This is a genomic window from Oceanisphaera sp. W20_SRM_FM3 (assembly GCF_052119705.1).
In the GTDB taxonomy this organism is placed as follows: domain Bacteria; phylum Pseudomonadota; class Gammaproteobacteria; order Enterobacterales; family Aeromonadaceae; genus Oceanimonas.
Window position 1 is genome coordinate 1 of record NZ_JBGQOP010000026.1, and the last position, 45,347, is coordinate 45,347.

General features: G+C 50.3%; 40 protein-coding genes. 16 read left to right on the forward strand and 24 right to left on the reverse strand.

The window, feature by feature from the left end:
• Nucleotides 1-223 precede the first annotated feature (223 nt).
• From nlpI to queA, 6 genes are all read right to left on the reverse strand, one after another.
• Nucleotides 224-1,099, reverse strand: a complete 876-nt coding sequence (gene nlpI / locus ACEN2G_RS12270) for a lipoprotein NlpI (protein WP_442021932.1) — start codon at nucleotides 1,097-1,099, stop codon at nucleotides 224-226.
• A 115-nt stretch (nucleotides 1,100-1,214) separates the two neighbouring features.
• Entirely contained in the window at nucleotides 1,215-2,159 is a 945-nt protein-coding gene (gene secF, locus ACEN2G_RS12275) for a protein translocase subunit SecF (protein WP_442021934.1), read from the reverse strand.
• Nucleotides 2,160-2,171: 12 nt separating this feature from the next.
• On the reverse strand, nucleotides 2,172-4,025 hold the full coding sequence (gene secD / locus ACEN2G_RS12280; protein WP_442021936.1) for a protein translocase subunit SecD: 1,854 nt from the start codon (nucleotides 4,023-4,025) through the stop codon (nucleotides 2,172-2,174).
• A 20-nt stretch (nucleotides 4,026-4,045) separates the two neighbouring features.
• Nucleotides 4,046-4,375 (reverse strand): preprotein translocase subunit YajC, encoded by a 330-nt coding sequence (gene yajC, locus ACEN2G_RS12285; protein WP_442021938.1) that lies wholly within the window; start codon nucleotides 4,373-4,375, stop codon nucleotides 4,046-4,048.
• A 129-nt stretch (nucleotides 4,376-4,504) separates the two neighbouring features.
• On the reverse strand, nucleotides 4,505-5,650 hold the full coding sequence (gene tgt / locus ACEN2G_RS12290; RefSeq protein ID WP_442021940.1) for a tRNA guanosine(34) transglycosylase Tgt: 1,146 nt from the start codon (nucleotides 5,648-5,650) through the stop codon (nucleotides 4,505-4,507).
• 116 nt (nucleotides 5,651-5,766) lie between these two features.
• Complete coding sequence (gene queA, locus ACEN2G_RS12295) at nucleotides 5,767-6,813, reverse strand: tRNA preQ1(34) S-adenosylmethionine ribosyltransferase-isomerase QueA (RefSeq protein WP_442021942.1); 1,047 nt, start codon at nucleotides 6,811-6,813, stop codon at nucleotides 5,767-5,769.
• Between the two features lie 263 nt (nucleotides 6,814-7,076).
• On the opposite strand from queA, the gene ACEN2G_RS12300 reads away from it, so the two are divergent.
• Together ACEN2G_RS12300 and ACEN2G_RS12305 are read left to right on the forward strand one after the other, a co-directional pair.
• On the forward strand, nucleotides 7,077-7,571 hold the full coding sequence (locus ACEN2G_RS12300) for a CBS domain-containing protein (RefSeq protein ID WP_442021944.1): 495 nt from the start codon (nucleotides 7,077-7,079) through the stop codon (nucleotides 7,569-7,571).
• Between the two features lie 7 nt (nucleotides 7,572-7,578).
• On the forward strand, nucleotides 7,579-8,163 hold the full coding sequence (locus ACEN2G_RS12305) for an ACP phosphodiesterase (RefSeq protein ID WP_442021946.1): 585 nt from the start codon (nucleotides 7,579-7,581) through the stop codon (nucleotides 8,161-8,163).
• Nucleotides 8,164-8,313: 150 nt separating this feature from the next.
• Here ACEN2G_RS12305 and ACEN2G_RS12310 read toward each other — a convergent pair whose 3' ends face one another.
• Complete coding sequence (locus ACEN2G_RS12310) at nucleotides 8,314-9,915, reverse strand: isocitrate lyase (protein ID WP_442021948.1); 1,602 nt, start codon at nucleotides 9,913-9,915, stop codon at nucleotides 8,314-8,316.
• Between the two features lie 800 nt (nucleotides 9,916-10,715).
• Here ACEN2G_RS12310 and ahpC point away from each other — a divergent pair.
• Both ahpC and ahpF read left to right on the forward strand, forming a co-directional pair.
• Nucleotides 10,716-11,282, forward strand: coding sequence for an alkyl hydroperoxide reductase subunit C (ahpC, locus tag ACEN2G_RS12315; RefSeq protein ID WP_442021950.1), 567 nt, complete (start codon nucleotides 10,716-10,718; stop codon nucleotides 11,280-11,282).
• 76 nt (nucleotides 11,283-11,358) lie between these two features.
• The gene (gene ahpF, locus ACEN2G_RS12320; protein ID WP_442021952.1) at nucleotides 11,359-12,909 is read left to right on the forward strand and encodes an alkyl hydroperoxide reductase subunit F; all 1,551 of its coding nucleotides are present in this window, start codon (nucleotides 11,359-11,361) and stop codon (nucleotides 12,907-12,909) included.
• A gap of 94 nt (nucleotides 12,910-13,003) precedes the next feature.
• Here ahpF and yejK read toward each other — a convergent pair whose 3' ends face one another.
• Complete coding sequence (gene yejK, locus ACEN2G_RS12325) at nucleotides 13,004-13,996, reverse strand: nucleoid-associated protein YejK (RefSeq protein ID WP_442021954.1); 993 nt, start codon at nucleotides 13,994-13,996, stop codon at nucleotides 13,004-13,006.
• Between the two features lie 77 nt (nucleotides 13,997-14,073).
• Here yejK and ACEN2G_RS12330 point away from each other — a divergent pair, with 77 nt between their 5' ends.
• Nucleotides 14,074-14,301: a DUF1414 domain-containing protein gene (locus ACEN2G_RS12330; RefSeq protein ID WP_442021956.1), complete on the forward strand. Its 228-nt coding sequence runs from the start codon at nucleotides 14,074-14,076 to the stop codon at nucleotides 14,299-14,301.
• Between the two features lie 72 nt (nucleotides 14,302-14,373).
• On the forward strand, nucleotides 14,374-16,245 hold the full coding sequence (locus ACEN2G_RS12335) for a DUF3413 domain-containing protein (protein WP_442021958.1): 1,872 nt from the start codon (nucleotides 14,374-14,376) through the stop codon (nucleotides 16,243-16,245).
• A 190-nt stretch (nucleotides 16,246-16,435) separates the two neighbouring features.
• Here ACEN2G_RS12335 and ACEN2G_RS12340 read toward each other — a convergent pair whose 3' ends face one another.
• On the reverse strand, nucleotides 16,436-16,969 hold the full coding sequence (locus ACEN2G_RS12340) for a C40 family peptidase (RefSeq protein ID WP_442021960.1): 534 nt from the start codon (nucleotides 16,967-16,969) through the stop codon (nucleotides 16,436-16,438).
• Nucleotides 16,970-17,085: 116 nt separating this feature from the next.
• Between ACEN2G_RS12340 and ACEN2G_RS12345 the strand changes: the two genes are divergently transcribed.
• Nucleotides 17,086-17,844, forward strand: coding sequence for a 4'-phosphopantetheinyl transferase family protein (locus tag ACEN2G_RS12345; RefSeq protein ID WP_442021962.1), 759 nt, complete (start codon nucleotides 17,086-17,088; stop codon nucleotides 17,842-17,844).
• Nucleotides 17,845-17,914: 70 nt separating this feature from the next.
• The gene (locus tag ACEN2G_RS12350; protein WP_442021964.1) at nucleotides 17,915-18,751 is read left to right on the forward strand and encodes a tetratricopeptide repeat protein; all 837 of its coding nucleotides are present in this window, start codon (nucleotides 17,915-17,917) and stop codon (nucleotides 18,749-18,751) included.
• A gap of 87 nt (nucleotides 18,752-18,838) precedes the next feature.
• On the opposite strand, the gene ACEN2G_RS12355 is transcribed toward ACEN2G_RS12350, so the two are convergent.
• The 3 genes from ACEN2G_RS12355 to ACEN2G_RS12365 are packed head-to-tail and all read right to left on the reverse strand — an operon-like array spanning nucleotide 18,839 to nucleotide 21,516.
• A complete protein-coding gene (locus ACEN2G_RS12355) occupies nucleotides 18,839-20,176 on the reverse strand; it encodes a sodium-dependent transporter (RefSeq protein ID WP_442021966.1) in 1,338 nt (445 codons plus the stop codon).
• A gap of 26 nt (nucleotides 20,177-20,202) precedes the next feature.
• Nucleotides 20,203-21,282 (reverse strand): AI-2E family transporter, encoded by a 1,080-nt coding sequence (locus tag ACEN2G_RS12360; protein ID WP_442021968.1) that lies wholly within the window; start codon nucleotides 21,280-21,282, stop codon nucleotides 20,203-20,205.
• A 12-nt stretch (nucleotides 21,283-21,294) separates the two neighbouring features.
• A complete protein-coding gene (locus ACEN2G_RS12365; protein ID WP_442021970.1) occupies nucleotides 21,295-21,516 on the reverse strand; it encodes a sulfurtransferase TusA family protein in 222 nt (73 codons plus the stop codon).
• Nucleotides 21,517-21,633: 117 nt separating this feature from the next.
• Here ACEN2G_RS12365 and ACEN2G_RS12370 point away from each other — a divergent pair, with 117 nt between their 5' ends.
• Nucleotides 21,634-23,079 (forward strand): M48 family metalloprotease, encoded by a 1,446-nt coding sequence (locus ACEN2G_RS12370; protein WP_442021971.1) that lies wholly within the window; start codon nucleotides 21,634-21,636, stop codon nucleotides 23,077-23,079.
• A gap of 140 nt (nucleotides 23,080-23,219) precedes the next feature.
• Here the strand turns inward: ACEN2G_RS12370 and ACEN2G_RS12375 are convergent, their stop codons facing one another.
• Complete coding sequence (locus tag ACEN2G_RS12375; RefSeq protein ID WP_442021972.1) at nucleotides 23,220-23,687, reverse strand: TlpA disulfide reductase family protein; 468 nt, start codon at nucleotides 23,685-23,687, stop codon at nucleotides 23,220-23,222.
• 162 nt (nucleotides 23,688-23,849) lie between these two features.
• Between ACEN2G_RS12375 and arsC the strand changes: the two genes are divergently transcribed.
• On the forward strand, nucleotides 23,850-24,197 hold the full coding sequence (gene arsC / locus ACEN2G_RS12380; RefSeq protein ID WP_442021974.1) for an arsenate reductase (glutaredoxin): 348 nt from the start codon (nucleotides 23,850-23,852) through the stop codon (nucleotides 24,195-24,197).
• Entirely contained in the window at nucleotides 24,197-24,574 is a 378-nt protein-coding gene (locus ACEN2G_RS12385) for a DUF2069 domain-containing protein (RefSeq protein WP_442021976.1), read from the forward strand. The genes arsC and ACEN2G_RS12385 overlap by 1 nt, the downstream gene beginning before the upstream one ends.
• A gap of 301 nt (nucleotides 24,575-24,875) precedes the next feature.
• Here the strand turns inward: ACEN2G_RS12385 and ACEN2G_RS12390 are convergent, their stop codons facing one another.
• From ACEN2G_RS12390 to ACEN2G_RS12405, 4 genes are all read right to left on the reverse strand, one after another.
• The gene (locus ACEN2G_RS12390; protein ID WP_442021978.1) at nucleotides 24,876-25,565 is read right to left on the reverse strand and encodes an ABC transporter permease; all 690 of its coding nucleotides are present in this window, start codon (nucleotides 25,563-25,565) and stop codon (nucleotides 24,876-24,878) included.
• 36 nt (nucleotides 25,566-25,601) lie between these two features.
• Entirely contained in the window at nucleotides 25,602-26,342 is a 741-nt protein-coding gene (locus tag ACEN2G_RS12395; protein ID WP_442021980.1) for an ABC transporter permease, read from the reverse strand.
• Between the two features lie 118 nt (nucleotides 26,343-26,460).
• On the reverse strand, nucleotides 26,461-27,237 hold the full coding sequence (locus tag ACEN2G_RS12400; RefSeq protein ID WP_442022007.1) for an ABC transporter substrate-binding protein: 777 nt from the start codon (nucleotides 27,235-27,237) through the stop codon (nucleotides 26,461-26,463).
• A gap of 98 nt (nucleotides 27,238-27,335) precedes the next feature.
• A complete protein-coding gene (locus ACEN2G_RS12405) occupies nucleotides 27,336-28,103 on the reverse strand; it encodes an ABC transporter ATP-binding protein (RefSeq protein WP_442021982.1) in 768 nt (255 codons plus the stop codon).
• 367 nt (nucleotides 28,104-28,470) lie between these two features.
• Between ACEN2G_RS12405 and ACEN2G_RS12410 the strand changes: the two genes are divergently transcribed.
• From ACEN2G_RS12410 to ycaO, 3 genes are all read left to right on the forward strand, one after another.
• The gene (locus tag ACEN2G_RS12410; protein ID WP_442021984.1) at nucleotides 28,471-29,376 is read left to right on the forward strand and encodes a lysine exporter LysO family protein; all 906 of its coding nucleotides are present in this window, start codon (nucleotides 28,471-28,473) and stop codon (nucleotides 29,374-29,376) included.
• A 238-nt stretch (nucleotides 29,377-29,614) separates the two neighbouring features.
• The gene (asd, locus tag ACEN2G_RS12415) at nucleotides 29,615-30,718 is read left to right on the forward strand and encodes an aspartate-semialdehyde dehydrogenase (RefSeq protein ID WP_442021986.1); all 1,104 of its coding nucleotides are present in this window, start codon (nucleotides 29,615-29,617) and stop codon (nucleotides 30,716-30,718) included.
• A 416-nt stretch (nucleotides 30,719-31,134) separates the two neighbouring features.
• On the forward strand, nucleotides 31,135-32,895 hold the full coding sequence (ycaO, locus tag ACEN2G_RS12420; RefSeq protein ID WP_442021988.1) for a 30S ribosomal protein S12 methylthiotransferase accessory factor YcaO: 1,761 nt from the start codon (nucleotides 31,135-31,137) through the stop codon (nucleotides 32,893-32,895).
• Between the two features lie 95 nt (nucleotides 32,896-32,990).
• Here ycaO and ACEN2G_RS12425 read toward each other — a convergent pair whose 3' ends face one another.
• The 4 genes from ACEN2G_RS12425 to ACEN2G_RS12440 all read right to left on the reverse strand — a co-directional run bounded on the left by ACEN2G_RS12425 (nucleotide 32,991) and on the right by ACEN2G_RS12440 (nucleotide 36,700).
• The gene (locus ACEN2G_RS12425) at nucleotides 32,991-33,725 is read right to left on the reverse strand and encodes a DsbA family protein (protein WP_442021990.1); all 735 of its coding nucleotides are present in this window, start codon (nucleotides 33,723-33,725) and stop codon (nucleotides 32,991-32,993) included.
• Between the two features lie 67 nt (nucleotides 33,726-33,792).
• Entirely contained in the window at nucleotides 33,793-34,416 is a 624-nt protein-coding gene (locus ACEN2G_RS12430; protein ID WP_442021992.1) for an energy-coupling factor ABC transporter permease, read from the reverse strand.
• A gap of 214 nt (nucleotides 34,417-34,630) precedes the next feature.
• Entirely contained in the window at nucleotides 34,631-35,329 is a 699-nt protein-coding gene (locus tag ACEN2G_RS12435; protein ID WP_442021994.1) for a DUF3108 domain-containing protein, read from the reverse strand.
• Between the two features lie 54 nt (nucleotides 35,330-35,383).
• Nucleotides 35,384-36,700, reverse strand: a complete 1,317-nt coding sequence (locus tag ACEN2G_RS12440; RefSeq protein ID WP_442021996.1) for an MFS transporter — start codon at nucleotides 36,698-36,700, stop codon at nucleotides 35,384-35,386.
• 124 nt (nucleotides 36,701-36,824) lie between these two features.
• Here ACEN2G_RS12440 and ACEN2G_RS12445 point away from each other — a divergent pair, with 124 nt between their 5' ends.
• The gene (locus ACEN2G_RS12445; protein WP_442021998.1) at nucleotides 36,825-37,454 is read left to right on the forward strand and encodes a response regulator transcription factor; all 630 of its coding nucleotides are present in this window, start codon (nucleotides 36,825-36,827) and stop codon (nucleotides 37,452-37,454) included.
• Between the two features lie 74 nt (nucleotides 37,455-37,528).
• On the opposite strand, the gene ACEN2G_RS12450 is transcribed toward ACEN2G_RS12445, so the two are convergent.
• Nucleotides 37,529-40,993, reverse strand: coding sequence for a NahK/ErcS family hybrid sensor histidine kinase/response regulator (locus ACEN2G_RS12450; RefSeq protein ID WP_442022000.1), 3,465 nt, complete (start codon nucleotides 40,991-40,993; stop codon nucleotides 37,529-37,531).
• 115 nt (nucleotides 40,994-41,108) lie between these two features.
• Entirely contained in the window at nucleotides 41,109-42,290 is a 1,182-nt protein-coding gene (locus ACEN2G_RS12455) for a 3-phenylpropionate MFS transporter (protein WP_442022002.1), read from the reverse strand.
• A 146-nt stretch (nucleotides 42,291-42,436) separates the two neighbouring features.
• On the opposite strand from ACEN2G_RS12455, the gene ACEN2G_RS12460 reads away from it, so the two are divergent.
• Nucleotides 42,437-43,381: a ChaN family lipoprotein gene (locus tag ACEN2G_RS12460; RefSeq protein ID WP_442022004.1), complete on the forward strand. Its 945-nt coding sequence runs from the start codon at nucleotides 42,437-42,439 to the stop codon at nucleotides 43,379-43,381.
• Nucleotides 43,382-43,421: 40 nt separating this feature from the next.
• On the opposite strand, the gene ACEN2G_RS12465 is transcribed toward ACEN2G_RS12460, so the two are convergent.
• Entirely contained in the window at nucleotides 43,422-44,777 is a 1,356-nt protein-coding gene (locus ACEN2G_RS12465) for a diguanylate cyclase (RefSeq protein ID WP_442022006.1), read from the reverse strand.
• Nucleotides 44,778-45,347: the final 570 nt, after the last annotated feature.

Here is a 45,347-nt window from a genome sequence, read left to right on the forward strand (position 1 = left end):
CTAAATTTACGCTTGGTTCGGTATTGCATACACTTCCTCACTCTGAAGAAGTGTCTACTTATTCGGGGCCATTCCATCTTCATCAACATTCAAAATTAACCATTCAACATTGCGCGCAGCGCTTCCTGATGAATGCAGCTTTAACCCACCAATAAAAAAGCCAAGAGCATTATGCACTTGGCTTTAAAATGTTCAGTAATACACCTTGGGCTGAGACGTTCGCTTAGCGAGTAGGATTAGCGGCTTCTGCGGCTAAGTCTAATTCCAACAACGAATATCTGTGCTCAACAAAATCATAGACGTTGGTGGCGATGGCCAGCTTAAAATAGACTTCGGCTTGCTGTTGGTCGCCGTTATGTTGCGCTCGCTTGGCAAGATAAAAGTAGGTTTCGCATAAGCGCTCCGCCAACTCTTGATTATCCGCGCTTTCCTCGCTGATACGATTGAGTAACTGCTCTTCATCCACAGTGCCCAAATAGACATTCACTATGTCCCACGACCAATCATAGTTACCGTATTGTACTTGGTACGATTGCAAAGACTTAAGCGCAGACTTAGCGTCTATTTTTTGCAATGCCAGGTACCAGAGCAAGACGCGATACGGATCGGTCGGCTCTTCATCGAGAAACACCTTCAAATCCACTGCCGCTAATTCTGGTCGGCCACCGTAATAAAGAGCTATGCCGCGGTTTAGGTTGGCATAGGTATAATCGGGTGCCAGCTCCAGCGCTGAGTCAAAAGACTCATAGGCTTCGTCAAACTCCTGATTTTGCGTTAAATAAACACCATTGAGATTATAGGCATCGGCAAAGTCAGGTCGCTCACGAAGCGCGCGATTGAAGTCGAGACGCGCCATGGCGCGCAAACCTACACGATCGAAGATGACACCGCGCTGAAAAAATAATTCAGCACGCTGCTGTGGCGTTAAGCCTGGCGAATTTAACATTTGCCCCAAACGGGCAATTCCCAGCTCACTTTCGTATGAGACCTGCATTGGTATGGGCAGCACCAAGGTCGATTTAACGACTTGTGGCGCGCTGCAACCCAGCAATAAGCAGCTAAACAACACTAAAGGGCCGAGCATTAATCTATGGTTCAAGACGGCTCCGAACTTGTCTCATTATGAACTCATGTTATGCAGCTAACAGACGTTTGTCATGTAGCAAATGCATTTCACAATAAAAAGGGCCCGAATGGGCCCTTCAGTAAAACGCTTATGGCAGCGGATCCTGATCTGCCCCTTCCTTTTCAATCTGAGGGGGAAGCATGTGCTCACGCTTCACACCCAACATCATAGCCCAAGCACTGGCTATATAGATAGAAGAGTAAGTGCCAAAACCTATACCTAACAGCAAAGCGGTCGCAAAACCGTGAATTAGCACGCCACCTTTAAGGAACAAGGCCACGACGACTACCAAAGTGGTGGCAGAGGTGATCAAGGTTCGGCTCAGGGTATCGGTAATGGCTTCGTTAAATATCTGTACTGTACTGACCTCACGCACCCGGCGAAAGCTTTCGCGCACTCGGTCAAACACCACAATAGTATCGTTTAACGAATACCCGATCACCGTCAGCAAGGCCGCCACTATGGTCAAGTCGACTTCAATTTGAAACCACGAGAACACGCCGAGTGTAATAATCACATCGTGGGCCAGTGACACTACGGCACCCGAGGCTAAACGCCACTCAAAACGCAGCCCCACGTAAACCATGATGCACAGTAAGGCGGCCAAGATGGCTAAGCCACCCTGCTCCGCCAACTCTTTACCAATGGCCGGACCCACAAACTCAAGACGCTTCATGTCGGCAGGGTTATTGGCTTGTTGTACCGCTGCCAATACACCATCGCCTTGCTGCTGTACATCGCTGTCCGTTTGCGGCGCTAAGCGAATTAACACATCGCGGCTAGTACCAAAATTTTGTACCGTAGCGCCAACCAAACCTGCTTGCTCTAACTGCTGGCGCACCTCATCCAACTCTACCGACTGCGCAAATTCAACTTCAACAACAGTACCGCCGGTGAAATCTAAGCCCCAGTTCAGCCCTTTGGTAAACAAAGAAACAAAACACAATATGATCAATACCAAGGAAAAGACAGAAGCCGCCTTGGAATGGCTCATAAACTTAATGGGCTCGCGGGTTTTGAGGATCTCAAACATACTGTTACTTCCTCATATCGACAATTTGCTGAGACGTTTGCCGCCCCACAGCAAGTTAACTATGGCTCGGGTGCCCACTATAGCGGTGAACATGGAAGCCAAAATACCTATGATCAATGTAATGGCGAAGCCTTTAATGGGGCCCGTACCTACCGCAAATAGGATAATAGCGGTGATCAAAGTGGTAATGTTGGAGTCGGCAATGGTGCCCAGTGCCTTGTCGTAGCCCACGTGTATCGCCTGCTGTATGCCACGGCCATCTCTGATCTCTTCACGAATTCGCTCAAAAATCAGCACGTTAGCATCCACCGACATGCCCATGGTCAACACAATACCGGCAATACCGGGCAGCGTCATGGTGGCGCCTGGCACCATAGACATAACGCCGATGATAATCACCAAGTTAGCCAACAAGGCCACGTTAGCCACCAGACCAAATTTACGATAGTAGATGCCCATAAACACCACCACCGCCAGCATACCGAACAGCATCGCCATAATACCGTTTTCGATATTTTGCTTACCCAGGCTTGGGCCTATGGTGCGCTCTTCGACAATTTGAATGGGAGCGATCAAGGCACCGGCGCGCAGCAGTAAGGACAGATTTTGCGCTTCCGCCATCGAATCTATGCCGGTAATACGAAAACTACGGCCTAAACGCGATTGTATCGTGGCGACGTTAATCACTTCTTGCTGCTTGTAGAGCTGGCTTGAGCCATCCTCATTTTTCTTCTCGCCGGTTTTATACTCGGTAAATACTGTCGCCATGGAGCGGCCAACATTATCCTTCGTAAAATCCGCCATGCGGCTGCCACCGGGTGCGTCCAAGCTAATATTCACTTGCGGACGGCTAAACTCATCCATACTCGCACTGGAGTCGACGATATGCTCACCGGTCAAAATCACCCGCTTTTGCAACACCACGGCGCGGCCATTACGATCGCGCAGTAATTCGCTGTTGGCCGGCACTCGACCCGCATCGGCTGCGGCTAAGTCGGCTTGCTCATCGATTAAACGAAACTCCAAGGTGGCGGTGGCGCCCAAAATTTCTTTAGCGCGCGCCGTATCTTGAATACCGGGCAATTGTACTACGATGCGATCCGCACCTTGGCGCTGTACCAAAGGCTCGGCCACACCCAGCTCGTTCACTCGGTTACGAATAATGGTGATGTTTTGCTGTAGCGCATATTCTTTTACTTCTTTTAAGCGCTGCTCGCTCATCACAGCAAACAAACCAAAATTCTCGCCGCTGTCACGATCAGAGAACACTAAGTCTGGATAGCGGCTACGCAAATAACTTAAGCCTTGATCTCGCGTCTCGGCATCACGAAACACCACTAAGGTGCCGTCGTCTTTGCTTAATACGCCAGAATAGCGCAAGCGCTGCTCCCGCAAGTCGGTACGGAAGTCTTGAATTCGTTGTTCTTGGACGCGATTAAGTGCCTCATCCATGTCCACTTCCATCAGAAAGTGCACACCACCGCGTAAGTCCAAACCTAATTTAAGCGGGCCAGCACCTATGGCTTGTAACCAATGGGGCGTGGCGGGCGCTAGATTTAGGGCCGTGATGTATTTATCACCCAACAGCTCGGCAGCTAACTCTTTGCCTTTTAACTGATCGTCGGTATCGCGAAAACGCACCAACAATTGATTGTCTTCCAATACTGCACTTTTGATCTCTATGCCCGCCTCTGTTAAGCGCTGTTGCGTCTTAACCAGTATGTCACTCGTGACTTCAGTACCGCGGGTGCCAGATACTTGTAATGCGGGGTCTTCGCCAAATAAATTCGGTGCTGCATATAGAAAACTAATGGCGACCACGAAGATCACCATCAAGTATTTCCACAGCGGATATCGGTTTAACACGCTGTGCTCCTTTAAAGGCTTTACAGAGACTGAATAGAACCTTTAGGCAGGACGGCAGTAATAAAGTCCTTCTTAATGGTTACTTGGCTTTGCTCGCTCAAACTCAGCAACACATAATCGCTGTCGGCGGTAATTTTAGCGATTTTACCTACCAAGCCACCGTTGGTCAGCACTTCATCGCCTTTGCTCAAGGACGACATCAAGCTCTTGTGCTCTTTAACGCGCTTAGACTGAGGGCGGAAAATCATAAAGTAAAAAATCAAACCAAATACGGCCAACATGATGATCATGCTCATGCCACCATCGGCACCAGCACCACCTTGAGCGTAAGCGTTAGAGATAAAGTTCATTAGTTCCATTCCTCATTGATAATTAAACGAAAAAACAATTAAAAGATAAACATCATTAAGCGATAAATCCCTAGCAGCCAGGGCTAAGTCCTGTTCGTAACTGACAAAAAAAGCCGGCAAATAAAGCCGTTATTGCTCGTTTTCTAGCGCAGCTTGGCCCACAGGCGGAACGGCAAGTCCCCGACGCGCGTAGAAGTCTGCCACAAAGTCGTCTAATTTACCCTGCTCTATGGCGCCACGTAAACCTTCCATTACTCTTTGGTAGTAACGCAGGTTATGGATGGTGTTTAAACGCGAGCCTAAAATCTCATTACATTTGTCTAAATGATGCAAATAAGAGCGCGAGTAATTCTTACAGGTATAGCAATCGCACTCGGCGTCGAGTGGGCCTGTATCAACCTTATACTTGGCGTTACGAATTTTAACGATACCGTCTGTGGTAAATAAATGACCGTTACGGGCATTACGGGTTGGCATCACACAGTCGAACATATCTATGCCGCGGCGTACGCCTTCCACTAAGTCTTCCGGCTTGCCCACACCCATTAAGTAGCGGGGTTTATCGGCAGGAATTTTCGGACAAGTATGCTCTAATATTTTATGCATCTCAGCCTTTGGCTCACCCACCGCCAAGCCACCTATGGCATAACCGTCAAAGCCGATCTCCAGCAAGCCGGCCAAGGATTCATCGCGCAAGTCCTCGTACATACCGCCTTGCACTATGCCAAACAAAGAATTCTTATTGCCTTGCTTATCAAAATGATCCCGCGAGCGCTTGGCCCAGCGTAACGACATCTCCATCGACTTTTTCGCTTCTTCCCACGTTGCAGGGAACGGCGTGCACTCGTCCATGATCATGACCACGTCCGAGCCTAAGTCGTACTGAATTTCCATCGACACTTCGGGAGACAAGAAAATTTTATCGCCGTTTACCGGGTTGCGAAAAAACACCCCCTCTTCGGTGATGGTGCGAATGTCACCTAGGCTAAATACCTGAAAACCGCCGGAGTCGGTCAAAATTGGACCCTGCCAGTTCATAAAGTCATGCAAGTCGCCGTGCAACTTCATCACTTCTTGGCCCGGGCGCACCCAAAGGTGAAAGGTGTTGCCCAGCAAGATTTGCGCGCCTGTGGCCGTCACTTCTTCTGGGGTCATGCCTTTTACCGTGCCGTAGGTACCGACCGGCATAAAGGCTGGGGTATCAACTGCGCCGCGCTCAAACACCAAGCGGCCACGACGGGCTAAGCCGTCTGTAGTGTGCAACTCAAATTTCATGGTATTACCTCGTTACAATCAGAGAAACAGTCTGATCTTGTTTTTAACGGTGAGGGGGGAAAAGTGAGGAGTGAGGTGTAACACAGCGTCACGCCTCACCCCTTACAATTTACATCTCACGCCTCACGCTTGGTCAGCAGCATGGCATCGCCATAACTGAAGAACCGATAACGCTGCTCTATGGCTTGGCGATAGGCTTCTTTAATGTGCTCATAACCGGCAAAGGCGCTGACTAACATCATCAAGGTAGACTCGGGCAGGTGGAAGTTGGTAACCATCATGTCCACCAGCTGAAAGTCATAACCTGGATAGATAAAAATATCCGTGTCACCATAAAAAGGGGCCAACGGCTGTCCTTTGGCGAGGCTGGCTTGGGCCGCACTTTCCAAGGAGCGCACCGAAGTGGTACCCACGGCAATAATGCGGCCACCGCCTGCGCGAGTAGCATTTATCTTAGCCACAACCTCGGCCGGTACTTCTATGTATTCGGCGTGCATCTTATGATCTAGCACTTGCTCAACGCGCACCGGCTGAAAGGTGCCGGCCCCCACATGCAAGGTGACAAAAGCTAAATCGGCACCCTTGGCAACTATGGCATCCAACAGCGCTTGATCGAAATGCAGACCGGCCGTGGGGGCTGCCACCGCGCCTGGCTTCTCGTTATACACGGTTTGATAACGCTCTTTATCGGCGTCCGTATCGGGTCTGTCGATATAAGGCGGCAGTGGCATATGGCCCACGGCTTCAAGAATTTCCAGCACGGTGCGCGAGTCATTAAATTCAATTTCAAATAATGCATCGTGGCGCGCCAGCATAGTCGCTTGCACATTGGGCTCTAAAATCAGCGCAGTACCGGGTTTCGGTGACTTGGATGCGCGTACGTGAGCGAGCACTCGCTTATCGTCGAGCACCCGCTCCACCAAGATTTCAAGCTTGCCGCCACTGGCCTTGTGGCCATAAAGGCGTGCTGGGATCACGCGGGTGTTATTAAACACCAACAAGTCACCGGCATTAATCTGCCCCAACAGTTGTTGAAAATGACCATGAGTAATAGCGCCGCTATTGCCATCTACTTGTAGCAGGCGACTCGCAGTGCGCTCGCTCATCGGGTGGCGGGCTATTAAATCATCAGGGAGTTCGAAGGAAAAATCGCGGACCAGCATTACAACACCTCTTGTGTTAACGGGCGCTAGTCTAGTAAGGCACCCCCTTAGGATCAAGGCAATTCGCTATACAGAGCGGATAATGAATAATATGAGTAGATAGCCTAGGGTCTGTAGTGAGCACTGCCACATTTTATGGAACGCATCTTATAATTTGCTGGGCGCTTCTTGTAAGGTATGGCTTAAGGTGCGGCTGTTTTAAGGTCAGCCGTGTAACCATTCGGGCTTAGGCCAGATAAATAGTATGAAAGAGGGGAATGCTTATGTCCGCTATCGTTTCTGAAATTATGAGCCGCAATATTATTAGCCTACCGCCCTCGGCCACGCTGAGTGAGGCGCGCACCTTAATGCAACGCTACCATATTCGACATCTCCCCATTCTAGAAGCAGAGCAATTAGTCGGCTTGGTTAGCCAAAGAGATATCTTAGCGGCACAAGAATCTAGCCTAGAAAAAGGTCAAAACGGTCACTTTCTCGAACAACATTATGTTTCCAAGATAATGATCAAAGAGGTGGTCACCGTCAGCCCTAGGGCCGGCATTCGTGAAGCCGCTTTGCACTTACAAAAACACAAATACGGCTGCCTACCTGTGATCGACAAAGGCAAGGTGGTGGGGATTGTAACCGACAGTGATTTTGTGGCTGTGGCAATTCATTTGCTTGAAGTACTGGATGCCCAACTCGCGGAGCAACCTTTTGATGAGATGGATCCCGATGAGCTGGACTTAGCCATACCCGACTCAGAGCAAACAGAATAATGGCCAAATGAATTATCTGGCACACCTGCATTTAGCACAGCTGAGCCAGACCAGCTTGCCCGGTGCTTTATTAGGCGAGTATGCACGAGGTCACATAGACACTCAATTGAGCACTGAGCTGCAGTTGGGTATTCGGCTGCATCGTCAAATTGACAGCTATACCGATGCGCATCCGTTACACAGAGGTGCTGTGCAAGCTATGCCCAGCCCCTTTCGCCGTTATGGCGGCATTATTATGGACATGATGTTTGATCATTTCTTGGCGCGCTTTTGGCGGCATTATCATGATCAGCCGCTACTGGACTTTATTGACTATGCCCACCGGCAATTAATTCCTGACTCACAATGGCCCCCAGCTATGGTGACTTTAGTGGCGCGCATGCAGCAATATCAGCTACTCGCCAGCTATCAAACCCTAGATGGCATCACGCTCGCCATCGCCCGCATTGACCTGCGTTTTCGAAGCCCAACGCCACTGCCGCTGTGTGCGCCTTTATTACACGCACAGTATGACAATATGGAGCGCGCCTTTCTTGGCTTCTATCCCGAGCTAATGGCATTTGTGCTGGAGTGCGTGAGGCGTGAGGCGTGAGGCGTGAGGCGTGACATGATATCTGCAACAAAAAAATGGCAGCCAATTGGCTGCCATAAGGTCAGGGAACACTTACTACTTACACTTGCTTAAGTCACAACTCAAACGCTCGACTCATTGCTACTGCTCTTACTCTTGCATTTATTCTTACTACTTCACGTTTTCAAACTGGCCCATGGTGTTGTCTTTGCCGCCGGCCTTCAAGGCCGCCTCACCGGCAAAAAACTCTTTATGGTCGTCGCCAATATTAGAACCTGCCATGTCTTGGTGCTTAACGGTGGCAATGCCTTCACGGATCTCTTTACGCTGTACATCAGCCACGTAAGCCAGCATGCCGCGCTCACCAAAATATCCCTTGGCCAAATTGTCGGTGGACAAAGCGGCGGTATGATAAGTCGGCAGTGTGATCAAATGATGGAAGATACCTGCTTCGCGTGCCGAGTCGCGCTGGAAGTTCGCCGTCCACTCGTCTGCTAATTGGCCTAGCGCCGAATTATCATAATCCACGCTCATCAGCTTATCTCTGTCGTAACTAGACACATCCTTGCCTTCCGCTTGCCAAGCGTCATACACCTGTTGGCGAAAATTCAGGGTCCAGTTAAAAGATGGGCTGTTGTTGTACACCAGCTTGGCATTGGGTACCACTTGGCGAATACGATTCACCATGGCAGCAATTTGACCCACGTGCGGCTTTTCGGTTTCAATCCACAATAAGTCGGCACCGTGTTGCAGGCTGGCAATACAGTCCATGACAACCCTATCTTCGCCTGAGTCTTCTTTAAACTGAAACAGGCCCGAGGCCAAACGCTTAGGTTTCACTAACTGACCGTTTTGCTTGATCACCACATCACCATTGTTGATGTCGTCGGCGTTGTTAATGATGTCACCATCGATAAAGCTGTTGTATTGATCGCCCAAGTCGCCCGGCTTATTGGTGACAGCAATTTGCTTGGTCAGACCGGCACCCAAAGAGTCGGTGCGCGCCACTATTACGCCATCGTCAACACCCAGCTCTAAAAACGCCAGACGTACCGCATTAATTTTCGATAAGAAGTCGGCGTGGGGTACCGTCACTTTGCCATCTTGGTGGCCACATTGCTTTTCATCAGACACTTGGTTTTCTAACTGAATACAGCAAGCACCGGCTTCAATCATCTTCTTGGCCAGCAGATAGGTGGCTTCATCATTACCAAAACCCGCATCTATATCGGCAATAATAGGCACCACGTGAGTTTGGTGGTTATCGATTTGCGCTTGCAGATCACGCATCTTAATCCCATCATCCGCCGTCTCGGCGGCTTCTAGATCACGGAATAGATGATTCAGCTCCCACGCATCGGCTTGGCGTAAGAAGGTATACAGTTCGGTAATTAAGTCTGGCACTGCTGTTTTTTCGTGCATAGATTGATCAGGCAAGGGGCCAAACTGTGAGCGTAGTGCCGCCACCATCCAGCCTGACAAGTACAAGTAACGACGCTCTGTGCTGCCGAAATGTTTCTTAATAGAAATCATCTTTTGCTGGCCAATAAAGCCGTGCCAGCAGCCCAGTGATTGAGTGTATTTAGTGTTGTCTTGGTCGTAATTAGCCATGTCGGCACGCATGATTTTGGCCGTGTACTTAGCAATATCTAACCCAGTTTTAAATTTATTTTGGGTACGCATACGCGCCGCATGCTCAGGCTTAATGGCGCCCCAAGTAGGATGTTGTTTAAGTAAAGAGGTCAGTGCATCAAGTTCGCTTGCGTATGGCATAGTGTTCGTCCTTTATGAAACTATCGATTAAAACACCTAACTTTTGTCTTTTAGGTATCTTTAAAACAGATCGCTTTAACCCTGTGATCCTGTCGTTCAAGCGACTTAGCCGTCATTTTATAATCGTTTCCGTTTATTCTTAGCTAGATTGAAATGTTATTTTGCAATGCATTACTAATCTTAATTTGAGTAATAAATGACAGAAGATCAAGCTACGCCCTAACAGAACCGCAACACAGCTCACATAAAAGCGCCATTATCACCGAAAACTGCCACTAAAGTATGATTTGAAACTGAACTGCGACTAAGCCTGCGATAGCCAAACCAAACCTAAACCGGAACAAAAACCACAGCAAAACAGGCGCCAAGCCGCTTAACTGTAGATTAAATTTTATGATTTCAGGAAAAATATTTTAGTTATTGTAAATTCTCCCTTCCTTAACTTATGTGCTTATTTGCTATAAAGGCAGTTGTACAGGGCCACTGCTTGTCAGTTTTTATCTCTTATTAATCGTCACTGGCATGGTACTGAAGGCTAAAAAATTATGCTGCACAGCAAAATAGGCAAGATTAATGAGACTTGGCTTGCATAAACTTCACCTTTTTTATTAACGGCATTGTCAGCCGCTGCGTTATCGAGGCCTCCCTCGCCTTCCACAATAACCATAGTTTTTGACTATCAATCCAATAGAAAGTAACAACTTAACTTTAGCAATGCCGCCCCCTAGTATGGTCAACGTTCCCAAGGCAATCGCCTCTTATTTAGCAAACTAAGCCCATCAATATTAAGGAATTAAATTATGTCTGTAGCTATCAATACTGAAATCAAACCTTTCGTTGCCCAAGCCTTTCATCAAGGTAAATTTGTTGAAGTCAGCGAGGCAAATCTTAAAGGTAAGTGGTCAGTGGTGTTCTTCTACCCTGCCGACTTCACCTTTGTATGCCCCACCGAGCTGGGTGACATAGCAGACCATTACGCCGAACTGCAAACCATGGGCGTAGAAGTGTTCTCTGTGTCCACCGACACCCACTTCACCCATAAAGCGTGGCACGACAGCTCAGACACTATAGGTAAAATTCAGTACTACATGGTCGGCGACCAAAGCGGCACCATCACCAATAACTTTGGTGTGATGCGTGAAGGCCAAGGCTTGGCGGACCGTGCCACTTTTATTATCGACCCACAGGGCATTATTCAAGCCATTGAGGTGACGGCTGAAGGCATTGGTCGTAACGCAGAAGACTTATTGCGCAAACTAAAAGCCGCCCAATACGTAGCCGCTCACCCAGGTGAAGTGTGCCCTGCTAAATGGCAGGAAGGCGAAGCCACACTGGCACCGTCATTAGACTTAGTCGGCAAAATCTAACTCGCTTTAAGACCCTAACGCTTGCTCGGCAGTCAGACTGCCGAGCTCTTTTATCGCTAACACACAGGACACGACTATGTTAGATGCCAACTTAAAAACTCAACTGGACGCTTACTTAAAAAACATCGTCTCGCCCATCACCATCAGCGTGTCCAGTGACCAGAGCCCTAAGGGCCAAGAATTATTGACGTTGGCGAGCGAGATCAGCCAGCTCTCCAGCGATATCAACTTGCAACACGTAAACGCTAAGCGCACCCCCAGCATGGGCATCGCCGCAGCAGGCCAAACGCCACGCATTCATTTTGCCGGTATCCCCATGGGCCATGAATTTACTTCATTAGTGTTGGCCCTGCTGCAAACCGGCGGCCATCCGTCGAAGGTGACGCCCGAGCTGCAACAACAAGTGCGTGCGCTCTCAGGCGAATATCACTTTGAAACTTATATTTCGTTATCTTGCCAAAACTGCCCTGATGTTGTGCAAGCGCTGAATTTAATGGCCACCTTGAATCCTAATATCACACACGTGATGATAGACGGCGCCCTGTTTCAAGAAGAAGTAGCCGATCGCCAAGTGATGGCGGTGCCCGCCGTATATATGAATGGCGAGCACTTTGGCCAAGGCCGCATGAGCCTTGAAGAAATTATCAATAAATTAGATACGGGGTTAGCCGAGCGCCAAGCGGCTCAGTTAAATGAACAAGCACCATTTGATGTCTTAGTGGTGGGTGGCGGTCCGGCCGGTGCGGCGGCGGCGATTTATGCGGCGCGTAAAGGCATTCGTACGGCTCTGGTGGCCGAGCGCTTTGGCGGCCAAGTGCAAGATACCATGGGCATAGAAAACTTTATTTCCGTGCCCTACACCGAAGGCCCCAAGTTAGTGGCAAGCCTAGAGCAGCACGTAAAAGAATACGGCGTGGAGATCATTACGAATCAGCGCGTGGCTAACATTACAACCAACCCGGACCAAGCAGGCTTACTGGTACCCTTAGCCAGTGGCGCCACACTTAAGAGCCGCGCTGTGGTCTTGGCCACAGGTGCCCGCTGGCGAGAGCTGAACGTGCCCGGTGAACAAGAATATCGCAATAAAGGCGTGGCCTATTGCCCACACTGTGACGGCCCTTTCTACAAAGGCAAACGCGTGGCTGTGGTGGGAGGCGGTAATTCTGGCATAGAAGCGGCGATAGACTTGGCCGGCATAGTGGAGCACGTCACCGTATTGGAGTTTGGCGATTCTTTGCGCGCCGACGAGGTGCTGCAACGCAAAGCCCGATCTTTGCCTAATGTCGACATTATTACTCACGCCCAAACCACAGAGGTGGTGGGCGACGGCAATAAAGTCAGCAGCTTACACTACATAGACAGAGTCAGTGGCGAGCAACGCCAGTTAAGCTTGGCGGGTATTTTCGTGCAGATTGGTTTGGTACCGAATACGGAGTTCCTGGAAGGCTCGGCCGTCGAGCTGACCCACTTTGGCGAAGTCATTATCGATGCCAAGGGTGCCACCTCACTACCCGGCGTATTTGCCGCCGGCGATGCCACTACCGTGCCTTATAAGCAAATCGTGATTGCCATGGGTGCCGGTGCCACCGCCGCCTTAAGTGCCTTCGATCACTTGATTAGGTCTTAATTATTTGTGAGGGGTAAAGGGTGAGGAGTGAGGCGAAAAACACCGAACATTAGGTTGGGTTATCGCCTCACGATTTACGCCTCTCCCCTCACATTTACTTAACCAATTGTGACTTCAAGTTAGGTGGCAGACCTTGGATAACCAAGGTATCTGTATTAGCGTCGTACTGAATGCGCTCACCGAGCAGTTTTTGGTCGAAACTAATGGTTAAGCCACCGCCTGAGCCTACGTACTTAGTCAGACCTTTGAGGGCCGAGCGGTCCACCGGAAACTTATCTTCCAGCTGATACTCGTCGCTCACAAACTGGTAAAAGTCCAAGTCATTGTCGGTACCCATCTCGGCGGACAACTCGCGCAGCTCCAGCTCTTCGCCTTCTTTTAACTGCTCGCGGCAGTATTTATTCACCAGCGCCTTACTTTCGAGCTTCTCGGCAGGGCTTAATTGGCGCGCTTCACAAAATTCATCCACCGCTTTCAGCAACCCTTGGCTTTGTGCCTTGGGATCCATGCCTTCTACGCAGGATAAGAAGTTTAAGAAGAAATCAGAAACCTTGCGCCCGGCTCGCCCCTTAATAAAGGAGAAGTAGCGCTTAGATTCGGGGCGAATGCGTAGCTCAGTTAAATCTAGGCGTGCGGCTAACTGCATCTTACCCAAGTCTAAGTAGCTGGCGTGACTCACTTCTAACTTTTCAGTCACGGTCACGCTGTCTTTATTATCTAACAGCGCGATCAGTAAATAATGGGCGCCTAACCACTGGTAGCGCACAAAAATCAACACGCCTTGCTCGCTCATATCGAGTCGTTTTAGTTCGCTAAGTAAGCGAGCACTTGCCTGATGACTAAAGGCGGCAAACGTCAGGCTTTGGTCTTCGACGCGCCGTACCAGATCACGAAAGCTGTCGTCTTCGTCATTGAAATAGCCAAAGATCTTGCCCGCTTTGGTGTTGTAAATATGATGCAGCTCGGCCATCAAATGATTAACCGCCGGCCCCGTGGCCAGATCATCCTCACGCGTGGCAAGCTGGGTTTGACCCTGCTCATCCAAAAAGAGGGAATGTACTATGATGTGTTCTATGTCCAAGCTCATAACAGATTGCCGTAGAGTTGCCTGATGGGGTGGGGTATTATAGCCGTCCTGTTATCAAGATACATGATTGAACTTCTATGCCTGTTATTTCCAAGTATGAAAAAGAATTTGACCAGCTATTAAGCGAACTCGAAGCCGTGATGGATAAGCATTTGGCGCCGGCCGACTTACGCTTAATGGTATTAGGTAATTTGGCGACCCATATTATTAATCACCAAATTGCCCCCGGTCGACGCAAAGCCATCGCCGATAAGTTTGCCAAGGTGTTAACCGCGTCGGTAGACACCCAGAAAGGGGCTCACTAAGAGCCTTATTTTATCGCTATCGCTTGAATCTGGCCGAAGGCTAGCCGTCTCTGTTAACGAAACTGCCTAATTATGCTCAAAACTGGTCACCTCTATCGCGACAATGTTTCTCACCTTATTGGCTGGGGACACTGGTTAGTCTTCTTTAACGTGCTGCTCGCCATGTTGGTGGCTAGCCGTTTCTTGTGGATCGCCGGCTGGCCTGACACCATGCTCGGTAGCTTCTATTTGCTGATCAGCTGGGCGGGACATTTCGCGTTTTTGACCTTTTTTACCTATCTGCTGACACTGTTTCCGCTGACCTTTCTGTTTCCTAATTTGCGCACCTTGCAGTGGCTGGCCGCCGCCATTGCCACCACCGGCCTCACCCTACTGCTGGTAGACTCGCAAGTCTTTAGCCTGTTTAAGTTTCACCTTAACCCGACGGTGTGGCGATTATTATTAGAACAAGCACAAACCGAGCAAGCCTCGGGTTGGGGTTGGTTGTTTGTGTGGGTGCCGGTCATATTCTTATTTGAGCTGTGGCTCGCCGGCTGGTTGTGGCGCTGGAGCCAACGCCGCCGGCGCTCGCTAACGTGTCCATTAGCGGTGCCGCTGTTGGTGTGCTTTTTTCTGACCCACAGCCTGCACATTTGGGCAGATGCCTATGTGTATACGCCAATTACCGAGCAAAAGGCCGACTTCCCGCTGTCCTACCCCATGACCGCCAAACGCTTCTTGATCAAGCAAGGCTGGCTGGACGAAGACCAGTACAAAGAGTTATCTAAGCAAACGCCTGATAGCGCTAAGCGTAAGCTCAACTACCCGCTGCGCCCGCTCGTGGTGAACGCACCTGAGCTGGCACCCAATATTTTGCTGGTGGTGGTTGATGGCTTGCGCGCCGATCAGCTCGATGCCATTACCATGCCAAACCTCAATCGTTTTGCCGATCGCCATTTACGCTTTAACAATCACTTGAGTGCCGGCAACGAGACCCAAACGTCACTATTTAGCCTCTTCTATAGCTTACCGGGCCGTTACCAGCGCGATGCCGAGCAAGAGGGCATGGCGCCATTATTGATCGGCGAATTACAACGCCAAGATTATCGTTTTGGCCTATTTGCCAGCGGCGGCTTAGAAAAGCCTGTCTATCAAAAGGCGATTTTTTCCTCATTACGCCACAGCGCACTTACCCCGACTCAAGGTGGCGCTAGCGGCGACAGTCAAAGCGTCGCCGAATTTAATAGCTGGTTGGCACAACAAGATGAGTTACGGCCTTGGTTTTCATTTATCTACTTAGATGCGATTAATGAACTCGACCTGCCCGAGGGCATGACGGGCCCATTTCAGCCCTCATTAACGCAGATTAATCCGGCTGAGCCCTATCAAAATAGCGAGCGCGAGGCGCTGTTTAACCGCTATCGTAATTCGGTGTTTTATACGGATCGCCTACTTGGACAGCTATTATCGTTACCGCAGCCTGCCGTAGATGGCCTAGATAAGCAGCGCGACACTATTATTATTGTGACCGCCGGCCACGGCATGGAATTTAACGATTACGATAATAATATTTGGGGCTCAGGCAACGCCTACTCTTTAGCTCAGCTGCATGTGCCCTTAGTGATTGATTGGCCTGGCCGCGAACAGCCCATGCGCTTTGATTATCCGACCAGTCAACTGGACTTAGTGCCGAGCTTGATGCGCCAAGCCTTAGGCGTACAAAGCCCAGCACGCACTTACAGCACAGGCCAATCACTATTTAAAGCCGATGCGGATCGCTGGCGCTTAGCGTCAGACGAAGATGAATATGCGATTTATCAGCATGATGACATAACGCTATTTAATCGCCGTGGCGACATGCAGTTGTTACGCGCCAAAGACTACCGCCAAGAGTCCGATGGCAGCCCAGAATTATCATTATTGCTGCAAGTGATGAGCGACTTAAATCGTTTTCAGGGCAAGTAGCGTGAGGCGTGAGGCGTGAGGCGTGAGGCGTGAGGCGTGAGGCGTGAGGCGTGAGGCGTGAGGATAATACGACCGTCTTTACGTCAGTCAACACTGTTTATATCTTGGCTGCCAAATATAATGCGCCCATAAAAAAACACCGAACTTTTCAGTTCGGTGTTTTTTACTGCAAGCTGGTTTGACGCGGTTATTACTGTGCGTCTAACAGGCGGCGAGATTGCCAGTAGCGGGTGCGCCAATACACGTTATCTAACCGTGAAATGGTGACTCCGGCACTGGACGAAGCATGGGCAAACTTACCCTCGCCAACATATACGCCGTTGTGCTGAGTGCGTCCGGTGCGAAAAAACACCAAATCGCCGGGCTGCAACTCTTGCTGACTAATCTCTCGGCCCAACTCTACTTGCTCATAAGTACTACGGGGCAATTGCATACCGTACGCTTCTTGATACATGTTGCGCGTAAACGCCGAGCAGTCCATACCGTTTTCATCTACACCACCAAAGCGGTAAGGCGTGCCTTGCCATTTTTTATACACTTGATGCAAGTTACGCACCGCACCAGGAGCCAATCTTGGATTACGCTTCATCGGTGCCGTACTGATACTGTAAGTTAGGGAAGAAGTGGGCTTGTTTGCAACCAACTTTTTTCCTGACTCTTGCTTTGGGCTGCTACTGCAACCGGCAATAAGCAATAAGCCGCTAAGAATAATTACCTTTTTCATAAGAATAATGGCAACCAGTTGTTAATAGGATTGGTGTTAACAATAATGGGCATTAATAGTAATAAATTTCGACCGACCGATAGTAGTGCAAAAGATAGGGACTTTGCAAAAATAATATGAATAAAAACAAGGTTATTTTTAACCAATTACTCGTTTGTGATGCAGATCACCTGATGCTGCCAGCAGATGCCTATGGCTCCTTATCAGGTTCAGAGCGGCTTCGACTGGCACAAATAGCGAATGCCCAGCAGGCCAAACTGTTCTTGCTCGGTCGCTACCTGGTGCGTCAACTCTTGGCGAGCGCAATGCAATTAACGCCGCAGCAGATCCCCATTGCTATCAATCACAAGGGTAAACCTAGCCTACTGATGCCCAATTCGATAGCGACTGACTGGTATTTTAATATCAGCCATACTGGCAGCCTGTTGGCGCTGGCTATCGGTAATCAGGCTCCTTTGGGCGTGGATTTAGAGTCACGCCTGTTATCGAGTGCGCAAATACAGCGCCTAGCGAAACGCTACTTTAATGAAAAAGAACAAGTCTGGCTGGCTCAGCACCCAGATCCCGCCCATTTTTTACGGTTATGGACCCTAAAAGAAGCCGTGCTCAAGGCCCATGGCAGCGGCATTGCCAATAACTTAAATGCCGTGCACTGGTTGCCCTATCAGGCTCATGCCCTGTTTGGCGAGCAGCGCTATCAATTGCAGCATTTTTTATTGTCTCACTCACCCATAGCTCAAGACAAAGAACCAAGTCGTCTGACGCTGGCCATTCAAACTGAGCACGCAGCCCCCTTAACGCTGCTCAAGGTGGCGGATTTAGGACTCATGCTTGAAATTAACGGCCCGCAGCCCAATTTGTATGTAAGTCAGTAGCATGTAAGGCATATCAAGTTATACCCTTACCCCATTCTTTGCTCACTCTTTCTCAGCGAGACGCGTATCTATGATAGTTGACATCAATGTACAGAATTTTCAGCAAGCATTAATTGACGCCTCCATGACCAAAACCGTGGTGATCTTCTTTCATGCCGAAGCTGTGCCCGAATGCCAAGCCATGAGTCCAGTATTGGAAAGACTGATTGGCAGCAATCATGCTCAGCTGGATCTAGCTCGCGTCGACGTTGCCGATCCCCAGCTGCAAAGCCTAGCCTCGCAATTAGGACTGCGTGCCTTGCCCGCTATGGTGGCGTTTAAAGATGGCCAGCCAGTCGATGTACTCGAAGGTCCGCAAGATGAAACGGCCATTACACACTTCTTGGCGCCCTATCAGCCCAATGAGGCCGATCTACTGCTAGATGAAGCCAAACAGACGCTAGGCACAGACCCACAAGCGGCTTATGGCCTGTTGCAGCAAGCGCGAGCGTTAGATGACAGCGCCGCCATTCGTCTCTACTTAGCAGAAGCGGCGTTGGCTTTAAATAAGCTGGAAGAAACCAAGCAGTTGCTCGCCACTATCGGCATGATTGACCAAGACAGCCAATATCAGCATATTTTGGCGCGCTTGGAGCTAGCAGAAGAAGCCGCCGATAGCCCAGCAATACGCGAATTAGAGCAAAAGTTGGCGGCAGAGCCGGACTCTTTAAGCTTAAAAGAAGAGTTAGCCATACAGCTATTTCAAGCCGGTCGCCAAGAAGAAGCGCTGCAATTACTGGTTAGCGTCTTGCAAACCGACTTGGCCTTTGGTGATGCCAGAAAGCACTTCTTAGACATGTTAGTCACGCTGGGCGCCGACCCCATAGCATCGACCTATCGTCGCAAGCTATATAGTATGCTTTACTGATTTATGGTGAGGAGTGAGGCGAGAGGTGTAAGATGTTTTCTTTCGCCTTTACTCCTCACTCTTTACACCTCTCTCCTCACCACATCATCACCAATTACTGGCGATCACTAAGATAACCAATAACGGGCAGACCAGGCGCACGTAGGTGGGCCAGATCCGCCAAAACAGGCTGCTAGACAGTTCAGGCGTGCCTTGTACCAACTCTTCGAATAACTTAGCGCGGCCCCACATCCAGCCCCCAAGCAGCACAAAACCCAAACCCACTAACGGCTGAATTTGCTGGGTCGACAGGCGAATAACGAAGCCAAATAAGCTGCCAAAATTAAGACAAATAATCACGCTCAATACCGCAAGCCCTGAACCCAACAGCCAGGTCATTAACGGCCTAGAAGCCTTAAAGCGCTCAGTGCTATAGGACACGGGCACTTCCAGCATAGAGATAGAGGAAGTGAGTGCCGCTATGCCCATCAGCATAAAAAATACCAAAGACATCACTAAGCCCGTCGGCCCCATGGTCTCAAACAGTGCGGGTAACACGGTAAAAACTAAGGTATCTGAGTCCAATAAGCTGCCGTCATCGGCAAAGATAGTCACCCCATTCTTCATCGCCACAAACATGGCCGGCAAAATCACCAAGCCCGCCAAAAACGCCACGCCGGTATCGAGCAAGGTAATTTGCAGCGCGGTGCGCGGAATATTTTCTTGCTTACTCAGGTAAGAGCCATACATCAACATGGAGCACCCGCCTATGGTCAGCGAGAAAAATGCCTGCCCCATGGCACTGACTAATAACTTAGGCTCCAACACTTTACTGAAATCCGGCACTAAATAATGTTTTAGGCCGGCCATGGCACCCTCTTGGGTGAGGATGTAAAAAAACAACACCAAGAACAGCACAAACAAAGCCGGCATCAACCGCGCCGACCAGCGCTCTATGCCGTTGCGTACCCCGGCTTGCACCACCAAAATGGTCAGCAAATAGAAAATCAAGGTGCCCACAATGTTACGGCCCAAGCCAAAGGCTTGCAGCCACTCGGTGGCAGTGTCCCAACCCAAGATGCGCGTTAGGGCCGCCGCCAAGAAGGCCAGCAACCAACCGGCCACTATGGCATAAAAGGTCAGCACTAGGCTCGGCACCAGCATACCCACATACCCCACAGCGCCTGCGAGTGTCTTTTGCAGTGAGGTACGGCCCAGTTTGCGTACCGAGTCCACGGGATTAGCTTGGCCGTAGCGGCCAATAGCCACTTCCATCACCAGCATGGGGAAACCCAGCAGCATCACTAACAGTAAATACGCCAATAAAAAGGCGCCCCCGCCATTACTGGCCGCTTGGGTGGGGAAACCCCAAATATTACCAAGGCCGACCGCAGCACCGGCGGCAGCCATGATAAAACCAAAGCGTGAGCCAAAGTGTTCTCTCACTGTGTTGTCCTTATTACATTTATTGGTTAAACGTTTTTCTGCTCAAGTACCGGCACCGCATCATCATTGGGCCAAGCGTTAAATACCGCCTTAACTAGCGTTGCCAGCGGTATGGCGAAGAATACGCCCCAAAAACCCCACAGGCCGCCAAAGAGCAGCACGGCCACGATAATGGCAATCGGATGCAAGTTAACCGCCTCCGAGAACAAGATGGGCACCAAGACGTTGCCATCCAGCGCCTGAATAATACCGTAGGCCACCATTAGGTAGAAAAACGGTGCACTAAATCCCCATTGGAACAGCCCCACCATGGCCACAGGTACAGTCGCCGCCGCCGCCCCTATGTAGGGGATCAATACCGAAAAGCCGACCAATACCGACAGCAGCAAGGGGTAACGCAAGTCGAGCATGATAAAGGTGATGTAGCTAACGCCGCCGACGATAAAGATTTCTATCACCTTGCCACGGACATAATTGGCAATTTGTACGTTCATTTCGCGCCATACTCGCGACACTAACTCACGATTACGCGGCAAGTAGCGGCGGCTACTGTTCATTAACTCACGCTTATCTTTGAGCATGAAGAACACCAATACCGACACCAAAATCAGATACACCATTAGCACTGCGGCATTGGTAAGGGAATTGAACGACACGCTTAATATCTCATTAGCCGAGCCAAGTAAGCGGCTGCGGCCGTCGTCGAGCACGCTTTGCATCAAGGTTACATCGACGATTTCTGGATAGCGCTCAGGGAGCGTAAGCAGCACATCCTGAGTGCTGGTGATCATACTGGGTATTTCGCGAGCCAAGTTGGCCATTTGCGACAAAAACGTCGGTACTATGCTAACCAAAGACAAAATAACGACGATAGCGAACAGCAGCTGCACCAGTGCCGTGGCCAACACCCGTTTAAATCCCCAGCGTTCCAATCGGCTCACCGGCCAATCCAATAAATAGGCAATCACCACGGCGGTAAACAGCGGCGCCAAAATATGACCTAAGAAATAGACGACCACAAAGCCAAACAGCAGGCTCAAAAACAGCGCCACAGCACCGGGATCGGTAAACCGCGTTCGGTACCAATGCTTCAGAATGTCTAGCATGCAATTCTTTCCTTATGGGACCTTGGTAATAAGTAATGTCAACACGCGGCCATCGTCACTCTCTTGAATGACACTGTGCCCCATGCGTAATAAGTAACGGGGGATGTCTTGGCGAGATCCGGCATCTGAGATGCACAAGCGCAATTGCTGTCCCGCCGCAGCACCTTTAAGCCACAACTTAGCCTGCAATAAGGGCCTTGGGCAGCGCCAGCTGCTGGCATCCAGTGTTTCCACCTCGCCTCCGATAAATGTTATAAATTATCCCTTGCTGGGCGCAGTTAAACAATGCTTGTTACGCCTTATGGGGGCAGGTATTCTGCTATAAGCACATCATAAAACAAGGTAATTAAAATGAGGTTTCCTGCGGCTAGGATGGCACTGGCATTTTCTCTGCTTATTTTGACACCTTTACAAGCCGCCAACGGTTTACCCGATATCGGCACCGCCGGCGTCAGCGCTATGTCTATTGAACGAGAAGCCCGTTTTGGTGAGGCCTTTATCCGTTTTGCTCGCGCCAACCAAGCTGTGATTGACGATCCTGTACTTAATGAATACGTGGCCGATCTTGGGCTTAAGTTACTCTCCCAAGCAGATGCGGTGCGTTTCCCGTTTCAGTTTTTACTGATTAACGACGACACCATTAACGCCAGTGCCTTTCTCGGTGGCGTAGTACAGCTGCATACCGGCTTATTTTTATATGCGGAAAACGAAAGCGAGTTGGCGTCTGTTATCGCTCACGAAATCACCCACGTCACCCAACGCCACATTGCCCGCTATTTAGAATCTCAGTCTCGTAGCACACCACTCACCGTAGCGGGTTTAGTCGGCTCAGTTGCCTTAGCCGTGGTTAATCCACAAGCCGGCATGGCCGCCTTACAAACTACCCTTGGCTTAAAGATGCAGTCGGCGATTAACTACACGCGCGACAACGAGCTGGAAGCGGATCGCATTGGCTTGCGTCTCTTAAGTAATGCAGGTTTTGATCCTGATGCCATGGCTAGCTTCTTTCAAAAACTCGCCGATAAGTATCAATTTGCCAGCGCGCCACCGCCCATGCTGCTCACGCACCCTTTGCCCACCAGCCGTATTGCCGAAGCGCGTAGTCGGGCACAAGACTACCCGAAGAAAAACCATCCGGCCAGTTTAGGCTTTCAGATGGCAAAGGCACGGGTCATGGTGCGTTTTCAGCGTAATGCCGGCCCAGATCTGGATCGTTTCTTTGCCCAAGAAGCCAAGCAAACCAATGGTGCTTGGCAAACTGACGCCGCCCACTATGGCCAAGCGTTGGCCTTGCTACAAATAAATAAAGAAGACTTGGCAAGGCCCATTCTGACGGAGCTTGCACGCCGCCACGTGAATAATATCTTTATTTTGGATGCGCTCACCGACTTAGATAATGCCCAAGATAAACACCAAGCGGCCATTACCCGCTTACAGCAAGCACAACAGCAGCTACCCAATAACCAAGTGGTGATGATCAACCTCGCCGACAGCCTGCTGCAAGCAGACCGCCAACAAGAAGCCGTAACCTTGCTCGACAACTACTTGCGCCGTAATCCAGAAAACCCCTTGGCCTGGGATCTCATTGCCCAAGCCTATCGGCCCTTGAACAATGAGTCGGCGTTTCGCCAAGCGCAGGCAGAAGTCGCCGCCCTTAAAGGTCGCTATGAGGTAGCAGTCGATCAAATGGAAATTGCCACTAATCTGTCCACAGACAGCATGCAGCGTGCCCGCCTCGGAGCGCGTCTGGTACAACTGCGCCAGCAACAAACGGAGTGGGAAGAGTTGCGCAAATAGCCTTAAAGACAGCTGTAAGCGATCAGCTTTAAGCTGTCAGCTAACCCCTTTCAAAAACAAAACCGGCATCTTGGTGCACATCAAGATGCCGGTTTTTTGGTTTCAATCTTTGGTTTTACTTACGGCTTACCGCTTCAAGCTTACGGCTGTGTCTTCTGCCAATACTTATCCTGCCAATTAGCAATATCTTCGGGTTTTAATTCCCCTTGGTGGGTATCTACCAATTTACCTTTAGGATCCAGTACCAAGGTAGTGGGCAAGGCGCGGGGAGATTCAAACGGCCAAGGGCCGGCCAGTTTTGCCACCACCGGCATGGCCAGTTGATAGCGCTGACTCAAGTCTTGTAAAGCCTGATTCGATAAGGCATCAAAGCTCACCGCCAGTACCGCAGGCCCACCACTTTTACTGAGTTCATTAAGCAGTGGCATCTCTCGCAAACAAGGCGCGCACCACTCGGCAAAGTAATTCACCACTAGCCATTGGCCTTTATAATCGTTCAAGGTTTGCTGTTCGCCAGTAGCTAAGGTCAAACTGGCTGGCTCCTTGCAGCCGGTGACAACCGCCATTAAAGCCAGTATGACCACATATCCTGCATTACGCTTTTTCATCCGCCGTCTCCTCTATTGCCACTGCCATGGCTACTTTTATACCCTAGTGAGCATTATCACAGTACAATCCCCCTATTCGCACTCGAGAACGCCGCATGCTGGCGTGAGTGTTTGAGGTTATCGCATCCTACTGGATGCCGCTCTATTTATGAGGAGTCTGTAATGAGTCTGTCTATCTATCATAACCCGCGCTGCTCCAAAAGCCGCGAGACACTGGCCTTACTCGAAGCGCGCGGGCTGAGCCCTGAGATTATCAAATATCTCGACACGCCACCTAACGCAGATCACATTAGCCACTTATTGAGCCTGCTCGGCATGAGCTCGGCGCGCCAATTAATGCGTACCAAAGAAGACAGCTACCACCAGCTTAATCTGGCAGCAGAACACGATGAGCAGGCATTGATCGCCGCTATGGTGACCCACCCTAAGTTGATCGAGCGCCCAATAGTGGTCAACGGCAATCAAGCCGCCTTGGGCCGCCCGCCCGAGCAAGTGTTGGATATCTTATAATGACCACCCAAATTGCACGCGCATTGGCGCTCATTGGCTATTTTGGTTTAATGCTGTGGGTCATTTTATGGCACGGGTTTATCTCACCGTCGCCGCACTTAAGCCTAACCTTTATGCTGATCATCTGGCTGCCTTGGTTGCTTATTCCCATCAAGGGCATACTGCAAGGTAATCCCTACACTCACGCTTGGAGCGTGTATCTGCTGCTGCCTTACTTTTTACACTCAGGCGTGCTGCTATGGACAGATGAAGGTGAGCGCTGGTTGGCGATAGTCGAGTTGGTGTTGGCCAGCACTATGTTTATTGGCAACATGTATTACGCCAAATTACGCGGGCGCGAGCTAGGCTTGAGTATTCGGCGCAAGAAAGAAGTTTAAAATAAAGCTGTCAGCTTTAAGCTATCAGCCGTAAGAAAACCATAAAACCCCGAGTCGGCAGATTCGGGGTTTTTCTTTGCTACAGATAAGATGCCAAGCGAGAGAAAGAGCATTTTTGCCACGGAATCCACGGACAAAAGCTAGTCCAAGAGCGACCAGAACAAAGAACTTTGATTTGTTGGAGTTTACCTCTGGTTAGTCTCTTTAGTAGGATTCGCTCTTATCTCTATTTTTCTGTGGATTCAGTGGATTCAGTGGCAAGAAAATTTTTAGTCTTTAGCTTATGACTGGCAGTAGTTCCTCAGGTTCTGGGCTGCAAATGCTTGGACCAATAGTTTTCTAGGCGGCGAAAACCCCATACTAAGGCGAAGGTCAGGCACATATATAACAAGCCGGCGGCCAAGAAGGCTTCAAAGGGCGAGTAGTAACGGGAGTTGACGATGCGCGCCGCACCGGTTAAATCCACGATAGTAATAATGCCGGCCACCGCCGAGCCATGCAGCATAAAAATCACTTCATTACTGTAGGCCGGCAAGGCACGGCGAAATGAATTCGGTAAAATGATACGCCGCAGCGTGGTGAATTTACTCATGCCATAGGCGTACGCCGCCTCTACTTGACCGGTGGGCATGCCATTAATGGCGCCGCGAATGATCTCTGCGGTGTAGGCGCTGGTATTTAAGGTGAAAGCTAACAGCGCACAAAACCAAGCCTGACTAAATAACTGCCACGCCATGGACTCTCGCAACCCTTGCCATTGCCCTGCGCCGTAATAAATCAAAAACAACTGCACCAATAAGGGCGTGCCGCGAAAAAAATAAATATAAGCCCAAGCAGGCCCTTTGATTAACCAATGGCGACTATTGCGCCCTATGGCTAGCGGCACGGCTATCACCAAGCCAATAACTAACGACAGCGCCACTAACCAGACGGTGGTGTAAAAGCCCTGCCAATAGACAGGCCATTCATTGGCAATAATAGTGAAGTCCATATCCCCTCCTATCTAAGCGGGCTCGCGTGGCTAGCGCTATCGGGTAGGCAACGAATAATGGTGCTCGGCCCACTTTAGTAGCCCAGTAGAAATACTGGTAAATAAGAGAAAGGTCAGCGCCACCGCCATGTAAAAGGTAAAGGGCAATTGCGTGGCACCGGCGGCCAGCCCCGCCTTTCGCACCATGTCATCTAAGCCAATAATCGACACCAGCGCCGTAGTTTTAAGCAACACCAGCCAGTTATTGCCAAGCCCTGGCAATGCGTGGCGCATCATTTGTGGCAACAAGATGCGGCGCAGCACTTGGTTTTTGGTCATGCCATAGGCGCGCGCCGCTTCTAGCTCGCCGGCATCCACCGCCAACATGGCACCACGAAAGGTTTCCGTCATATAGGCGCCAAAGATAAAACCTATGGTCAGCACACCGGCAATAAAGGGGCTAATTTCCATATAATCCGGCACATAGCTGGTCCATTGGTGGGCGGGATTATCACCGCCAAACCACCCATTGAGGCGCTCATTTAAGGATAATAAGGCATAGTTAAGCAGCACTTGGCCGCCAAAAAATAACAGCATCATCAGCACTAAATCGGGAATACCACGTATTACCGTGGTATAGAGGGTAGCCAGCCAACGGGCCGGCTTAAAAGTGGAGAGTTTAGCCAGCGCACCCAGCAAGCCCAGCGCTAAGGCTAGCAGTAGAGAAAGTAGCGCCACTTGTAGGGTGAGCTCGGCGCCTTGCAATAAGGAGCTTGCATATCCTTTTAAGTCCAGCATCACTCCCTCCTTTAATATTGGCTGCCACATATTGACGGCCAAGCTTGGAGCCTAAAACAAACGGCCCTGAGTAAGCCTGCACGCCACGTTAAGCGCGCACTACACTCATGAGTGGCGTTTATTCGCCATAAACGTCGTACTCAAAATACTTGTCATTCACGGCTTTGTATTTGCCATTTTCTCTGAGCTCACCAATGGCTTTATTCAGCATCTGCTTCAAGTCTTGGTCTTGCTTGCGCACCGCTATGCCAAAACCTTCGCCAAACCATTTCTCATCGGTAATAGAAGGGCCAACAAAGGTATATTGGTCACCACCCTCTTTATTGAGCAGCCCCTCTTCAATGGCGGTGGCATCGAGAAAGACATAATCAACGCGGCCAGACTTCAAATCCAAGTAAGCCTCATCAGCGGTGCCGTAACGCACTAATGCCAATTCTTTACCGAAATTCTCACTTAAGTATTTATCGTGGGTGGTGGCAATTTGCACGCCCACTTTCTTACCCTTTAGCCCTTCTTTGCTTAGCTCAAGCGTCGCGTCTTTTTTGGCCACAAACTTGTTGGGAACCAGTGCATAGCGATTGGTAAAATCCACGGTGCGCTGTCGCTCTTCGGTGATCGACATGGCGGCAAGAATAGCGTCGTATCTACGCGCTAACAGTGCCGGTATTATGCCGTCCCAATCTTGGGCAATCAGCTTACACTTCACCTGCATCTGTTCGCACAGCGCATTGGCCATATCCACATCGAAACCTTGCAGCTGACCTTTTTCATCAGTCCAAGAAAACGGCGGATAGGCGCCTTCAATAGCAAAACGTACTGTCTTCCATTCCTTGGCGTGTACCGCACCCGCTGCCAGCGAGGCCATAATGGCACCGGCGATTAACAGTTTTTTCATCATATTACTCCTTGTATTACGATTGGTTTTACTAACAACGTCACTGTCTTACTCACGGCTTTATTGCTTTTTTTGCTAAATGGGCCGCTCACCGCACTTTAATAAACAGAGGAAATAAACTGCTTAAAGCGCTCCGAGGTCGGATTAGCAAATACCTGCTTAGGATCCCCTTGCTCCTCTACGCGCCCTTGATGTAAAAACAGTAATTTATTCGACACTTCACGAGCAAAGCTCATCTCGTGGGTCACCACCAACATGGTGCGCCCTTCTTCGGCAAGGCTCTTCATCACCGCCAAGACTTCACCAACCAGCTCAGGATCCAGTGCCGAGGTAGGCTCGTCAAATAACATAACTTGCGGCTCCACCGCCAAGGCGCGGGCGATGGCGGCTCTTTGTTGCTGACCACCAGATAGATGATTAGGGTAGGCATCCCGCTTCTCATACAAACCGACTTTTTGTAACAAAGCCTCCGCCTGGGCTATAGCCTGCTTTTTCGGCACGTTAAGCACCTGAATTGGCACTTCTATGATGTTTTCCAAGATGGTCATGTGTGACCACAAATTAAACCCCTGAAACACCATGGCAAGACGCGAGCGAATGCGCTCCACTTGGCGCATATTAGCCGGCTGGCGCTCGCCGTTTTTAGCGGTGCGCATCTCAATCAATTCACCGTGCAGGCGCACCTCGCCGGCGCTGGGAATTTCCAGTAAATTAATGCAGCGTAACAAGGTCGACTTGCCGGATCCCGAAGCGCCAATAATGGAGATCACGTCGCCCTGCTCGGCCGTCACATCTATGCCTTTTAGTACGTCAAGCGAGCCAAAACTTTTATACAGGCCCGTCACCTCAAGGGCTGGTTTATTCATGGCGAATCCTTGCTGCACGGGCCATTACGACCTAAAACCATCACCAGCTAACAGTTGCTAAATTAACAACTGTGTAACGAGCACTAAAAGCTAGCAGCTGTTTAGGCCAATAACAATAGAATGCCTTTTTCTGCTGCGTTAACTGTGTCTAAGACCATAAAAATAGTAAAAACAAGTCGTTAACTCGAACTCCGTTAGACTAGTTTAGCCACTCGACTGCGGCTAGACTTGGCCTTTAGTCACACGGGAGACTCACTCCTCGGGACCAGATAAGTGTAAACTAGCCTGCATGTCGATTAGCCGTGCATCTATTATTGCCCATACCCTAATTCTTCATTCGCCCCGCTATTATGGGAAGTTAATCCTTATGTATTCCGGCTTATTACTGGTGTTATTACCGCTCGCACTGGGCTATTGCATACCTTGCCGCTCAACAGGCATTTTACGGCTGCTAAATCTGGCGGTGGCGCGCATGGTGTATCTGATTTTATTTTTAATGGGCATCAGCCTTGCCTTCGTCGATAATCTGGTCAGCCACTTAGGTACAATTTTTAGCGTCAGCCTAGTGTTTTTGGCCTGCATTAGTGTGGCCAACTTAAGCGCCCTGTGGTGGCTAGACCGCCGCCATAATCGTCTTGAGGGCACCATTGGCGCGCCTTTACTCAGTAAGTGGCGTTTATTATTAGACTCTGTGTGGTTGTGTGCGGTGATCTTAGCCGGTGTGGCCATAGGCCAAGTATTAGATGCCAGCTGGTTTGCGGTAGACACCTTAAGCGAATGGGCGCTGATGCTACTGTTACTGCTGATTGGCATACATCTGCGCAACTCCGGTATGCCGCTGCGGCAAATTTTGCTTAATCCCTGGGGGTTAAAAATTGCAGGGTTAGTCTTGGTCAGCTCTTGGTTTGGCGGTGCGGCGGGCGCTTGGGCTTTAGGCATGCCTTTAGCCCAAGGCTTGGCGTTTTCATCGGGTTATGGTTGGTATTCGCTGTCGGGGATCTTAATTACCGACCAACTGGGACCGGTACTGGGCAGCGCCGCTTTTATTAACGATCTCGCCCGCGAGCTGTTCGCCATCATGTTGATCCCCACTCTAATGCGCCGCTTTCCCTCGGCCGCCATCGGCTATGGCGCCGCCACCGCCATGGACTTTACGCTGCCGGTGTTACAACGCAGTGGCGGTGTGTCCGTGGTACCTGTGGCCATCGTCTCGGGCTTCATCTTGAGCTTGGCCGCCCCCATTTTTATGCTGGGTTTTTTATCATTGGGTTAAGCCATAGCCGAAAGCTAGAAGCTAGAAGCTAGAAGCTAGAAGAAAGCCTATGATTGTGGTCTTAAGTATTTTTCTTACCGCTTTCAGCTTCTGGCTTAAAGCTTTCCCTTAAGAGCTAATTGCGGCTAAATTGCTCTGTTATGGTCGGAATATCCCTTTATTTCTTGCACCTTGGCGCTCAATCAGTATTGTGAATAGAGATTTTGATTTATTTACTTCCAAAGGAAGGACACTTGATATGAAAACTGTAGGTTTGGTCGGTTGGCGCGGTATGGTGGGATCGGTATTAATGAGCCGCATGGTGGAAGAAGGCGATTTTTCCCGTATTAAACCGGTCTTTTTTACTACCTCGCAAGCGGGCCAAGCGGCTCCGGACTTCGGCACAGATGCCGGTACCCTGCAAAATGCCTACGATATAGAAGCCCTCAAGGCGCTGGACGTAGTTCTTACCTGCCAAGGCGGCGATTACACCAAAGAAGTGTATCCAAAACTTCGAGCAGCAGGCTGGAACGGCTACTGGATTGATGCGGCATCTGCACTGCGCATGGAAGACGATGCCTTAATTATCTTGGATCCGGTCAACGGCAACAAAATTCAAGACGCATTAGCCAATGGCGCCAAAACCTTTGTCGGCGGCAACTGTACCGTGAGCTTAATGCTGATGGCGCTGGGCGGTTTGTTTGAACATGACTTAGTGGAATGGGTAGCTGTATCTACCTATCAAGCGGCCTCCGGCGGCGGCGCGCGCCACATGCGTGAGCTAGTTAGCCAAATGGGCATCTTGCACAATGAAGTCAGCGACGAATTGGCGGATCCCGCTTCTGCCATTTTAGAGCTAGAGCGCAAGGTGACCGAAAAAACCCGCAGTGGCGACTTGCCGACCGATAACTTCGGCGTGCCCCTAGCCGGCAGCTTGATCCCGTGGATTGATACTCAGCTGGAAAACGGCCAAAGCCGCGAAGAGTGGAAAGGCCAAGCCGAGACCAACAAGATCTTGGGCGTTAGCCAAATCATTCCGGTAGACGGCCTGTGCATTCGCATTGGCGCACTGCGCTGTCATAGCCAGTCGTTCACCATTAAGATGAAAAAAGACTTACCAATCAGCGAAATTGAGCAAATTTTGGCTGCCAATAACGATTGGGTGAAAGTGATCCCTAACGATCGCCAAGCCTCTATGGAGCAACTGACGCCTGCCGCCGTAACCGGTACCTTAACCGTACCCGTAGGTCGTTTGCGCAAGCTAAATATGGGTCCTGAATATCTGTCCGCCTTCTCGGTAGGCGATCAGTTGTTATGGGGTGCCGCCGAGCCGCTGCGCCGCATGCTGCATTTGTTGCCATAAGACTGACTATTTTAAGTTAGTTACACTATCAAGCCCGCCATTTGGCGGGCTTTTTTATGGATGAGTAAGAGTGAGGGGTAAATAGTGAAGAGGACGAGCTAACTGCAAACCCAAGATCCTGACGTGCGGCACATGACGGCGTAAATTCGAAACGTGGCCTGGTGTTTAACGATAGAAATTTCTTTTCAAATCTTATCCCTATTTTTCCGTGCATTCCGTGTTCTTCCGTGGCAAAAAATTCTCTTGTTGTTGGTTTCGACTGCGTCGAAATGCGAGAGCAAGCGTTCGCCTACAAGCTTACCGCTGCCCAAGCGCCTAGATTTAGTGGCATGCGTCTTTAGTGTTAAACAAAACTTGTTCACAAAATCGCCTCGGGTTAGGATCTGCCTCCTTTTTGCCGATCACTTGAGGCTCTCATGAAAACATTCATTCCTAGCAAAGATGCTGCGCTGGAAGACTCTATTAGCTACTTTCAGCAACAACTCATCCAGCTTGGCTTTGATATTGAAGAAGCCTCTTGGCTCAACCCTGTGCCTAACGTGTGGTCGGTACATATTCGCGATAAAAGCTGTGGCCTATGTTTTACCAACGGTAAAGGCGCCAGCCAAAAAGCTGCACTGGCGTCGGCATTAGGCGAGTACTTTGAGCGTTTGGCGACTAACTACTTTTTTGCCGACTTTTACTTGGGCCAAAACATAGCCGACGGCGACTTCGTGCATTACCCCAATGAAAAGTGGTTTACGCTGACCGACGATAACAGCTTGCCTAAGGGCATACTGGATGACTACACCCGCGGCTTCTACGACCCGGAAGGCGAGCTGACCGCCGACATGCTGATCGACTTGCAGTCTGGCAACGACAATCGCGGCATCTGTGCCCTGCCTTTTGAGCGTCAAGGTGATTTAGAAACCGTTTATATTCCCATGAATATCGTCGGCAACTTATACGTGTCTAACGGCATGAGCGCCGGTAACACCCGCACCGAAGCCCGCACTCAAGGCCTGTCTGAGGTGTTTGAGCGCAGCATTAAGAATCGCATTATAGCTGAGCGCATCAGCCTGCCGAAAATTCCTGCCGAAGTGTTAGCCCGCTATCCGCATATTGAAGCGCCGATTGCCGCATTAGAAGCCGAAGGCTATCCCATTCATGCCTTCGATGCCTCACTGGGCGGGGAATATCCGGTGATCTGCGTGGTGTTATTTAACCCTAACAACAGCACCTGTTTTGCTTCATTTGGTGCTCATCCGCGTTTTGAAGTGGCGTTAGAGCGCACCGTGACCGAGCTATTACAGGGTCGCAGCCTCAAAGATTTAGACGTGTTTGTGCCACCGTCGTTTGAAGATGACGAAGTGGCAGATCACCATAATCTGGAAACGCACTTTATCGACTCGTCGGGTTTGATCAGCTGGGACTTGTTCCAAGACCAAGCCGATTATGAGTTTGCGGACTGGGACTTTAGCGGCACGTCAGAGCAAGAGTTTACCCACCTATTAGCGATTTTTGACCGTCTCAAGCAGCCTGTTTATATCGCAGATTACGAGCACTTAGGCGTGTATGCTTGCCGTATTTTGGCGCCGGGTATGTCGGACATTTATCCGGCCGACGACCTCACCATGGCCAACAACAACATGGGTGCGCATTTGCGCGCCACCTTGTTAAGCCTGCCAGAAAGTGATGCAGATGCCGAGCAGCTAATGAGCTTGTATGAGTTGTTAGAAGAAGAAGGTTTCGATGACTTTACGCGTATTCGTGAACTGCTGGGCATTGCCTCTACTAAGGGCACCGCTTGGCACACCTTGCGCATCGGCGAGCTGAAATGCATGTTAGCCTTAGCGGCCAATGAGTTAGCGTTAGCGCTGGAATACGCCGACTGGACCTTGAGCTTTAACGCTTCTGTATTTAGCGATGAGCGTCATCGTTATTATCGCTGCTTAAAAGCCGCCCTTGAGCTGCATTTGAGCGAAGACCGTGATCCCGCTCAGTATATCTCGGCTTTTAACAGCATGTTTAGTGAAGACACGGTAACGCAAGTGTGGGCACAAATTGCAGGCCAAGCGCGTTTTCATGGCCTAACTCGAGCCGATGAAAGTTTAGCGGACTTCCCTACTCATCAGGCTCTACTGGCGGTGTATGAGAAGTTACAACAAGCGAAGCGTCAACACGCCGCAAGCCAATAGCGAGAAGCTAGAAGCTAGAAGCTATACAAAGCAAAAACCGGCCTAGGCCGGTTTTTTTATGTCTAATGAAGAGCTTAAATAAAACTACTTATCAGTTAAGACTTTTTGTCTTTCAAAATTTCTTTTAAGCCTGCTACATCTACAGCCCCTGGAATTAAGGTGCCGTCAGGGAACACTAAGGCTGGAGTACCGTTCAAGCCTAAGCTTCTAAACAAACTCAGATTTTGATTAAGCTTATCCGATACTTTTTTATCGTCAGCGGCAGCCAATAAGGCCTTGCTATCTAAACCGGCTTTGTCGGCAATGCTCGCCAAGGCGGCACTTGACACTTTCTTTTGGTTCATCAGAGCTTGATGCAGCTCTTCATACTGGCGAGGAGACTCCATGGCAGTAGCCAAGGCCAAGCGAGCCGCTTGTACTGAGTCTGGGCCTAAGATGCCGAGATCTTTCACTATGATCTTCAGCTCAGGCTCTTCTTTGATCATGGTCAGCAAGGTTGCATTCATACGATGGCAATAAGGGCAGTTGTAGTCGGTGAAATACACCACTTCTATCTTGCCCTTAGGGTTACCCATGATGCCGTCGGTTTTATTGGCGAACAGCTGCTGTGACTGTTGTTTAAGCTGCTTAGAAAATTCGGCTTGGCTCGTCAGCTGATCTTTTTCTTCCAGCTTGATAATGGCTTCGCGCAAAATTTCAGGCTGTTCAAGCAAGGTTTCGCGCACCAACTTTTGGAATTCGGCACGGCTCATTTCCGCTTGAGCGGGAGCAGCAGACAATAGGCTCAAGGCTAACATAGGCGCCAAGGCGGGTAGGAACTTAACAGTCATCAGCATCTCACATAAAAAGGATGAAAAGGCAGCCTACCAGACCAGCAGTCGCAGCTGAAGGCTTATATTATTTATTAATAATATAATCACGATCCCGATAGGTGCAGAGCCACTGCGGTTTAAACACCACCAGCACGGTAATGGCCATGCCATTGAGCAAGGCTTCGGGGAATAACAATAACGGCAGCACACTCAGATAATTATCAAAGACTACCTGCCAACTGTGTTGCTCAGTCCACACCATAAAGCCCGAGAACAGTAAGATTTTTAAGGTGATAGTGAGAGCGGCATTCAAGAAACCGGCGACAAAAATATAAACAAACAAGTGGCGATACAAATAGCTGTAAGTTAATAAAAACAGCAAGTAGCTAGCACTGAGCGGCACTATCACACCCAGCAATAAATTAGGCCCAAACATGGCCCAAGACTCAAAACCAAAGAGGGTGACCAGCAGTAAGCTTAACGCGGCCATCAGCATGCCCATGCGCCAACCCAGTAAGAGCGCAATCGTGGTTAAGCCCAGAAAGTGTACTTCTAAACCCGGTTTTACACCCGCTTGCAGCATCCATAACGGCACCAAAGCAATGGCCGCACCAAAGCACAGATGATGACGGACTTTATCATTCAGCCAAGTCTGCCAATCAAAGCTCCAAGCCGCACCTAGCAGCACTAAGATGCCTATTATTATCACTTTATGCTCCTGTTATGCTCGAATATATGCCCACTCCAAGGTCATAAATATAACTCAGCACCAGCAAAAGCTGTATGGCTCGCGTGAGGTAACCCCGCTTTTCTCAGCGCTCAGCGCTTAACGCTCAGCGCGACCAGAATGACATGTGTCAGCTAGCAGCTGCAGAACTATCTAGAAGAGCCAAGCTCATCCATGGGCTGTTAGTTTTTGGCTGTTATTTTTTAACCAGGCTATAGCTGAGCTTATCCAAGGTGACGGTGACCGACAGCTGGCGATTTTCCACATGGCTAATTTGTATTAATTGATAATCTAATGCCGGTGCTACCCAAAAGCGCGTTTTACGTTTACTGTTACCGCGGTCCCGCTCCACAATCAAACTTTCATAAGGGCCGATACCGGTATTCACCACTTCTTTGCCGACCACATTAAAGGTGGTTATCTTAATTTCGCCATCACGCGCTATCGGGTAGGTTAACGTCGTTTTGCCAGCCATTAAGTCGCAACGGGCTTCAAAGAAAAAACTCACCGGATCAAAAGCCTCTCCGTTAGTAGGGACTAACTTATCACCGTGTTTATCCTGAAACAGCGCCATCTTGGTCTTTTGGTCAAACACCAGCCGTTCTTCATTACGCGTACCTAGGTATTTGGTTTTATAGCTAAAGGTTTGGGGGGTGGCGGTACAGTTTTTCCAGCTAAAGCTGGCTTGTTGATCCACGTCTAACAGCCAGTGCGCCAGCGAAAAGTGCACATTATAGTTACCCTTATTACGGTCAATTTTTAAGGTATTCACGCCGCGGGTTTTGTCACCATTGAGTAGCACACTATATTCAGCACTTAAATGATCAATATCTTGGGCGAAAGCCGAGGCACTGGTGAGTACCAGCGTCAGTAGCCATAAAAATGGTTTGGTCATCAACATTTCCTTATCTGGGTCTCTGCCTGTGTGACGTTTAGCTATCTTGAATCGCTAGAGATTTTGCACATCTGGTAAGCGTTGTGCCAACCATACACCAACTAGACCTAACAAAGAAAATACCAAGATCACCACGAAATTAGAGAATAATGCCAGCAACATGCTCAAGGCGCCGACCAGCAGTAATAATATGCCCATCAGCGTATTACTCACCGCCACATAATCGGTGCGTCTATTTCCGCCCGCCAAATCCACTAAATAGGTTTTTCGCCCGACTCGTACTCCGGCATGAGCGACACTCAAGATAAACACCACAATGGCAAAGTAGCCACTAAAAGTGCTGCCAGACCATAAACTTAAATGCAGCCAAACCACTAACCCCAGTATCGATGCTAAGGTGGCCGCCCATTGCATCACGCGCTTAGAGGAGTAATCTGCCAGCCGGCCCCATACCCAGCTACTGACAAATTGGGCCAAGCCTTGCGCTATCACTAAGCCGCCCAACACTTGCATGCGGCTATCTTCGGCTTGCGCCAACAACACATAATAAGGCGTCACCAAAGCCGTGGATAATAGCAAGGTGCGCACCACTAAAAAGCGAGCAAAATTGGCATCTTCTTGTACTAATTTCAGGCTTGACCAAGCTTGGCGCCAGCCATTTACGCCGCCAGAGGTAGCACCCGGTTCCTCAACTATGGCCCAGTAGCAAAGCATGCCAAGCCCCCACACTCCAGCCGCCAACAGCAAAATAGTCGCATAACCCCACACCGGAATATCATTTAAACGACTCAGTACTAAGCCAAATACCAGCCCTATACCACCGGCCCAACTGGCACCCAAGCCCGTCACCTTGCCCCGCTCGCGCTTTGGCACCGTCTTACCTAACACGTCTTTAGCGGCAATAGAGCACAAGCCTCGGGACACACTCATTACCGTCAATAAGCCCAATAATAAACAGCCCGCCACCCAACCCGAGCTAAGCATGGCCACCACCGCCATCAGCACCAAGCATAAGGCTTGCAAGCCTGCGCCCCACAGCCAGGCGCTTTTTCGATAAGGCATGCGCCGCACATAAGCGCCCAACATAATTTGCGGCAGCATGGAGCCACTTTCACGTATGGGCACCAGCCAGCCGATAAGCCACACAGGTGCGCCTAATGCTTGAAACAGCCAAGGTAATACGGTTTTAGCATTGGTCATCAGCTCGCTCAAGGCACTGGCCACTTGAGCCAGGATTAACTTGCTGCGATTACCTTTCACCACTTGGCAGTCTGCATCGGGAATATCTTGGCATAGGCGAGTATCATCCTCAGACAGTATTATCTGCCACATAGCGCGGGGCGCGGTCTGGCTGGGGCGTTTAAATGTCATGCATTCCCTCACGGATCACGAAAATCGATTCATCTGGTTCTCAGTTTACGCTTAAGACCTTATGATTATGAGTCATTAGGCTCTCTTTTATGAACCGCATGCAGACCCAAGGACTCAATAACTCATGGACACAGGCTATCGCATTATTATTGCCGATGATCATCCTTTGTTTCGCAATGCGCTGCACTTAGCCGTCAGCCAGGCGGTAACGGGCGTTGTACTACAGGAAGTAGACTGTATCGATCAATTAATGCAGCTATTAGCCGAGCAGACTGAGGTGGACTTATTATTGCTGGACTTGAAGATGCCAGGCGCCAGTGGTTTTTCCGCCCTTGCCAGCTTGCGCCATCTTTACCCTGAGCTACCTGTGGTCATCGTCTCAGCCACCGAAGAGCCCGCAGTGGTGCAGCAAGCCATGCATTTTGGCGCCATGGGTTTTATTCCTAAATCCACGCCGCTGCCGGCGTTAGTCGCCGCCTTGCACGCCATTTTAGCCGGTGATACTTGGTTTCCGGTCGGTGTTAGCCTAACGGCGGCACCTGCGGATAACATTGCCGAGCGCCTCGCCAGCCTCACACCTCAGCAGTTTAAGGTGCTGGCTATGCTGTCTGAAGGCAAATTAAACAAGCAAATTGCCTTTGAGCTGAGCGTCTCCGAAGCCACGGTTAAGGCCCACGTTACCGCCATCTTTCGCAAACTCAACGTGCAAAATCGTACCCAAGCGGTGATCGCCATGTCGCAGATGAGTGAATAGTGAATAGAGAATAGGGAGCAGGGAAAGTCCCTATTCCCTATATTCCCTATATTCCCTATTCCCAGCTCACCGCATTAAACCAAATGCTGCAACAGCGCCCTTAGCTTCATGGGTTTTACGGGTTTACTTAAATAGCTTAAATTCAATTGCTGCAACTGGGCTTGCAGCTCGGGCTGGCGGTCGGCGCTGATGATCACAGTCGGCACCCGCCCATATTCTTGATGCAAGTGAGCCACCACCTCAACGCCAATTTCACCGGCGTCCAAGTGATAATCCGACAGTATCACTTCAGGCAAAAAGCCGTCTTGATAATGCAGATCGGCCGCCGCCGCATTAAGCGCTAAGCGTACCTCACAGCCCCAACGGCCGAGCAGGCTGCCCATGGCAGTTAAAATATCCGCCTCATTATCGATACACAGCACCTTTAAGCCGACTAATTGGCTAGGAGAAGCACTGCCAAGATCGGTGGGCAAAGAAGCAGACTTACCACGCCCCACCGCAGATCGCGGTACCGTCACGCTAAACACAGAGCCTTTGCCTTCGGTGGAACGCACCGCCAAACTGTGGCCCAGCATCACCGCCAAACCTTGCGCTATGGCCAACCCTAATCCTAAGCCTTGTTGATATTGGCGTTGGCCGTGCTCTAGGCGCATAAATTCATCAAAGATAGCGCCTTGTTTATCGGCGGCAATGCCAGGGCCGTTATCCCAGACCTCCAAGCACAAGCTGTTGCCCCTATGACGGGCGCCCAGCAACACCCGACCGCCCGGATTATAACGCAGCGCATTGGTGAGAAAGTTTTGTAAGATGCGGCGCAATAAGCGCGGATCACTGTGCACACCCAAGTGGCTGTTTACGACACCAAGGCGTCCTCCGTCTTGCTCCACTAGCACACCAAATTCGACCTTTAGGGTGTCAAATAGCTCAGCCAACGCAAAGTCGGTGGGCTTGGCGGTCAGCGTGCCCGACTCGAGACGCGACATATCCAATAAGTCGCCAATTAAGTCTTCTGCTGCCACCAAGGATCTGTCGATATGACCGGCTAGGCGACGACTTTCATCATCATGAGAGGTTTCTAGCCACGAAGAGGCAAATAGCTTGGCGGCATTGAGCGGTTGCATTAGATCATGGCTCACCGCCGCTAAGAAACGGCTCTTGGAGGCACTGAGTTTTTCCGCCTCAAAGGTAGCCGCCAGCAATTGCTGGTTCACGGTCGACAGCTCATGGGTGCGTTCGGCCACCCTGGCCTCCAACTGCAGATTGGTGTCTTTTAGCAATTGCTCCGCTTGGCGAAAGGCAGTGATGTCATTAAAGGTCATCACGAAGCCACCGCCCGGCATGGGGTTGCCCTGCACCTCAATCACCCGGCCATCGGCGCGGGTACGCGATGAGATATGCGACGACCCAGCCCGCATATACCTCAGTCTGCGCTCCACCTGCTGCGCTACGGCACCCGAACCACATAGGCCGCGTTCGGCGTTATAACGAATAATATCGGCGATGGGCCGCCCCACTTGAATAAGACTCATGGGGTAGCCAAACAGCTCTATATAACGCCGATTCCAGGCCACAAGATTGAGCTCTTTATCGACTACAGAAATGCCTTGGCCTATGTGCTCGATGGCGCCTTGTAATAGGCGGCGATTAAAACGAAACACATCGCCTGCTTCATCCACTATGGTAGCCAGCTCATCCAGCTCCATGGAGCGGCCTTGCAAGGCCGAGGCCAATACTAGGCGCGCCGATGAGGCGCCAAATACACCGGCCAACACCCGCTCGGTGTGGCGAATAAGGCTAGCGGGCGCTTGCATACTGCCATCGAGCGTTCCCTGCTCACCGGCGTAGCGAGAAAAAGCGCGGCTCACGCGGGCCGCGCCCACAAAGCGCGAGGCCAGCTGCTCCAACTCTTGTACCGACACCTTGGCGCGATACACACCGCCGTCATCTTTATGCTGACGCCCCACGAAAGCCGCCGCTTGTAAGCGCTCGCTTACCGTAGACATGGACCACCAAGAGCCTAATAAGTAGGCGATTAAGTTAAACACTAGGCTTAAGAAAATGCCCCACGTAACCGGACTCATGTCTGCAACCGCGCCCCATTGCGGTGGCGTTAACAGCCAAAGCAAGACGTTGCTGTTGGCATCACCGGCAAAAAAACCGGTTTCGGCCATCAGGTTTAGCAGCCACATCAGCATGCCGAGGCTTAAGCCCCAATAGGCACCGCGCCGGTTGCCACCGCGCCAAAATAAACCCAGTACCAAGGCTGGAATAAACTGGGCGATAGCGGCAAAGCTCAAATAACCAATGCGCGATAAGCTGTCGATGTCGCCTAACCATAAGAACACCAGCCAAGCGGTGACCATGATCACCACTATGGTGGCGCGTCGCACCTTGAGCAACAGCTGTGCCACGTCATTAAAGTCGGCGCCCTGTACTTGGCGACGGCGCAAGATCATCGGCAACACCAGATCATTACTGACCATGATGGCCAGCGCGATAATAGAAATAATCATCATGCCGGTGGCCGCCGAGGCGCCACCAATAAAGGCCAACACCGCCAAGCCCGGCTGCCCTTGCGCCAGCGGCAAGCTAATAACATAAGTATCCGGTGAGGCATCTACCGGCAACCACTGTTGGCCGGCCAGTGCCAACGGCAACACAAACAGCGCCATTAACAATAAATACACCGGAAATAAGCGCCGCGCCCAGTGCAAGTCGGCGGAGCCATGGCTTTCGACCACAGTCACATGAAACTGGCGCGGCAGGCAGATCACGGCACTCATAGACAAGAGCGTATACACGGCCATGTCGAGCAAATTTGCGCCGCTCACTTGGGTAAAGCTACTGATCACCTGCTCGGTGATCATGACCCGCTCTTGATTGGGGTAAGCCACAATCAACCAGAGCGCGAAGCCCCCCACCACAATAAAGGCCACTAACTTGACCACGGACTCCACGGCAATCGCCACCATAACGCCGCGCTGGTGCTCGGTGGCATCAATATGGCGGGTGCCAAACAGCAAGATAAACACGCTGAATAATACGGTGACCATAAACGCCACTTGGCTGGCATTTTGGCCATCATTGCCCACTACATCGGGCGCCACTAAGTGCAGCCCCATAACGATGGCTTTGAGTTGTAAGGCGATATAAGGCAAGACGCCGACGATGGCGATCAAGGTCACGTACACGGCTAAACGTTGGGACTTGCCGTAGCGGGCGGCAATAAAATCCGCAATTGAAGTAATGTGCTCACGCTTGGCCACGTCAATCAGGCGCGCCAAAAAAGGGCCCGCTAAGGTAAACATCAAGATGGGGCCGAGATAAATAGAAAAGTAAGACCAGTTATCTGTGGTGGCTTGGCCGACGGTGCCAAAAAAGCTCCACGACGAGCAATACACCGCCAGCGATAAGCTATAAAGCAGAGGCCGCAGTCGACCGCCTTCATGGCCAACCTTAGTCTTATCACCCAGCCAAGCGCACAAAAACAACACCGCCAAATAGGCCAATGCGATATTAATGACGGTCCAACCCTGCATTTAGGTTCCCTTTTATGAAGCGTGAGGGGTGAATAGCAAGAGCAAGAGCAAGAGCAAGAGCAAGAGCAAACACTAAATCTGCAAACTGGGTGTTTTACGCCTTACGCCTCACACCCTACTTCTCACACGTCTGCGCCACTAATGGCCTCTGTAATAACCAAAATACCGGCAGCACCAGCGCCGCCATCAACCAAAATACTCGCCCCGCCCAAGCAGGATACAAGTAACCCGACAACGCCAACAAGAGCGCCACCATTAAGCCCATGGCTAAGGCGGCATATAGCGCCTGCGCCCCCGCTGCAGTATGGGGCGCTAAATCGCGACTAATATAACGAATTGCGCCTAAGTGACTGAAACAAAAGCTGCCCGCATGCAGCAGTTGCGCGGCTATTAACCAAGCCAACTCGGTGGTTGCGCCTAAAATCCCCCATCTTACTAGCGCGCATCCGGCGCCAAGCAATAATAAATGCCGCGCACTCAAATGGGAAAAGATGCGCTGATTGCAGGCCAAAACGAGGATCTCCGCCAATACCCCTAAGCCCCATAAGTAGCCCACCGTGCTGGTGGCATAGCCTTGCTGCTGCCAATAAAGGGCGCTAAAGCCATAGTAGAAAGCATGACTGCCTTGCAATAATGCCACTATTAATAAAAATCTCGGCATGCAGTCTCTGCGCCACACAGTGCTAAGCCCCTCGCCTTTTGGCTCATTAGCGCCCGACATCGGCTTAGGGCTCACCGGCACTAGGCTCATCAGAGTCAAACCCAACAAGGCCAGCAGCCATAAATGCAAGATCCAGTCTACTCCGTAGTGGGCGCTCACTTGACCCACCAAGATATTAGCCACGATAAAGGCCAAAGAACCCCATAAACGCGCGCGGCCATAATCCAAACGCACCTGCACTATATAGCGGCTGGCTAAGGTGTCGTTGAGCGGGATCAGTGCCGGATAGAAAAAATTCAGTAGCAGCATCAACAGCCAAAGGTAAAGCCCAGAGTCTATCCAGTAAAAAGCCAATCCGCAGCATAAACTAATGCAGGCTAATATACGCAGTGCCGGCTGCAAATGCTGAGCCGTACGCACTTGGCTCATCACCCATAAGTTGCCGACGGTGCGCGCCAGCATGCTGGCGCCAAGCAATAGGCCAATGTGGTGAGCAGACACCCCAACACCGTCTAGCCATAGCGACCAATAAGGCAGATAAATACCGTAGCTAAAATAAAACAGCCCAAACACACCCGCCAGCCAAGTGGCCGGTGAGCAAGCGTTCAGTGCCCAAGCACAGCTACGCATATTCATGTATTTACCTTTATCACGCACACCACCTTATAATAACGCAATGGAATCACATGACTCTTTACCGTCATGGGCTGATTGGCTCTGCTCATTAACTCGCGATCATTAACCAATGCTCATTAACCAATGTTCATTAACCAAGAGGTATTATGCGCCCTTTATTATGCCGGTTTGCTTTGGCACTGTTCAGCCTATTGCTGATGGGCTGCCAAGTGACCTCATTATCATCGAGCTATGTGTCAACTTTGAGTCTCAATACGCTTTATGATTATCAACTCAGTGACGCCAAACAGCAGCCGCTCACCCCCATTCAAGCGGCGGTGCAATTAGCCAGTTTTGATGTGGTGATGGTGGGAGAATTGCACGGTCATCAGGGGATACACCGTTTTCAGGCGGATTTATTCGCCGCTCTGCTGCAACAACCCCACCCTTGGGCCTTAGCCATGGAGCAATTTAGTCGCGATCATCAAGCAGAGGTAAACCGTTATTTAGCCGGCGAGTTAGGTGAAGAGCAGTTTATTAAACAAGCCAATGCCTGGCCCAGCTATAAAAGCGATTATCGCGCGCTATTCATGCTGGCAAAAGAGGCCAAAGCACCCGTGATCGCCGCCAATGCGCCGCTTAACATAGTGCGCTGCATTGGCAAATTCGGGCCTGAGTATTTGCAGAGATTACCGGCCAAAGAACGGAGCTGGGTGGCCAAACAGCTAACCCTTGATTCTGATGCCTACAAGGCGCGCTTTATGGCTAATCGTCATCATGGGCAAGCGCCAAGCGAGGCGCAATTTGCCGCCCAAACCAGTTGGGACGACACCATGGCCGAAAGTATTAATGACTATCTCGCTCGGCATCCCAGCCAGAGCGTGATGCTCACCCTGGGCCGCTTTCATATTAAGGAGGGATTAGGCACAGTTCAGCGCCTACAAGCGCGCAATCCCGCACTTAAAATAGCGCTCATTTATCCGGTGACGGCAGATGAAATAGAGACAGAGCCTCAAGCACAGAGCTGGATGTTAAAAGTGGCCGCCCTGCCGCCCGCGCGCCTTACCGGTGAGCCCTTGCCGACCTTTAGCCTAGGCGAGCCAGAATGTTGAGTAAGCGTCGATAAACCGGCGATTAAACAAATAGCGCCGCTCAGTCCGCGACTACACAGAGATTACGGTTCATTGCTTTAGCCTGATATAAGGCCTTGTCTGCACGGTTGATCAGATGCTCATAATCTGGGTGGCCATCGAAGGTCGCCACCCCACCGCTCATGGTCACAGACACGGTTTTTTCACCCGCCAACTGCAAGGGGTTGTTGATAAGTTTAAGACGGATAGTTTCGGCGATAGCCAGCGCCTGCTCCGCCGCCACTTCTACCAACACCACCAATAACTCTTCACCGCCGTAGCGAAACACGAAGTCACTGCTGCGCACCGAGCTGGCGATTAAATTCGCGACCTGTTGCAACACCAGATCTCCGCCTTCGTGACCGTGGTTATCGTTGATGGCCTTAAAATGGTCGATATCAAATAACACCACCGAAAACACGCCATTACAGCGCTTGGCCAGCTGCACCTCACGATTCATTACCGCCGGCAAGAAACGTCTATCCAGCAGTCGGGTCAGGGTGTCGCGGCCTTGCTCCAGCTCTATGTAGCGGTCAAACATGGTGGTCATAAAATAAATAATGGCTTTGACTTCTTGCTGCAACTTGGCCATTTTTTCGATCAAGAGCTCGCTCTGGTAGCGCATGGTCGGCAGCAGCTCACCGTCGATATACAACAACACCTGCTCTATCTGTTTAATTTCTGCGGCGCCATCAAAGACAGTGATCGCCTGATGATGAAACCAAAGTCCAAATTCACTGCGACTTAAACCTTTTAACACCGACTCGCCACTGTGCAGGGCAAACATTAGCTCATGGCTCCAATCGAGCACAGCCGCGCGCTGGCGCTCGCGCTCCACCGCCAGATTCAAACTCAGGGTATGCAGGCGATAGGCCTCGGCGGCGCGGCTCTTGCGATCCGCATTGGTCACATAGGCCAAGCTCATCAGCTCGATGGACACATCCATCACCTCTTGTACATACAAGGCGGCATGCAACCACTCGGCGGGCGTGTGCCAGATCTGGGTGATGTACTCCAACAGGCGCTGCTTGTGCAATCGTGCGCCGGCGGACACTAAATTGATGGGAAGATTGATCCTTGCATGCACCTTGCCTACTTCAAATTGGCGTGCCACCGCATCTGGAATAGCCTCGGGCGTTTGCAGAGAAAATACCTGATCCAACCAGCGCACCATAGAAGCATGCAGCCGTTGATGCACCACTTCGTGAGCCAGAAACTCCTGCGCTGCTGGTTGCTGCATCATCTGGCTGTAAAAATCTTCTGCCAGCTCATGAGCATGCGCCAATACCAGCTCGCGCACTCGAGCACGCATGCCTTCATCATAATTAGACAAAATAAGATGCCACTGGCGCTGGCCGTAATTGAGAGGGTCTATCATAACGAGGCTACTATTAAGGCGATAAAAATGAGGCCGCATTGTAAAGAGTTTTGCATCGCCGATATATGTTTTTGCTTAGTTTTTAGTAATAGCGAGTATTCATTACTAGTTTTTTATCGCAACTTAGGCCTATTTATTGAATGCTTTGCGTTTATTAGCCATTGTCTTACTCAACCTAATACACCTTACTAAACCTAACTAAGTAGATCGGTATAACAGATGTGGAAATGAAAAAAATATTTTTTGCCACGGAAGAACACGGAACTCACGGACGCAGTTCACGTGCGACAAGCGCCAAAAAGCCTTTGATGGATAAGAGCTACTTTCAGATCTGATCACTATTCTTCAGTGGATTCCGTGGATTCCGTGGCAAAAAGTCTTTCGTTTTTAAAGAGCAAACTAACCAGAAAACTCCACAGAAGTTATGAGTTATGAGTTATGAGTTATGAGTTATGAGTTATGAGTTATGAGTTATTACTTATGAGCCTAACTATTGGAATGGCCCGACTAAAGTAGACACCAGTTTAAGCAGCATTAAGTTGCTGCGCATATGCGTTGGGGGTTAATCCT

Bases quoted from the DNA above. Each gene is read 5' to 3' on its own strand.
- yajC (WP_442021938.1), bottom strand. From the start codon at position 4,375: ATGAACTTTATCTCTAACGCTTACGCTCAAGGTGGTGCTGGTGCCGAT.
- ACEN2G_RS12460 (WP_442022004.1), top strand. From the start codon at position 42,437: ATGCGCCCTTTATTATGCCGGTTTGCTTTGGCACTGTTCAGCCTATTG.
- ACEN2G_RS12440 (WP_442021996.1), bottom strand. From the start codon at position 36,700: ATGACATTTAAACGCCCCAGCCAGACCGCGCCCCGCGCTATGTGGCAG.
- ACEN2G_RS12445 (WP_442021998.1), top strand. From the start codon at position 36,825: ATGGACACAGGCTATCGCATTATTATTGCCGATGATCATCCTTTGTTT.
- ACEN2G_RS12370 (WP_442021971.1), top strand. From the start codon at position 21,634: ATGAGGTTTCCTGCGGCTAGGATGGCACTGGCATTTTCTCTGCTTATT.
- tgt (WP_442021940.1), bottom strand. From the start codon at position 5,650: ATGAAATTTGAGTTGCACACTACAGACGGCTTAGCCCGTCGTGGCCGC.
- secF (WP_442021934.1), bottom strand. From the start codon at position 2,159: ATGTTTGAGATCCTCAAAACCCGCGAGCCCATTAAGTTTATGAGCCAT.
- ACEN2G_RS12395 (WP_442021980.1), bottom strand. From the start codon at position 26,342: ATGCTGGACTTAAAAGGATATGCAAGCTCCTTATTGCAAGGCGCCGAG.
- ACEN2G_RS12465 (WP_442022006.1), bottom strand. From the start codon at position 44,777: ATGATAGACCCTCTCAATTACGGCCAGCGCCAGTGGCATCTTATTTTG.
- ACEN2G_RS12435 (WP_442021994.1), bottom strand. From the start codon at position 35,329: ATGACCAAACCATTTTTATGGCTACTGACGCTGGTACTCACCAGTGCC.
- ahpF (WP_442021952.1), top strand. From the start codon at position 11,359: ATGTTAGATGCCAACTTAAAAACTCAACTGGACGCTTACTTAAAAAAC.
- ACEN2G_RS12410 (WP_442021984.1), top strand. From the start codon at position 28,471: ATGTATTCCGGCTTATTACTGGTGTTATTACCGCTCGCACTGGGCTAT.
- yejK (WP_442021954.1), bottom strand. From the start codon at position 13,996: ATGAGCTTGGACATAGAACACATCATAGTACATTCCCTCTTTTTGGAT.
- ACEN2G_RS12300 (WP_442021944.1), top strand. From the start codon at position 7,077: ATGTCCGCTATCGTTTCTGAAATTATGAGCCGCAATATTATTAGCCTA.
- ycaO (WP_442021988.1), top strand. From the start codon at position 31,135: ATGAAAACATTCATTCCTAGCAAAGATGCTGCGCTGGAAGACTCTATT.
- queA (WP_442021942.1), bottom strand. From the start codon at position 6,813: ATGCTGGTCCGCGATTTTTCCTTCGAACTCCCTGATGATTTAATAGCC.
- ACEN2G_RS12350 (WP_442021964.1), top strand. From the start codon at position 17,915: ATGATAGTTGACATCAATGTACAGAATTTTCAGCAAGCATTAATTGAC.
- ACEN2G_RS12450 (WP_442022000.1), bottom strand. From the start codon at position 40,993: ATGCAGGGTTGGACCGTCATTAATATCGCATTGGCCTATTTGGCGGTG.
- asd (WP_442021986.1), top strand. From the start codon at position 29,615: ATGAAAACTGTAGGTTTGGTCGGTTGGCGCGGTATGGTGGGATCGGTA.
- ACEN2G_RS12455 (WP_442022002.1), bottom strand. From the start codon at position 42,290: ATGAATATGCGTAGCTGTGCTTGGGCACTGAACGCTTGCTCACCGGCC.
- ACEN2G_RS12405 (WP_442021982.1), bottom strand. From the start codon at position 28,103: ATGAATAAACCAGCCCTTGAGGTGACGGGCCTGTATAAAAGTTTTGGC.
- arsC (WP_442021974.1), top strand. From the start codon at position 23,850: ATGAGTCTGTCTATCTATCATAACCCGCGCTGCTCCAAAAGCCGCGAG.
- ACEN2G_RS12310 (WP_442021948.1), bottom strand. From the start codon at position 9,915: ATGCCATACGCAAGCGAACTTGATGCACTGACCTCTTTACTTAAACAA.
- ACEN2G_RS12390 (WP_442021978.1), bottom strand. From the start codon at position 25,565: ATGGACTTCACTATTATTGCCAATGAATGGCCTGTCTATTGGCAGGGC.
- ACEN2G_RS12360 (WP_442021968.1), bottom strand. From the start codon at position 21,282: ATGCTAGACATTCTGAAGCATTGGTACCGAACGCGGTTTACCGATCCC.
- ACEN2G_RS12400 (WP_442022007.1), bottom strand. From the start codon at position 27,237: ATGAAAAAACTGTTAATCGCCGGTGCCATTATGGCCTCGCTGGCAGCG.
- ACEN2G_RS12330 (WP_442021956.1), top strand. From the start codon at position 14,074: ATGCCTGTTATTTCCAAGTATGAAAAAGAATTTGACCAGCTATTAAGC.
- ACEN2G_RS12345 (WP_442021962.1), top strand. From the start codon at position 17,086: ATGAATAAAAACAAGGTTATTTTTAACCAATTACTCGTTTGTGATGCA.
- ACEN2G_RS12375 (WP_442021972.1), bottom strand. From the start codon at position 23,687: ATGAAAAAGCGTAATGCAGGATATGTGGTCATACTGGCTTTAATGGCG.
- ACEN2G_RS12385 (WP_442021976.1), top strand. From the start codon at position 24,197: ATGACCACCCAAATTGCACGCGCATTGGCGCTCATTGGCTATTTTGGT.
- ACEN2G_RS12340 (WP_442021960.1), bottom strand. From the start codon at position 16,969: ATGAAAAAGGTAATTATTCTTAGCGGCTTATTGCTTATTGCCGGTTGC.
- ahpC (WP_442021950.1), top strand. From the start codon at position 10,716: ATGTCTGTAGCTATCAATACTGAAATCAAACCTTTCGTTGCCCAAGCC.
- ACEN2G_RS12425 (WP_442021990.1), bottom strand. From the start codon at position 33,725: ATGACTGTTAAGTTCCTACCCGCCTTGGCGCCTATGTTAGCCTTGAGC.
- ACEN2G_RS12335 (WP_442021958.1), top strand. From the start codon at position 14,374: ATGCTCAAAACTGGTCACCTCTATCGCGACAATGTTTCTCACCTTATT.
- ACEN2G_RS12305 (WP_442021946.1), top strand. From the start codon at position 7,579: ATGAATTATCTGGCACACCTGCATTTAGCACAGCTGAGCCAGACCAGC.